This is a genomic window from Pseudomonas maioricensis (genome assembly GCF_022790535.1).
Classification (GTDB): Bacteria; Pseudomonadota; Gammaproteobacteria; order Pseudomonadales; family Pseudomonadaceae; genus Aquipseudomonas; species Aquipseudomonas maioricensis.
On sequence record NZ_LOHG01000031.1, the window covers coordinates 1 to 42530 of the forward strand.

At 57.3% G+C, this 42530-nt stretch carries 40 protein-coding genes; 25 read left to right on the plus strand and 15 right to left on the minus strand.

Annotation, left to right across the window (positions count from 1 at the left end):
* Window positions 1-165 precede the first annotated feature (165 nt).
* From AUC61_RS25545 to AUC61_RS25575, 7 genes are all read left to right on the plus strand, one after another.
* Window positions 166-834 (plus strand): ABC transporter ATP-binding protein, encoded by a 669-nt coding sequence (locus AUC61_RS25545; protein ID WP_243249011.1) that lies wholly within the window; start codon window positions 166-168, stop codon window positions 832-834.
* Between the two features lies 1 nt (window position 835).
* The gene (locus tag AUC61_RS25550; RefSeq protein ID WP_243249013.1) at window positions 836-3316 is read left to right on the plus strand and encodes an ABC transporter permease; all 2481 of its coding nucleotides are present in this window, start codon (window positions 836-838) and stop codon (window positions 3314-3316) included.
* The gene (locus AUC61_RS25555; RefSeq protein WP_243249014.1) at window positions 3306-4379 is read left to right on the plus strand and encodes a lipocalin-like domain-containing protein; all 1074 of its coding nucleotides are present in this window, start codon (window positions 3306-3308) and stop codon (window positions 4377-4379) included. Before AUC61_RS25550 ends, AUC61_RS25555 begins: the two co-directional genes overlap by 11 nt.
* A 304-nt stretch (window positions 4380-4683) precedes the next feature.
* Window positions 4684-6456 carry an N-acetylglutaminylglutamine amidotransferase gene (locus AUC61_RS25560; RefSeq protein WP_243249016.1) on the plus strand — a complete coding sequence of 591 codons (1773 nt, stop codon included), beginning with the start codon at window positions 4684-4686 and terminating at the stop codon, window positions 6454-6456.
* 3 nt (window positions 6457-6459) lie between these two features.
* Entirely contained in the window at window positions 6460-8208 is a 1749-nt protein-coding gene (gene ngg, locus AUC61_RS25565) for an N-acetylglutaminylglutamine synthetase (protein ID WP_243249017.1), read from the plus strand.
* A 125-nt stretch (window positions 8209-8333) separates the two neighbouring features.
* A complete protein-coding gene (locus AUC61_RS25570) occupies window positions 8334-9536 on the plus strand; it encodes an osmoprotectant NAGGN system M42 family peptidase (RefSeq protein WP_243249018.1) in 1203 nt (400 codons plus the stop codon).
* Window positions 9537-9931: 395 nt separating this feature from the next.
* The gene (locus AUC61_RS25575) at window positions 9932-10159 is read left to right on the plus strand and encodes a YheU family protein (RefSeq protein WP_087265449.1); all 228 of its coding nucleotides are present in this window, start codon (window positions 9932-9934) and stop codon (window positions 10157-10159) included.
* Here the strand turns inward: AUC61_RS25575 and csrA are convergent, their stop codons facing one another.
* The 4 genes from csrA to AUC61_RS25595 all read right to left on the minus strand — a co-directional run bounded on the left by csrA (window position 10160) and on the right by AUC61_RS25595 (window position 12337).
* Window positions 10160-10372, minus strand: a complete 213-nt coding sequence (gene csrA, locus AUC61_RS25580) for a carbon storage regulator CsrA (RefSeq protein WP_243249019.1) — start codon at window positions 10370-10372, stop codon at window positions 10160-10162.
* A gap of 150 nt (window positions 10373-10522) precedes the next feature.
* Complete coding sequence (locus AUC61_RS25585) at window positions 10523-10849, minus strand: YnfA family protein (protein WP_243249021.1); 327 nt, start codon at window positions 10847-10849, stop codon at window positions 10523-10525.
* 185 nt (window positions 10850-11034) lie between these two features.
* Window positions 11035-11850: an SDR family oxidoreductase gene (locus AUC61_RS25590; RefSeq protein ID WP_243249026.1), complete on the minus strand. Its 816-nt coding sequence runs from the start codon at window positions 11848-11850 to the stop codon at window positions 11035-11037.
* Window positions 11851-11965: 115 nt separating this feature from the next.
* Window positions 11966-12337: a DUF2784 domain-containing protein gene (locus AUC61_RS25595; protein ID WP_243249027.1), complete on the minus strand. Its 372-nt coding sequence runs from the start codon at window positions 12335-12337 to the stop codon at window positions 11966-11968.
* Window positions 12338-12567: 230 nt separating this feature from the next.
* Between AUC61_RS25595 and AUC61_RS25600 the strand changes: the two genes are divergently transcribed.
* Window positions 12568-12726, plus strand: a complete 159-nt coding sequence (locus AUC61_RS25600; RefSeq protein WP_080238018.1) for a DUF3309 family protein — start codon at window positions 12568-12570, stop codon at window positions 12724-12726.
* 281 nt (window positions 12727-13007) lie between these two features.
* Here the strand turns inward: AUC61_RS25600 and AUC61_RS25605 are convergent, their stop codons facing one another.
* The 3 genes from AUC61_RS25605 to AUC61_RS25615 all read right to left on the minus strand — a co-directional run bounded on the left by AUC61_RS25605 (window position 13008) and on the right by AUC61_RS25615 (window position 16159).
* Entirely contained in the window at window positions 13008-14666 is a 1659-nt protein-coding gene (locus tag AUC61_RS25605) for a cation acetate symporter (RefSeq protein ID WP_243249028.1), read from the minus strand.
* Window positions 14663-14974 carry a DUF485 domain-containing protein gene (locus AUC61_RS25610; protein ID WP_243249030.1) on the minus strand — a complete coding sequence of 104 codons (312 nt, stop codon included), beginning with the start codon at window positions 14972-14974 and terminating at the stop codon, window positions 14663-14665. Before AUC61_RS25610 ends, AUC61_RS25605 begins: the two co-directional genes overlap by 4 nt.
* A 336-nt stretch (window positions 14975-15310) precedes the next feature.
* Window positions 15311-16159 carry a glycine betaine ABC transporter substrate-binding protein gene (locus tag AUC61_RS25615; protein ID WP_243249032.1) on the minus strand — a complete coding sequence of 283 codons (849 nt, stop codon included), beginning with the start codon at window positions 16157-16159 and terminating at the stop codon, window positions 15311-15313.
* Between the two features lie 1275 nt (window positions 16160-17434).
* On the opposite strand from AUC61_RS25615, the gene AUC61_RS25620 reads away from it, so the two are divergent.
* The 3 genes from AUC61_RS25620 (at window position 17435) to AUC61_RS25630 (ending at window position 20609) form a co-directional block, all read left to right on the plus strand.
* Window positions 17435-18733 (plus strand): serine/threonine protein kinase, encoded by a 1299-nt coding sequence (locus AUC61_RS25620; protein ID WP_243249033.1) that lies wholly within the window; start codon window positions 17435-17437, stop codon window positions 18731-18733.
* Window positions 18726-19541, plus strand: a complete 816-nt coding sequence (locus AUC61_RS25625; protein WP_122667460.1) for an MlaA family lipoprotein — start codon at window positions 18726-18728, stop codon at window positions 19539-19541. The genes AUC61_RS25620 and AUC61_RS25625 overlap by 8 nt, the downstream gene beginning before the upstream one ends.
* A 213-nt stretch (window positions 19542-19754) precedes the next feature.
* Window positions 19755-20609 carry a pirin family protein gene (locus tag AUC61_RS25630; RefSeq protein WP_243249035.1) on the plus strand — a complete coding sequence of 285 codons (855 nt, stop codon included), beginning with the start codon at window positions 19755-19757 and terminating at the stop codon, window positions 20607-20609.
* A 236-nt stretch (window positions 20610-20845) separates the two neighbouring features.
* On the opposite strand, the gene AUC61_RS25635 is transcribed toward AUC61_RS25630, so the two are convergent.
* Window positions 20846-22030 carry a patatin-like phospholipase family protein gene (locus AUC61_RS25635; RefSeq protein ID WP_243249036.1) on the minus strand — a complete coding sequence of 395 codons (1185 nt, stop codon included), beginning with the start codon at window positions 22028-22030 and terminating at the stop codon, window positions 20846-20848.
* Window positions 22031-22049: 19 nt separating this feature from the next.
* On the minus strand, window positions 22050-22982 hold the full coding sequence (locus AUC61_RS25640) for a lipid A biosynthesis lauroyl acyltransferase (protein ID WP_243249038.1): 933 nt from the start codon (window positions 22980-22982) through the stop codon (window positions 22050-22052).
* 119 nt (window positions 22983-23101) lie between these two features.
* Between AUC61_RS25640 and minC the strand changes: the two genes are divergently transcribed.
* The 6 genes from minC to AUC61_RS25670 all read left to right on the plus strand — a co-directional run bounded on the left by minC (window position 23102) and on the right by AUC61_RS25670 (window position 27572).
* Window positions 23102-23842: a septum site-determining protein MinC gene (gene minC / locus AUC61_RS25645; protein ID WP_243249039.1), complete on the plus strand. Its 741-nt coding sequence runs from the start codon at window positions 23102-23104 to the stop codon at window positions 23840-23842.
* A 211-nt stretch (window positions 23843-24053) separates the two neighbouring features.
* Window positions 24054-24866, plus strand: a complete 813-nt coding sequence (minD, locus tag AUC61_RS25650) for a septum site-determining protein MinD (RefSeq protein ID WP_032630046.1) — start codon at window positions 24054-24056, stop codon at window positions 24864-24866.
* Window positions 24866-25120 carry a cell division topological specificity factor MinE gene (gene minE / locus AUC61_RS25655; protein ID WP_122667456.1) on the plus strand — a complete coding sequence of 85 codons (255 nt, stop codon included), beginning with the start codon at window positions 24866-24868 and terminating at the stop codon, window positions 25118-25120. Before minD ends, minE begins: the two co-directional genes overlap by 1 nt.
* Before the next feature lie 80 nt (window positions 25121-25200).
* Window positions 25201-25836, plus strand: coding sequence for an RluA family pseudouridine synthase (locus AUC61_RS25660; RefSeq protein WP_027898646.1), 636 nt, complete (start codon window positions 25201-25203; stop codon window positions 25834-25836).
* A gap of 197 nt (window positions 25837-26033) precedes the next feature.
* Window positions 26034-27323, plus strand: a complete 1290-nt coding sequence (locus tag AUC61_RS25665; RefSeq protein WP_243249040.1) for a M18 family aminopeptidase — start codon at window positions 26034-26036, stop codon at window positions 27321-27323.
* Between the two features lie 84 nt (window positions 27324-27407).
* The gene (locus AUC61_RS25670) at window positions 27408-27572 is read left to right on the plus strand and encodes a hypothetical protein (RefSeq protein ID WP_243249063.1); all 165 of its coding nucleotides are present in this window, start codon (window positions 27408-27410) and stop codon (window positions 27570-27572) included.
* A 197-nt stretch (window positions 27573-27769) separates the two neighbouring features.
* Here AUC61_RS25670 and AUC61_RS25675 read toward each other — a convergent pair whose 3' ends face one another.
* Window positions 27770-28489 (minus strand): UTRA domain-containing protein, encoded by a 720-nt coding sequence (locus AUC61_RS25675; protein ID WP_243249062.1) that lies wholly within the window; start codon window positions 28487-28489, stop codon window positions 27770-27772.
* A gap of 361 nt (window positions 28490-28850) precedes the next feature.
* Between AUC61_RS25675 and AUC61_RS25680 the strand changes: the two genes are divergently transcribed.
* The 6 genes from AUC61_RS25680 (at window position 28851) to AUC61_RS25705 (ending at window position 34251) form a co-directional block, all read left to right on the plus strand.
* Window positions 28851-29918, plus strand: a complete 1068-nt coding sequence (locus AUC61_RS25680) for an ABC transporter substrate-binding protein (protein WP_243249041.1) — start codon at window positions 28851-28853, stop codon at window positions 29916-29918.
* 73 nt (window positions 29919-29991) lie between these two features.
* Window positions 29992-30798: an alkaline phosphatase family protein gene (locus AUC61_RS25685; RefSeq protein ID WP_243249042.1), complete on the plus strand. Its 807-nt coding sequence runs from the start codon at window positions 29992-29994 to the stop codon at window positions 30796-30798.
* On the plus strand, window positions 30795-31637 hold the full coding sequence (locus AUC61_RS25690; protein WP_243249043.1) for an ABC transporter permease: 843 nt from the start codon (window positions 30795-30797) through the stop codon (window positions 31635-31637). The genes AUC61_RS25685 and AUC61_RS25690 overlap by 4 nt, the downstream gene beginning before the upstream one ends.
* On the plus strand, window positions 31624-32421 hold the full coding sequence (locus tag AUC61_RS25695; RefSeq protein WP_243249044.1) for an ABC transporter permease: 798 nt from the start codon (window positions 31624-31626) through the stop codon (window positions 32419-32421). The genes AUC61_RS25690 and AUC61_RS25695 overlap by 14 nt, the downstream gene beginning before the upstream one ends.
* 1 nt (window position 32422) lies before the next feature.
* Window positions 32423-33412 carry an ABC transporter ATP-binding protein gene (locus tag AUC61_RS25700; RefSeq protein WP_243249045.1) on the plus strand — a complete coding sequence of 330 codons (990 nt, stop codon included), beginning with the start codon at window positions 32423-32425 and terminating at the stop codon, window positions 33410-33412.
* 185 nt (window positions 33413-33597) lie between these two features.
* The gene (locus tag AUC61_RS25705) at window positions 33598-34251 is read left to right on the plus strand and encodes an HAD family hydrolase (protein WP_243249046.1); all 654 of its coding nucleotides are present in this window, start codon (window positions 33598-33600) and stop codon (window positions 34249-34251) included.
* Between the two features lie 138 nt (window positions 34252-34389).
* Here AUC61_RS25705 and AUC61_RS25710 read toward each other — a convergent pair whose 3' ends face one another.
* Window positions 34390-35352, minus strand: a complete 963-nt coding sequence (locus AUC61_RS25710) for an NAD(P)H-quinone oxidoreductase (protein ID WP_243249047.1) — start codon at window positions 35350-35352, stop codon at window positions 34390-34392.
* Window positions 35353-35494: 142 nt separating this feature from the next.
* Between AUC61_RS25710 and AUC61_RS25715 the strand changes: the two genes are divergently transcribed.
* Together AUC61_RS25715 and AUC61_RS25720 are read left to right on the plus strand one after the other, a co-directional pair.
* On the plus strand, window positions 35495-37576 hold the full coding sequence (locus AUC61_RS25715) for a carboxy terminal-processing peptidase (RefSeq protein WP_243249050.1): 2082 nt from the start codon (window positions 35495-35497) through the stop codon (window positions 37574-37576).
* 338 nt (window positions 37577-37914) lie between these two features.
* Window positions 37915-39690 carry a bifunctional diguanylate cyclase/phosphodiesterase gene (locus tag AUC61_RS25720; protein WP_243249052.1) on the plus strand — a complete coding sequence of 592 codons (1776 nt, stop codon included), beginning with the start codon at window positions 37915-37917 and terminating at the stop codon, window positions 39688-39690.
* Window positions 39691-39796: 106 nt separating this feature from the next.
* On the opposite strand, the gene AUC61_RS25725 is transcribed toward AUC61_RS25720, so the two are convergent.
* The 4 genes from AUC61_RS25725 to AUC61_RS25740 all read right to left on the minus strand — a co-directional run bounded on the left by AUC61_RS25725 (window position 39797) and on the right by AUC61_RS25740 (window position 42212).
* The gene (locus tag AUC61_RS25725; RefSeq protein WP_243249055.1) at window positions 39797-40156 is read right to left on the minus strand and encodes a hypothetical protein; all 360 of its coding nucleotides are present in this window, start codon (window positions 40154-40156) and stop codon (window positions 39797-39799) included.
* Window positions 40153-40500, minus strand: a complete 348-nt coding sequence (locus AUC61_RS25730; RefSeq protein WP_243249056.1) for a helix-turn-helix domain-containing protein — start codon at window positions 40498-40500, stop codon at window positions 40153-40155. Before AUC61_RS25730 ends, AUC61_RS25725 begins: the two co-directional genes overlap by 4 nt.
* 127 nt (window positions 40501-40627) lie before the next feature.
* Window positions 40628-41080 carry a YkvA family protein gene (locus AUC61_RS25735; RefSeq protein WP_243249059.1) on the minus strand — a complete coding sequence of 151 codons (453 nt, stop codon included), beginning with the start codon at window positions 41078-41080 and terminating at the stop codon, window positions 40628-40630.
* 382 nt (window positions 41081-41462) lie between these two features.
* Window positions 41463-42212: a BamJ family beta-barrel-assembly machinery protein gene (locus AUC61_RS25740; protein ID WP_243249060.1), complete on the minus strand. Its 750-nt coding sequence runs from the start codon at window positions 42210-42212 to the stop codon at window positions 41463-41465.
* Between the last annotated feature and the right edge of the window lie 318 nt (window positions 42213-42530).

Consider the following 42530-nt stretch of genomic DNA (forward strand, 5'->3'; position numbering starts at 1 on the left):
ACCAGCGAGGCACCCAGTGGTGGGGCAAGAGCGTTTTGGTTACTTTTGCGCTCCATCAAAAGTGACGCGCTGTAAAAGCGCAACCAATATCAGCCATGAACGCAACAACGGATATGTACACAATATTGCTATCCTCCCCTAATCCCCCGCCAATCAGAGCCACCCATGCTTGAAGTAAAAAACGTCTTCAAGAGCTACGCCACCGCCCAGGGCCCACTGGCAGTTTTGCGTGGGGTGGACCTGGCGTTGCAGAGCGGCAGCAGCCTGGCACTCATGGGCGAATCAGGCAGTGGCAAAAGCACCTTGCTGCACTTGGTAGCAGGCCTTGATCAGGTCGATGCAGGGCAGATCGAAATCGCCGGGCAGCGGCTGGATCGCATGAGCGAATCACAACTCGCCAACTGGCGACGCACGGAAATTGGTCTCGTGTTCCAGCAATTCAACCTCATCGGCAGCCTCAAGGTCGAAGACAATCTCGCCTTCCAGGCGCGGCTGGCGGGACGCTTCCAGTCCGATTGGCAAGCACAACTGGTGGAGCGGCTGGGTCTTGGTGACTTGCTCAAACGCTATCCCGAACAACTGTCCGGCGGCCAACAACAGCGGGTTGCGATTGGCCGGGCGCTGGCGTCGCGGCCGGGTTTACTGCTGGCCGACGAGCCCACCGGCAACCTTGATGAAGCCACCAGCGATGAAGTCCTGCAACTCCTGCTGGACCTGTTGAGCGACAGCTCGACCAGCCTGTTGATGGTCACCCACAGCCCACGGGTCGCCGCGCGTCTTGCCCATCAAGTCACCCTGCACCATGGTCGCCTGGCAACCGGGAACGGGTACTGAGGTGCCGGTTCTCTATTGGACATTGCGCGCCCTGCTCAGCCATTGGCGACGTCATCCGGTGCAGTTTTTCAGCGTGCTGACAGGACTGTGGCTAGCCACTGCGCTGTTGACCGGTGTGCAGGCGCTCAACAGCCAGGCGCGGCAGAGCTACGCCCAGGCCAGCCAACTGATCGGCGGCGAACCGCAAAGCAGCCTTGTCACCGCCAACAATGCAGCGTTCTCACAAGGACTGTTCATAAGCCTGCGCCGTTCGGGCTGGCCCGTGTCGCCCGTGGTACAAGGACGAATCATCCTGAGTGGGCTGGAAGATCGCCGGGTGCAACTAATGGGCATTGACCCGGTTTCGTTACCCAGCGGCTCGGCGGTTGCCGGACAGACGCTGGACCTGAGCGGGATCGTCGACTTTCTCACCCCGCCGGGCCAGACCTGGATCGCCACACAAACCCTGCAAGCGCTGGGCTTGCACGAAGGCCAGCAACCGTTGACCAGCAACGGGCACGCCCTGCCGCCGCTGCGCAGCCGGGTGGACATGGCACCGGGCGTGCTGCTCACTGATATAGGCTTCGCCCAGCCACTGCTGGAAATGCCCGATCAGCTGTCGCGTTTGCTGTTGCCCAGGGAATTCGCCGCGAGTAATCCACCTCTACCGCCGGAGTTGAACGGTCAGCTTCAACTCAAGAAAGGCGGCGAAGAGAACAACCTGGCGCGCCTCACGGAAAGTTTCCACCTGAACCTGAACGCACTGGGCGTGCTCGCCTTCATCGTCGGCCTGTTCATTGTGCATGCCGCGATCGGCCTCGCGCTGGAGCAGCGCCGGGGACTGCTGCGCAATCTGCGCGCCTGTGGCGTTAGCGCCAGAATGCTGATCACGGCACTGGCGATGGAGCTTGGAGTACTGGCCCTGCTCGGCGGACTGCTCGGGATTGCCAGCGGTTATGTGCTGGCTAGCCTGCTACTGCCCGATGTCGCTGCCAGCCTGCGCGGCTTGTATGGCGCTGAGGTCGCCGGGCAACTGAGCCTGAGTCCGGTCTGGTGGCTGGGCGGCCTTGGCTTGAGTGTGTTGGGTGCATTGCTGGCTGGCGTCAGCAGTTTGCTGCGTGCGGCGCGCCTGCCCTTGCTCGCGCTGGCCAATCCTCAGGCCTGGCATCAGGCCCACAGCCGCTGGTTGCGCCGTCAGGGTTGGGTGGCTGGCGGTGCCGTAATCATTGCATTGCTTGCGCTGGTGCTGGGTGACAGCCTCGCGGCCGGCTTTGTGTTGACAGGCGCCCTGCTGCTGGCTGCGGCTCTGGGCCTGCCGGTGGTGCTCAACAGTCTGCTCAAGGTGTTACTGGGCCGCAGTCGCTCAGTATTGGGCCAATGGTTTCTGGCTGATTGCCGTCAACAACTGCCCGCCCTGAGCCTGGCATTGATGGCCTTGCTGCTCGCGCTGGCGGCCAATATCGGAGCGGGGAGCATGACGTCCGGCTTCCGGCAAACCTTCGGCAACTGGCTGGAACAAAGGCTGACCGCCGAGTTGTACGTCACCCCGCAAAATGCTGCCCAAACCCCCGAACTGCAAGACTGGCTCGCGCAGCAACCCAGCGTTGGCGCGATACTGCCTAACTGGCAGGTGCCGATCCAACTGGACGGCTGGCCCGCGGACCTGTTCGGCGTGGTGGATCATTCAACCTACCGCGAGCATTGGCCGCTGCTGGAGGCCGTCAGTGGCGATCCATGGGACCAACTGGTCCAGAGTGATAGCGTGATGATCAGCGAGCAACTGGCTCGCCGCCTCAAACTGAGCGTCGGCGAAACCCTGGTGATTCCCGCCCCTGACGGCCAGTGGACGCCACGTATCGTGGGTGTCTACGCCGACTACGGCAATCCCAAAGGCCACTTGCTGGTCAATGCCCAACGCTTGCTGCGCCACTGGCCACAACTGGCTGCCAATCGCTTTAACCTGCGCATCGATCCGGCCGCCGTGCCCGCGCTGGTCAGCGAGCTGCAACAGCGATTCGCGCTGGACGACAACCACATCATTGATCAGACCCAACTCAAAGGCTGGTCCACACAGATCTTTGAACGCACTTTCGCCGCCACCGCAGCGCTGAACAGCCTGACCCTCGCCGTCGCGGGTATCGCGCTGTTCATCAGCCTGCTGACCCAGAGTCAAAACCGCCTCGGGCAACTCGCGCCGTTGTGGGCGCTGGGTGTCACGCGTCGCCAGTTGATGCTGCTCAACCTCGGCCAGACCTGGTTGCTGGCGGTGCTGACCCTGATTCTGGCGTTGCCACTGGGCTTGCTGCTGGCGTGGTGTCTGGATGCAGTGATCAACGTGCAGGCCTTCGGCTGGCGCTTGCCGCTGCATATCTTCCCTGCGCAGCTCCTGCAACTCGCAGCGCTGGCACTCCTCGCAACCCTGCTCGCCTCTGCATGGCCACTGTTGAAGCTGTCGCGTACTCGCCCTGCCGACCTGCTGAGGACGTTTGCCAATGAAAATTAACCGGCTGGTGCTGCTAATTCTCCTGACCCTTGCCGGCTGTGATAAACCTGCCGAGCCAGAACAGGGTTTCGCCGGTCTGGGCAATCAGGCAGAACAGTTCACCCCGGTCACGCCGGGCCGTAAGTTCGCCTTTCCGGAGGATCACGGCCCGCATCCGGGATTCCGCATCGAGTGGTGGTATATCACCGCCAACCTCAAGGACGAGCAAGGGCAGAACTTCGGCGTGCAATGGACACTGTTCCGCAATGCGTTACGCGCCGGTGCTGAGGGCTCGGGCTGGAATGACGGGACGATCTGGATGGGCCACGCTGCGGTGACCTCGGCCACGCAACACTACGCGGCGGAGCGCTATGCACGGGGCGGTATCGAACAGGCAGGGGTAAAGCTCACGCCATTTTCAGCGTGGATCGACGACTGGGCACTGCGCAGCGATTCGACCACGGCAGACCCGTTGGCTGACATGCAATTGCAGGCCAAGGGGCCGCAGTTCGCTTATCAGCTCCATCTGACGGCCAGCAAACCGCTGGTGCTGCAGGGCACACAGGGCTTCAGTCAGAAATCCGAACAGGGTCAGGCTTCGTATTACTACAGCCAGCCGTACTTTCAAGCCGACGGCGAACTGACCATCGCTGGCAAACGTTATCAAGTCAGCGGCCCGGCGTGGCTGGATCGCGAATGGAGCAGCCAGCCGTTGACCTCCAACCAGACCGGCTGGGACTGGTTCTCGGTGCATCTGGACAGTGGCGAAGAGTTGATGCTGTATCGCATGCGCCAAAAACAGGGCGAGCCCTACCTGACCGGCACATGGATCAACGCTGACGGCAGCACACAACTGCTGACCGCCAACGACATCAGCCTGTTGCCATTGGCCAATACTCGCGTTGCAGGCCACGACATGCCGACCCGCTGGTCGGTGAAAATCCCCGGCAAGGGTCTGGAAATCATCACCGAAGCCCTGAATCCCAAGGCCTGGATGGACCTGCAGATTCCCTACTGGGAGGGCCCGATTACCTTGAGTGGCAGTCATAAAGGTGTGGGGTATCTGGAGATGACCGGGTATTGATGGCTGCACGCATAGAGTGCAAGTGCCTTCGATGATCCTCTGTAGGAGTAGAGCTTGGTCTGGGCGGCATTCCGACGATATGGCTGGACTCGATTCGGATAGACCGCGGTGTTCTTATCGCGAGCAAGCTCTGCTCCCACGGGGTAATGCATTCCAAAGTTCATACAGGAATTGAACCCAAATCTAGCCACCACTGAAGCCCTTATAACCGATTGATCTAAAACTCCCCCGTTTCCCATGGGTCAGTTTCTGGGTGGCTGCACTTTCTCAGCCACCTTCCCCAACGGAAAACCGGTAAGGACTTATGTGCGGATTAGCTGGAGAATTACGTTTCGACCATCAACCGGCGGATCTAGCCGCTGTTGAACGCATTACCCATGAGCTGGCGCCTCGCGGCCCGGATGCGTGGGGGTTTCACAGCCAGGGGCCGATTGCTCTTGGTCATCGCCGCCTGAAAATCATGGACCTGTCGGACGCCTCTGCGCAGCCAATGATCGACAGCCACCTGGGCCTTTCAATGGCCTTCAACGGCGCGGTGTATAACTATCCGGAACTGCGGACCGAGCTACAAAACCTGGGTTACCAGTTCCATTCCGACGGCGACACCGAAGTGTTGCTCAAGGGCTATCACGCCTGGGGCGTTGATTTACTACCCAAGCTCAATGGCATGTTTGCCTTTGCGATCTGGAATCGCGACAAGCAAGAGCTGTTCATCGCTCGTGACCGTCTGGGCGTCAAGCCGCTGTACTTTTCGCGCACTGACAAGCGCCTGCGCTTCGCATCGACACTGCCAGCCCTGCTCAAAGGTGGCGACATCAGCGGCATGCTCGACCCGGTGGCCCTCAATCATTACCTGAACTTCCACGCTGTGGTCCCAGCCCCGCGCACCTTGCTCGCCGGTGTCGAAAAGCTCGCACCTGCCAGCTGGATGCGCATTGATGCCCACGGTAAGACTGAACAGCAAGTCTGGTGGCGTCTGCCTTACGGCCCGCATGCCGATGAGGCCAATCTGACGCTGGAAGACTGGCGTGATCGTGTGCTCGACAGTACTCGCGAAGCGGTGGCGATTCGTCAGCGTGCGGCAGTGGATGTCGGTGTATTGCTTTCCGGCGGCGTCGATTCGAGCATGCTGGTTGGATTGCTGCGCGAAGTCGGCGTCGAAAACCTGTCGACCTTCTCCATCGGTTTTGAAGATGCAGGTGGTGAACGTGGTGACGAATTCCAGTACTCCGACCTGATCGCCAGGCATTACGGCACCAATCACCATCAGTTGCGCATTCAGGAACACGAGATTATCGAGCAGTTGCCTGCGGCGTTTCGCGCCATGAGCGAGCCGATGGTGAGTCATGACTGCATCGCTTTCTATCTACTGTCCCGCGAAGTCTCCAAGCACTGCAAAGTGGTGCAAAGCGGCCAGGGTGCCGACGAGCTGTTCGCCGGCTATCACTGGTATCCGCAAGTTGATGGCGCTGCCGATCCGGTTGCGGCTTATCGCGATGCGTTTGTCGATCGCAGTTATAACGAGTACGCGGCAACCGTGCAGCCCAAGTGGCTGACCGCCAACGATGCAGCGGGTGATTTTGTTCGCGAGCACTTCGCTCAACCGGGCGCCGATGCGGCCGTGGACAAGGCACTGCGTCTGGACAGCACGATCATGCTCGTCGATGACCCGGTCAAGCGCGTCGACAACATGACCATGGCCTGGGGCCTGGAAGCGCGTACGCCGTTCCTGGACTATCGCCTGGTGGAACTGTCGGCGCGTATTCCCGGCAAATTCAAGTTGCCTGACGGCGGCAAACAGGTGCTGAAAGAAGCTGCGCGTCTGGTCATCCCTTCGGAAGTGATCGACCGTAAAAAAGGTTACTTCCCGGTACCGGGCCTCAAGCATCTGGAAGGTGCGACGCTGGGTTGGGTACGCGACTTGCTGGTTGACCCGAGCCAGGATCGCGGCCTGTTCAACCCGGCCATGATCGACAAACTGTTGACCAACCCGGAAGGTCAACTGACGCCTCTGCGCGGCTCCAAGTTGTGGCAGTTGGCAGCGCTGAACCTGTGGCTCAGCGAACAAGGACTCTGATTAATGAAACAGCACTCGACGACCTACAGTCAGCGCCTGTTGCGCGGCCAGTCGCCTTCGTATGAACGGCTTCAAGCGCGCTTTGCAGAGGACGGCAGTGACAATGAAGCCAAACCGCTCGCCCTGCATTGCGGCTGGGGCCGACTGCTGATCGGCCACACTTACCCTGATCCGGCTGCGCTGGCCAATGAGTTGCTCAACGAGAAGCCGGGCGAGCGCGATATTGCGCTGTATGTCGCTGCCCCGCAGCAGGTGCTCGCTCAATCGCCTCAACAATTGTTTCTCGACCCGTCGGACACCTTGCGCCTGTGGTTCAGCGATTACCGTCCTGCGCAACGGGTGTTTCGCGGCTTTCGGATTCGCCGGGCGCAGAACAGTGCCGATTGGCAGGCCATCAACAATCTGTACATCGCGCGCGGCATGCTGCCCATCGACCCGGAGCTGCTGACCCCGCGTCATCAAGGCGGTCCGGTTTACTGGCTGGCGGAGGATGAGACGACTAATGCGGTGATCGGCAGCGTCATGGGCCTCAATCATCACAAGGCGTTCAATGATCCGGAAAACGGCAGCAGCCTCTGGTGCCTGGCCGTAGACCCGCAATGCACGCGCCCCGGTGTTGGCGAAGTGCTGGTGCGTCATCTGATTGAGCATTTCATGAGCCGTGGCCTGAGTTATCTGGACCTGTCGGTGCTGCATGACAATCAGCAAGCCAAGGCGCTGTACGCCAAGCTGGGTTTTCGCAACTTGCCAACCTTCGCCATCAAGCGCAAAAACGGCATCAACGAAATACTGTTTCTAGGCCCTGGCCCGGAAGCTGATTTCAATCCATACGCGCGGATTATTGTTGAAGAAGCGCACCGTCGGGGTATCGAAGTACAGGTGGATGACGCCGAGGCTGGCTTGTTTACGCTGGCATATGGCGGACGCCGGATTCGTTGCCGGGAATCGCTGAGCGACTTGACCAGCGCGGTCAGTATGACGCTGTGTCAGGACAAGAGCCTGACCCACAAGGCCCTGAAATCTGCAGGCCTGAAGTTGCCTGCGCAACAACGGGCGGGTGACGACGAGGCTGATCGGGCGTTTCTTGAAGAGCACAAGCAAATCGTTGTCAAACCGCTGGATGGCGAGCAAGGCCAAGGCGTTGCCGTCAATCTGCAAACCGTCGAAGAAATGCACGGCGCCATCGAACGCGCCAAACAGTTCGACACCCGGGTCATTCTGGAAAGCTTCCACGAGGGGCTGGATCTGCGCATTGTCGTGATCGGCTTCGAAGTAGTCGCCGCAGCAATTCGTCGACCTGCTGAAGTCGTGGGTGATGGTCGCCATACCATCGGCCAGTTGATCGAGGCCCAGAGTCGGCGTCGTGCCGCAGCGACCAGTGGCGAAAGCAAGATCCCCATGGACGAGGAAACCGAGCGTACGGTGCGTGATGCCGGTTATGAACTCAGCAGCGTATTGCCCATGGACGAACGTCTGGCGGTACGCCGCACTGCCAACCTGCACACCGGTGGCTGCCTGGAGGATGTAACGTCGATTCTGCACCCGGTGCTCAGCGACGCAGCCATCCGCGCCGCCCGTGCGCTGGACATCCCGGTGGTGGGCCTGGACTTGATGGTCCCGGCCGCCGATCAGCCCGAGTACGTTTTCATCGAGGCCAACGAACGCGTCGGGCTCGCCAACCATGAACCGCAACCGACGGCAGAAAAGTTTGTCGATCTGCTGTTTCCGCACAGTTTGCCTGCGCACGTGTGAATCTCCGCTGTGCCGTGCTCCTGTAGGAGCTGCCGCAGGCTGCGATTGTGATCCATCCCCTTCGCAGCCTTCGGCAGCTCCTACAAGAAAGCCGTGTACAGCTCTCGTATTTCAGGAGTACCCCAATGACCACTGCAAAAAATATCCCCGAACCGGATCTGAACTACCTGCAGAAAGTCCTGTTGGAAATGCTCGCGATCCCAAGCCCCACAGGCTTCACCGACACCATCGTGCGCTACGTCGCTGAGCGTCTTGAAGAGCTGGGCATCCCTTTTGAGCTGACCCGGCGCGGCACGATTCGCGCCACCCTCAAAGGCAAGCAAAACAGCCCTGACCGCGCGGTCTCCGCTCACCTGGACACCATTGGTGCCGCCGTGCGTGAGGTCAAAGACAACGGTCGCCTGTCACTCGCACCGATTGGCTGCTGGTCAAGCCGCTTCGCCGAAGGCAGCCGGGTCAGCGTATTCACTGACCATGGCGTGATTCGCGGCAGCGTGCTGCCGTTGATGGCCTCCGGTCATGCGTTCAACACGGCTGTCGACGAAATGCCCATCAGTTGGGATCACGTCGAGTTGCGCCTCGACGCTTACAGCACCACCAAAGCCGATTGCGAATCTCTGGGTGTCGGTATCGGCGACTTCATAGCGTTTGATCCGCTGCCGGAATTCACCGAAAGCGGCCATATCAGTGCCCGTCACCTGGACGACAAAGCCGGTGTCGCCGCACTGCTGGCGGCACTTAAAGCTATTGTCGACAGTGGTGCCGAGCCGCAGATCGATTGCCACCCACTGTTCACCATAACCGAGGAAACCGGCACCGGCGCTGCGGGCGTGTTGCCTTGGGATGTCAGTGAATTCGTCGGCATCGATATCGCGCCGGTTGCTCCCGGCCAACACTCCAGCGAACACGCGGTCAGCGTGGCAATGCAGGATTCCGGTGGCCCTTACGACTATCACCTGTCCCGGCATCTGCTGCGTTTGGGCAGTGAGAATGAACTGCCAGTCCGTCGCGACATGTTCCGCTACTACTTCAGCGATGCGCATTCGGCAGTCACCGCAGGCCACGACATCCGTACCGCCCTGCTCGCGTTCGGTTGCGACGCAACTCATGGCTATGAGCGGACTCACATCGATAGCCTCGCCGCACTGAGCCGCCTGCTGGGTGCCTACATGCTCAGCCCGCCGGTCTTCGCCAGCGATGCGCAGCCTGCACAGTCTTCGCTTGAGCGCTTCAGCCATCAGATCGAGCACGATGCACAGATGGAAACCGATACCCGGGTACCGAGCGTCGACAGTCTGGTGGGGCAGAACCGGGAAGAGGTGGAGTAACGCTTAGGGCGGAAAAACACCTCCAGGGGAGACTCTGTGTTTGCCTGAAACACAGTTCACGTGGGAGCGAATTCATTCGCGAAGAGGCACGTACAGTCGCTATGGATTTATGTACTGGAACACCACATTCGCGAATGAATTCGCTCCTACCCAGACTGTGTGAAAACGTAGCGAGCGACGGCAAGACAAGGCAAAAACAGCCGAAAAAGCGGAGTCTAGGTGTTCTAAATGAGCATTTTTCGGCTGTTTTTAACGCAGTATTGCCGAGCGCAGTAGTTTTCACACAGTCTGTACCGTTCGGGTTCACAACTTCCTGCTATCTGCGTCCGGGAAAATCTCCCTGCTTTTTTCAGACATCGGCACTATCATCGCGGGGAATTGATGCGAGAGCGCCCATGCTGATCCCCCACGACCAACTCGAAGCTGACACCCTCACCCGTCTGATTGAAGATTTCGTGACCCGTGACGGAACCGACAATGGCGACGAAACCCCATTGGAAACCCGAGTCTTGCGTGTACGTCATGCTTTGAGCAAAGGCCAGGCAGTGATTTTTTTCGACCTGGAAAGCCAACAGTGCCAGCTCATGCTCAAGCACGATGTTCCAAAAGAATTCTTCGACTGATCATGAGCTAGTGTCGGGTAGCTTCCCCTCACCCTTCGACTGACTCGAAAGCCTCTTGGCAATACGCTCGTAGACTTCGGCACGGTGAACCTTGACGTGCCGTGGGGCCTCAATCCCCAAACGAATCTGATTACCGTGAATAGCCAGAACCTGTACGGTGATCTCTTCGCCGATCGAAAACACCTCCCCTGCTTCCCGCAATATAACCAGCATTTCCTTGCTCTCTTATTGTTAACCGGAGAGCAGATTGCATGGCCTGTCTCCAGGCATCAATTGGCCTGGACAAAATCAGTAACGTCCTTCACCTCCGCCAGACTTAACTGACAGAAATGTCTTACTTAACGACCAATCAGGTAGGAAAACTTACTGCCAGCGAGGGCCAAAGAGGATGATGCTCGCGCCCACCAAACAGAGTGCCGCGCCCAACCAGTCCAGTGTCAGCGGCCTGACTCGCTCTATGATTCCCAGCCAGCCTATAGAAGCAATAATGTAGATCCCGCCATACGCCGCATAAGCACGGCCTGCGTACGCCGCTTCGACACGGGTCAGCAAGACCGCGAACACTGCCAGGCTGATCAACGCCGGAATCACCCACAGCGCACTTTTCCCCTGGCGTAGCCACATCCAGAACGCATAGCAGCCCGCGATCTCGAACAACGCCGCCAGGAAAAACCACAAGTAATTGAGCACAGAAATTTCTCTTCAGCGGTTGCAATGGATGGCGGCAACCGTATCAGAAAACAGTGGATGTAACGAAAGGCATGGGCCCAAGAGGGCGCTTATGAACAACACTACAGTTGAACTGGAATGCAATCTCATGTGGGAGCCCAGACCAAGCCCGGCTCCCACAGAGATTGCATTTCATCGCCGGTAATCTACTCCCTACCCTGCCGCGCCTTGGCGCGCATCTTCGCGCACATGCTTGTCATCTCGTCGTACAGCGCCTGGGGATTTTTCTGTTTCAGTTGCCAGGCCATGCGCCCTTGCTCGTGGGGCAGGATCATGAATTCGCCTTGCGCGACATGTTCGTAGATGTAGTCAGCGATATCCGTTGCCGTAATCGGCGAGCTTTCCAGCAGTTTTCCGACCTGAGCTTTCATGGCCGGAGTCGGGCCGCGGAAGGAGTCCAGCAGATTGGTCTGAAAAAAAGACGGGCAGACGACATGCACGCCCACTTCCTGCTCACTTAGTTCAACCAGCAAACTTTCGGAAAGAGCCACGACACCGGCCTTGGCGACGTTGTAATTGCTCATGGCCGGCCCCTGCATCAGGGCAGCCATGGATGCAATATTGATGATCTTGCCTTTGCTCGCTTCAAGCATTGGCAAAAAAGCCTTACAACCTTTGACCACGCCCATCAGATTGATCGCGATCTGCCAGTCCCAGTCTTCCAGAGACAGTTCGTTAAAGAAGCCTCCCGAAGCTACGCCAGCGTTATTGACAATAATGTCGATGCCACCAAACTTCTCTTCGCACGCTTGAGCCAGCGCCGTCAGTTGACTGTAGTCACGTACGTCGCAGCGCTGAACGAAGCCATCGCCACCGGCCTCCCGCACCAGTTTCAAGGTTTCCTGCAAACCAACATCGTTGACGTCAGACAGTGCCAGGCGCCAGCCTTCCCGGGCCCAGCGTAAAGCGATTTCGCGACCCAGGCCGGAACCTGCACCAGTGATCATGATGCGATTTTGCATAACAAACGCCTTGTGGTTAGGGGCTCATGTTTTACAGCGTGAGCCCAGTGTAACCACGGAAATCATCACTTCGACCCACCATCAGGGCGCTGAATGACACGGGCAAACCCACGGCCTACGTGGGCTTGCGCCATAAACGCAGGATGATCCAGGCATACACTGCGGCGTTGACCACCAGCACTACAGCACCCAGCCACAGCTGGATCTGTGGGGTCAGGCCTGCCGGATAAATCAACGCGATCAGATAGTGCTCGATGAATCCCCCGTCATACCCTTCTCCGCCCGCGCGGACACGTAATGCATTCTCCAGAGGCGTTAGCGGACAGTAAAAATGGAAAAACTCCACCACAGCTCCCCAGATCATCGCCGGTATGTGCAAAACCATCACCCAGCTCCAGCGCAAAACCAGCAGCCCGCCAAACAGCACGAACACGATGAACAGTAGATGAATGACCAATACAGCATCAGCGCCCAGACGATAGAGCATGTACATGTCCTCAAGCAAAAAGGCGAAAACAGAAACAGCTTCAGGTGTTTAAAGTTCAACTTGTTTTTGCCCACTATAAACTTTTTTCAAAATGTAAACTTTCTCACCTTTTCGATGGACTTTTTTCGAACGCCTACAGTCGGATCATTCAAGCAGCACAAACTTTATGCCATCGGGCGGAAGCTTGAACTGTTCTAGCCATTTACCAAGAACTAAGGAAGGAACTCATCATGGGCATCGGCACTATTCTTATCATCGTCCTGATTCTGCTGTTGATCGGCGGTCTGCCAGTCTTCCCGCACTCGCGCAGCTGGGGCTACGGTCCATCGGGCATCATCGGTACCGTTCTGGTGATTCTGCTGATATTGGTGCTGTTGGGACGGATATAACGTTCCCGCGCCAGACAGCAAAAGAGCCCCGCTTATAGCGGGGCTTTTTATTGGCTAATAACTAGCGGGTTTCAGTTTTAGAACGAGCGTGGGCTATCTGACACTACACTATCACGCGGCAAACACAGTCTTGTAGGAGCAAGCTTGCTCGCGATAGCGTCAGCAAAGGCAACATATTCATCGACTGAAAGAACGAATCGCGAGCAAGCTCACTCCTACAGAATTACGGCAAATAAAAAAGCAGCCCGAAGGCTGCTTTCTTATGGAGCATTTACGACAGCTTAGTGCGACGACGCGCCGCTGGCACCCAAGCCAGTCTGGGAGCGTACGAACTGCGGATAGAACAAGGCACGCTCGCCCTCTGCCGCTTTCGACTTGTCGGTGATAGAGAAGAACCAGATGCCCACGAATGCGATGGCGATAGAGAACAGCGCCGGGTATTCGTACGGGAAGATGGCTTTCGGGTTGTGCAGGATCGATACCCAGATGGTCGGACCGAGGATCATCAGCACCACGGCGCTGACCAGGCCCATCCAGCCGCCAATCATGGCGCCACGGGTGGTCAGGTTTTTCCAGTACATGGAAAGCAGCAGTACCGGGAAGTTACAGCTGGCCGCGATGGAGAACGCCAGGCCCACCATGAACGCGATGTTCTGGCTTTCGAAAGCGATGCCCAGAAGGATTGCCACCACTGCCAGCGCAATAGTAGTCATCTTCGAAACACGGATTTCGTCCTTCTCGTTGGCCTTTCCCTCTTTGATCACGCTGGCATACAGGTCGTGGGATACCGCCGAAGCACCCGCCAGAGTCAGCCCGGCAACCACTGCCAGAATGGTGGCGAACGCAACTGCCGAGATGAAGCCCAGGAACAGACTGCCGCCGACCGCATCGGCCAAGTGAACCGCTGCCATGTTGTTACCACCCAACAGAGCGCCCGCTGCATCCTTGAACGCAGGGTTGGTGCTGACCAGCAGGATCGCGCCGAAGCCGATGATGAAGGTCAGGATGTAGAAGTAACCGATGAAGCCCGTTGCGTAGAACACCGACTTGCGCGCTTCTTTAGCATCGCTCACGGTGAAGAAACGCATCAGGATGTGTGGCAGACCCGCGGTACCGAACATCAGCGCCAGGCCCAGAGAGAACGCCGAAATCGGATCTTTCACCAGACCGCCCGGGCTCATGATCGCTTCACCTTTAGGGTGAACCTTGACCGCCTCGGCAAACAGCATGTTGAAGTCGAAGTTGACGTGCTTCATTACCATCAGCGCCATGAACGACGCACCGGAGAGCAGCATGACAGCCTTGATGATCTGTACCCAGGTGGTGGCCAGCATGCCGCCAAACAGCACATACAGGCACATCAGGATACCGACCAGAATCACCGCAACGGTGTAGTCCAGCCCGAACAGCAACTGAATCAGCTTGCCTGCGCCAACCATCTGCGCGATCAGGTAGAACGCAACCACTACCAACGAACCGCAGGCGGACAGGGTGCGAATTTCTTTCTGCTTGAGGCGATAAGAGGCCACGTCAGCAAAGGTGTATTTGCCCAGGTTACGCAGACGCTCGGCGATCAGAAACAGAATGATCGGCCAGCCCACCAGGAAGCCGATCGAGTAGATCAGGCCGTCATAACCAGAGGTGTACACCAGGGCGGAAATACCCAGGAAGGACGCCGCTGACATGTAGTCACCGGCAATGGCCAGGCCGTTTTGAAAACCGGTGATCTTGCCGCCTGCTGAATAGTAGTCCGAGGCTGTCTTGTTTTTCTTCGACGCCCAATAGGTGATGTACAGCGTGAACGCGACGAACACCAGGAACATGATGATCGCCGAGGTGTTCAACGGTTGCTTTTGCACAGCGCCGGTCAATGCATCAGCCGCCCAGAGCGACGGTGCAAAGGCGGCCAGGCCGAATGCTGCAGATAGACGCCCGATCATTGCTGTGCCTCCTTCAGGATGGCGTTGTTCAGGTCATCGAATTCACCGTTGGCACGACGAACATAGATGCCGGTCAGCACAAAAGCAGACACGATCAGGCCGACCCCAATCGGCATTCCCCAGGTAATGGTCGAAGTAGCGCTGAGTTTCGCGCCCAGAATGTGTGGTCCATACGCAATCAAAAGGATGAAAGCGGCGTACAGCCCGAGCATGATCGCTGAAAGAATCCAGGCGAACCGCTCCCTTTTGGATACCAGCTCCTTGAAACGGGGGCTGTTTTGAATCGAGAGGTAAATGCTGTCGTTCATTGTTTTTGTCCTCGCAGCACAGATGAGATGTCACGTCTTGCACTTTAGTCTGGTCTGGCAAGCGCTCCAGACGACCTTAGTATTAGAGCGACATTAGTCGTAGATTGGGCGTTGTGCTTTCAATCGACCAGGCCTGTAGGAGTGAGCTTGCTCGCGATAGCGTCGGGTCAGGGAATGAACTCTTTGACTGCCCCGACGCTATCGCGAGCAAGCTCACTCCTACAAAAGGCCACCAAGACTCTTAAAGTCGTGGGGGTACAAGACTTTTTACCTGGACACAAAAAACCGCCCGGTCGTTAAACCGGGCGGCTTCGGATGCTACGCAAGCAGGCTGACTTATTTGCCAGTCCACTCCTTCACGCGATCAGGGTGCTTAGCGACCCAATCCTTGGCAGCTGCTTCTGGTTTGGCGCCGTCCTGAATAGCCAGCATGACCTCGCCAATTTCATCCTTGGACTTCCACTGGAATTTCTTCAGGAACTCGACAACTTCCGGTGCCTTGGTGGCCAGCTCTTTGCTACCGATGCTGTCAACGGTTTCAGCAGCACCATAGACGCCCTTCGGATCTTCAAGGAACTTGAGCTTCCACTTGGCAAACATCCAGTGCGGTACCCAGCCGGTCACTGCGATGGACTGCTCCTTGCCATAAGCACGAGTCAGCTCGGCAATCATGCCCGCCCCCGAACTGGCCTGCAGTTTGTAACCATCCAGCCCGTAAGCCTTGATGGCTTCATCGGTCTTGAGCATCACGCCCGACCCCGCATCGATACCGGTGATTTTCTTCTTGAAGGAATCATCCGTCTTGAGGTCTTCAATGCTGTTGGCTTTCACGTACTCGGGCACGATCAAGCCAATTTTGGCGTCCTTGAAGTTGGCGCCATAGTTCACAACGTTGTCTTTATTCTTGGCCAGGTACTCGCCGTGGGTAACAGGCAGCCAGGCCGACAGCATCATGTCCAGCTTGCCCGTCGCAACGCCCTGCCACATGATCCCGGCCGCCACTGCCTGGAGTTTCACGTCATAACCCAGCTTTTGCTTGATGACTTCAGCAGCGACGTTCGTGGTCGCGACGCTGTCGGACCAGCCATCGACGTAACCGATACTCACTTCTTTGGCATGTGCCAGCGTGGAACTGACAGCAAGCGCCAGAGCAGCACTCACGCCCAGGATTTTTCGCATTTTCATCGTTACTTCCCCGGTAGTCTCGCGCCCGACAATAAGGTCAGGCATCGTTAACGTTTTTATAAAGACCGCAGTCCGCGCCCAGCCTTGGAGCACTGCGCACTTTTTCACGCCTCAATGACTCGACGAATGATGGCCAGCATCGTATCGCCCCTTGATCATCAACCTGTGGAGCAATACGACATGCTCTGTCAGCGACATCAAGGCACGGAGAAACGACACCTGAGTGCCATCAGCGACAACCTTGTCGTAAAAGGCGGGCAGTTCCGTCCGAAATTTGCATGTCAAACGACACCCCCTCCCTGATAGCGATAAAAGACCTGTGTCTTGTTGAAGTGCAGCGCATCGAGGCATTCGACTCGCCTTCTCATCGGCCGCTACCGGGTAACGCTTTTCAATGACAGGAGTGTTACCGCGAGGTCAGCAATCGCTGTAACAGCGTGTAACACGGGAACATAATCACCACCCCTGCACCGGCAAAGCAAATATTGAAAATCGCAAGCTATTGATTTTAATAGAATTATTAAAGTTGGCACAGACCCTGCTGTATCTCTGGCATAACAAGAATAAAAATGCAGTACACCTAATAAGAACAAGACGTATCGGCTCTGACATAACAAGAACAAAGGCACAGAGACGCAGCTAACAGATTTTTTTGGAGTGGATCAGCTTCACGGAGGCGCCTTCGGGCTCTCGCAACCGGGCAGAGAACAATAAAACTACCTTCAGGTAGCTCCCGAACTGGTTGGATCGCAAGGTCGAAGTAAGGTCAGCGCTCAAAAAAATACGTTTGCTCTTGATCCCGGATGGGGATCGAACAAGAACGCAGTAAAGGGAGCGGTCGCCAAAAACAACAACAGGCCACCCTAAAACAATAAAAAAAGAGCACGTAAAACCATTTAAAGGGGAGCCCAGGCTCCCCTTTATGCTGTCTGCCACAAATCGTGCAGAGCTGTAGGAGTGAGCTTGCTCGCGATTGCAATCGACCTATCAAAAAATAGCTCGCCTGATTAAACGCTATCGCGAGCAAGCTCACTCCTACAGGGATCCTGTGCAGACAGCCACACCGCATGCCGCGTAACGCAAGCCCCCCCGCAAATCCCGCCCATTCATTTTATAAACGACAAAAAAGCACACTGCTGCTCCCCTGACGCCAGAGAACGTGTATTGTCTCGAACTATTTACAAAAGGTTCGCTGGCGATCACGGCACTTTGGCACTACACCAATGGTCATAGCCCGCGTACCTCATCAGCACTTCTTTCCCAAGGGATCTAGTCATGCTCCGTTTCCTGCGCTTTGCTGCCGTCATTGGTGGCCTCTGTTTGAGTGCGTCCGCTATGGCGGTCGATGTCGACCCCGCCACGTATGGCTATCCTCTAAAGAACCCATTCGAAGCAACCATTGCTACCACGCCTCCCGACATGCGTCCGGAGCTGCCAGCAGACGATGACATCGATCAGGACGACTACACCCTGAATCTGCGCCCAGAGCGCGAGTTCACGCTGCCAGACAACTTCTGGGCCGTGAAAAAGCTGCGTTACCGCATGGCCAAACAAGACCATGCCGCGCCATTGATCTTTCTGATCGCAGGCACCGGCGCGCCTTACAACAGCACCATCAACGAATTCCTCAAGAAGCTGTACTACGGCGCGGGCTACCACGTTGTTCAGCTGTCTTCGCCAACCAGCTATGACTTCATGAGCTCGGCCTCGCGTTTCGCGACCCCGGGTATCTCTACTGAAGATGCCGAGGACCTGTACCGCGTAATGCAAGCGGTACGCGCGCAACAAACCGAACTGAAAATCACCGATTTCTACCTGACCGGTTACAGCCTGGGCGCGCTGAACGCAGCATTTGTCAGTCGTCTGGATGAAACCCGCCGCAGCTTCAACTTCAAGAAAGTCCTGCTGCTCAACCCGCCGGTCAACCTCTACACCTCGATCTCCAACCTGGACAAGCTGGTACAGACCAACGTCAAGGGCATCGACAACAGCACCACGTTCTATGAGCTGGTACTGGCCAAACTGACCCGCTACTTCCGTCAGAAAGGTTACATCGACCTCAACGACGCACTGCTGTATGACTTCCAGCAGTCCAAGCAGCACCTGACCAATGAACAGATGGCGATGTTGATCGGCACCTCGTTCCGCTTTTCATCGGCCGATATCGCGTTTACCTCTGACCTGATCAACCGTCGCGGTCTGATCACGCCACCGAAATTCCCGATCACCGAAGGCACCAGCCTTTCGCCGTTCCTGCGTCGCGCGCTGCAGTGCGACTTCGACTGCTACCTGACCGAGCAAGTTATCCCGATGTGGCGTGCCCGCACCGATGGCGGCAGCCTGCTGCAATTGGTTGATCAGGTCAGCCTGTACGCGCTCAAGGATTACCTGCACACCAGCAAGAAGATCTCCGTCATGCACAACGCTGACGATGTGATTCTGGGCTCCGGCGACCTGGGTTTCCTGCGCAAGACATTCGGCGATCGCCTGACCGTTTACCCTTACGGCGGCCATTGCGGCAACATCAATTACCGCGTCAACAGCGACGCCATGCTGGAGTTCTTCCGTGGCTAAACGTCTTTTACTCCTCGCTGCCCTGCTCTGCGCAGGGACCGTTCAGGCTGCGGACCCGGTCGTCGACAGCAATATCGCCGAACACCCGGCCACTGTGCTGCGTCAAGACGATGCTGACGGTTTTACCCAGCCGCTAAAATCGCTGCAGTTCAACCCCGGCCTTGATCAACGGGAATTTGAACGCGCCACGCTGACCGCACTGGAAGTCTATGACCCGCTTGAGTCCTGGAACCGGCGCGTCTACCACTTCAACTACCGTTTCGATGAGTGGGTTTTCCTTCCGGTGGTCAACGGCTACCGCTACGTGACCCCAAGTTTCGTGCGTACTGGCGTGAGCAACTTCTTCGCCAACCTGGGTGAAATCCCTAACCTGCTGAACAGCCTGTTCCAGTTCAAAGGTCAGCGCTCGCTGGAAACCACAGGTCGCCTGCTGGTTAACACCACCATCGGTGTCGTTGGCCTGTGGGACCCGGCAACCAAAATGGGGCTGCCTCGCCAGAACGAAGACTTCGGCCAGACTCTAGGTTTCTACGGTGTACCGGCCGGTCCGTACCTGGTCCTGCCGCTGCTTGGCCCGTCCAACCTGCGTGACACCGGCGGCCTGCTGTTCGACTTCACGGCCGAATCGCAGATCAACTTCCTCAACGTGGCACAGGTCAGCAGCGATCACCCGGAACTCTACCTGTTACGGGCGATTGATCGTCGCTACACCACCAGCTTCCGCTACGGTCAGATGAACTCGCCGTTCGAATACGAGAAAGTGCGTTACGTCTACACCGAAGCCCGCAAGTTGCAGATCGCCGAGTAACACCACGGCGTAAAAAACGGCCAGCCGGAGCGATCCGGCTGGCCGTTTTTTTGTGCACATCAATACTCTATTTGGAATGCGGTCACCCTGTGGGAGCGGTGCTCGCATCCCCCCCCTAAAACATCCAAATCCCTGATCAATCACCCGTAAAATCATCACCCATCAATCGGCCAAACAGGCATAGCATAGTCGCCATTGATGAGGAGAAACGCCATGAGCCAATTTCGTAAAGTGCTTTCGATCCAGGCGGGTCAACCCGCGTCGGACGGTGCCGGGGTAAAACTGACGCGTGTATTTGGTGGGCCAGGTGTCGAGCAGTTCGATCCGTTTCTGATGCTTGATGAGTTCGGTTCCGACAAGCCGGACGATTACATCGCCGGCTTCCCGCCACATCCGCACCGTGGTTTTGAAACCGTGACCTACATGCTCGAAGGCCGTATGCGTCATGAAGATCACATGGGCAACGTCGGCCTGCTGCAAGGTGGCGGCGTGCAATGGATGACCGCTGCGCGAGGCATTATCCACAGCGAAATGCCTGAGCAGGAAGAAGGTGTGATGCGCGGCTTCCAGCTGTGGCTGAACCTGCCAGGCAAGAACAAGCTCAACGACGCCAGCTATCAGGACATCCAGCCGGAGAACATCCCGCGTCTAACGACCCAAAACGGTGTTGATGTAGTGGTGATCGCCGGTCAGTTCGACGACGGCCAAATCCAGCAAGCGGGTGCAGTGCAGCGTCCAGACACTGAGCCGCAGTATTTCGACTTTCACATGCCTGCCGGTAGCAGCATCAGCCCGAAGATTCCCCAAGGGCATCTTGCGTTGCTGTATGTCTACGAGGGCAGCCTGGAGCTAGCCGGTCATCCGCAGAGCGTCAGTGCCAGCCGCATGGTGCGACTGTCCGGGGAAGGCGAGCTTCAACTGAACACTACAGACGGTGCCCGAGTGTTACTGATCGCAGGCAAGCCACTGCGTGAACCGATCGTGCAATACGGACCGTTCGTGATGAACACCCGGGAAGAAATCGAGCAGGCGCTGCGGGACTTTCGGGATGATCGGTTGACGGCTTGAATACTGTTTTGGGTTGTCGGCACTGACACCTTGGGGGGCAAAACGCTCTCCTACAGGAGATATGCAATCAATTGTGGGAGCGAGGCTTGCACGCGATAAGAGCACTGCAGATATCAGGTCTATCGCGTCCAGCCTTATCGCGGGCAAGCCTCGCTCCCACAGGATCTATGCAATCCCAAATATTGGCCGATGTCGCGTGACCGGTGTTAGCCGGCCCCACGTCGCCTATAGCAGGTTCAATACAACCGCAAAAAGCGCTTCAGCTGTTCGCCCTGAGCGATAGCGTCATGGCGGCCCAGTTCGATCAACTCCCGACAGTAACCCGCTTCAAACAGCAAATAGCTGAGCACACTGGCGCCACTGGTCTTGGTAGCTCCGGGGCCACGCAGAAAGGTGCGCAGTGCGCGGGGCAGTTCATGGCGGTGGCGTGCAGCGATCTGGTCGATCGGCTGGCTTGGGGCGATGATCAGGACTTCAACCGGAGCCAGCCCCTTCTGTCGCACCCGATGCTCGCAGGGCAGCAGATCACTGACCAGATTCATGCGCTCCAGGACTTCAATGTCACTTTCAAGGTTGTCAATGAACGTGCTGTTAAGCATGTGTCCACTAATCTGCGCCAGAGTGGGCTGCTTGCCGTTCGTGACCCGTTGCACCTGCCTGTTGGCATCGGCGCCTCGCGGGTTGCCGCTGACACCGACGACCAACACGCGATTGGCCCCCAGATGCAATGCCGGGCTGATAGGTGCGGATTGACGCACAGCGCCGTCGCCGAAGTATTCCTGATCGATTTTGACCGGCGCGAACAACAGCGGGATGGCCGAACTGGCGAGCAAATGGTCGATGGTCAACTGGGTCGGTACGCCCAGGCGCCGATGGCGCAGCCACGGATCGATGGTGCCCTTGCCTTGGTAGAAAGTCATGGCGTGACCCGACTCGTAACCAAATGCGGTGACTGCCACAGCGCGCAGGTGTTTGGCTGCGATAGCAGCATCGATGCCTTGCAGATCCAGCCGCTCGGTCAGTAGATCCCGCAGCGGCGAGCTGTTGAGCAACGCAACGGGCACCTGGGAACCGATCCCCAACAGGCTGTTGCCGAAGAATCGGCCAGCCTGACTCATCACGCCTGGCCAGTCGCTACGCAGCACCTGATGGCTACGAAAACCCTGCCAGAACTCGGTCAACTGATGAATAGCGGTTCGAAAATGCAATGCACCGCTGGCCAGTTTGACGGCATTGATGGCACCCGCGGAGGTACCGACGATGACCGGAAACGGATTGGGTGCTCCAGGAGGCAGCAAATCGGCGATCCCCGCCAACACCCCGACCTGATAAGCAGCCCTCGCCCCACCACCAGACAGAATCAACCCGGTAACGGGCTCTACATCATTCACAGCATCCATTGCGATGACGGGTTCAAGCATTTAGCTGCGCCTCAGTTGATCACTCACGCTTTTTATAGATTTTAGGCTCGCCCGGAGGTCGGCTTTTGAATCGACGGTGCGCCCAGAGATACTGCTCAGGACACTCCGTAATGGCACTTTCTACCCATTGATTGATGCGCAGGCAATCGACTTCATCACTTTCGCCCGGAAAATCCTGCAACGGCGCATGGATGACCAATCGATAGCCACTGCCGTCAGCCAGGCGCTGCTGAGTAAACGGTACAACCTGAGCACGTCCCAGCTTGGCAAATTTGCTGGTGGCCGTCACGGTGGCAGCCTGAATGCCGAACAACGGGACAAAAACACTCTGCTTCGCACCGTAATCCTGATCCGGTGCGTACCAGATGGCGCGGCCGGCACGCAGTAGCTTGAGCATGCCGCGTACGTCTTCACGCTCTACCGCCAGCGAATCCAGATTGTGACGCTCACGGCCGCGACGCTGAACAAAATCGAACAGCGGATTTTTATGTTCGCGGTACATGCCATCAATCGTGTGTTGCTGCCCCAACAGCGCAGCACCGACTTCCAGCGTAGTGAAATGCAGCGCCATGAGAATCACGCCCTGCCCTTGCTGGTGCGCAGCCTGCAGATGTTCCAGACCTTCGATGTGCGCCAGCCTGGCGAGGCGCTCCCTGGACCACCACCAGCTCATGGCCATTTCAAAAAAGGCGATGCCGGTTGAAGCGAAGTTTTCCTTGAGCAGACGCTTGCGTTCATCCGCGGACAAATGCGGAAAACACAGCTCCAGATTGCGCGACGCAATGTATTTGCGATCAGCGGCGAACCGGTACATCACTGCGCCCAACAGCCGCCCGATGACTAACAGAACGCGAAATGGCAGTTGAACAACCAGCCACAGCAGCCCAAGCCCCAGCCATAGCGGCCAGAAACGGGGGTGAAGAAAATAAGCTCGAAAACGCGGGCGATCCATTAAAGCTTCCACCAGAACCATGGCCGCGCATTCTACAACGGTTCGACCCCGCTTGCGGCTAGCGGGCGTTCTCGTTATAAGTCTCGGCACTTTTAGCGACAAGCCGTTGTATGCCGACCATGAGCCAAAACGAATCGCAAGAACAGGATCCAGTCTTCCAACTCAAGGGCAGCATGCTCGCCATCACCGTGCTGGAGCTGGCTCGCAACAACCTTGAGGCCCTCGACCGTCAGTTGGCGGCAAAAGTGGCTCAGGCTCCGAATTTTTTCAGCAACACCCCGCTGGTGCTGGCGCTCGACAAGCTCCCCGCCGACAGCGGTGCCTTGGATTTGCCCGGCCTGATGCGGGTTTGCCGCCAGCATGGCCTGCGTACCCTGGCGATCCGTGCCAGCCGGATCGAAGACATCGCCGCTGCCATCGCGATTGATTTGCCGGTATTGCCACCATCAGGTGCCCGTGAGCGTCCACTGGACCCTCTGGAAGGCGACGCTGCGAAGAAAAAAGCGGAAAAACCGCCAGAGCCCACCGTCAAGCCTACGCGCGTGATCACTACGCCGGTGCGCGGTGGACAGCAGATTTACGCCCCCGGCGGCGACCTGGTGGTCATTGCTCCGGTCAGTCCCGGTGCGGAACTTCTGGCCGATGGCAACATCCATGTTTACGGCCCATTGCGCGGACGGGCGCTGGCAGGAATAAAAGGCGACACCAAAGCGCGAATTTTCTGTCAGCAAATGGGCGCGGAGCTGATATCCATCGCCGGGCAATACAAGGTTTCCGAAGATTTACGCAGGGATCCACTCTGGGGTACGTCGGTACAGGTCAGCCTGTCAGGTGACGTGTTGAACATCATCCGGCTTTAACGGATACTGCGCCATTTTCAAAGCATCCCTGATTCGTCGCGAAAACGTAGCAAAGGTAGTAGGAAATCCGGGGGCTTTCATCGTTCCTGGCAAATTGCTCTCAAGGTAGGACACCCCGGGAGCTTTTCAATTTCCATCATTGTTCGACGGTCGCCGCTTCAAGGGACGCTCTTCAGGACTAACTGTCCTTTTCCTCTAGGGGTGATACACCTTGGCCAAGATTCTCGTGGTTACATCCGGCAAGGGTGGTGTGGGCAAGACCACCACCAGCGCCGCCATCGGCACCGGTCTCGCATTGCGCGGCCACAAAACTGTCATCGTCGACTTCGACGTCGGCTTGCGTAACCTCGACCTGATCATGGGCTGCGAGCGTCGCGTGGTGTATGACTTCGTCAACGTGGTAAACGGCGAAGCCAACCTGCAACAGGCCCTGATCAAAGACAAGAAGATCGAAGGCCTGTACGTTCTGGCTGCCAGCCAGACCCGTGACAAGGAAGCGCTGACCAAGGAAGGCGTGGAAAAAGTCCTGATGGAACTCAAGGAATCCTTCGAGTACATCGTCTGCGACTCCCCGGCAGGTATCGAGACAGGTGCTCACCTGGCGATGTACTTCGCCGACGAAGCGATCGTCGTGACCAACCCCGAAGTATCGTCTGTACGTGACTCCGACCGCATGCTGGGCCTGCTGGCCAGCAAATCGCGTCGCGCCGAGCGTAACGAAGAGCCAATCAAGGAACACCTGCTGCTGACCCGCTACAATCCGGAGCGCGTCAGCAAAGGCGAGATGCTGGGCGTTGAAGACGTCAAGGAAATCCTCGCGGTGACACTACTGGGCGTGATCCCTGAGTCCCAGGCGGTACTGAAAGCTTCCAACCAGGGCGTGCCAGTCATCCTTGATGAGCAGAGCGATGCCGGTCAGGCCTACAGCGATGCTGTTGATCGTCTGTTGGGCAAAGATCGTGAGCACCGTTTCCTGGACGTACAGAAGAAAGGATTTTTCGAACGCCTGTTCGGGGGTAACTGATGAACATTTTCGACTTCTTTCGCGCCAGCAAAAAAACCACCACCGCGTCGGTCGCGAAAGAGCGTCTACAGATCATCGTGGCGCATGAACGCGGCCAGCGTACAACTCCGGACTACTTGCCAGCCCTGCAAAAAGAGCTGGTTGAAGTGATCCGCAAGTACGTCAACATCGAGTCCAACGATGTGCAGGTTGCTCTGGAAAATCAGGGCAGCTGTTCGATTCTGGAACTCAACATCACCCTGCCAGATCGCTAGATCCGGCGGTTGCTTGCGGCGGCATTAGCACCATTCTTGCGAGTGGCGCTGATGCCGCCGTTGCGTTTAGAGGCCGTTAAATGCCGTTGTCGAACATCCGCATCATTCATCAGGACGCTGCCGTTCTGGTGATTGATAAGCCAACCCTGCTGCTTTCCGTCCCCGGCCGTGCCGAGGACAACAAGGACTGCCTGATTACCCGCCTGCAGGAAAACGGCTACCCCGAAGCCCGCATCGTCCATCGACTGGATTGGGAAACCTCCGGGATCATTCTGCTGGCCCGTGATCCGGACACGCATCGCGAGCTGTCCCGGCAGTTTCATGACCGGGAAACCGAAAAAGCCTACACCGCGCTGTGCTGGGGTGAACCGACGCTGGACAGCGGCAGTATCGACCTGCCCTTGCGTTACGACCCTCCGACCAAGCCTCGGCATGTGGTGGATCACGAAGCAGGCAAGCATGCGCAGACCTTCTGGAAAGTACTGGAGCGTTGCGGCCATTACAGTCGTGTCGAGCTGACGCCGATTACCGGGCGCTCGCACCAGTTGCGAGTGCACATGCTGTCAATCGGGCATCCGTTGCTGGGGGATGGTTTGTATGCACATCCGGAAGCTTTGGCGGCGTATCCGCGCTTGTGCCTGCATGCGAGCATGTTGAGCTTTACCCATCCGCAGAGTGGCGAGCGGTTGCGGTTTGAGTGTCCTGCGCCGTTTTGATTACCTGAAGCGAGCTTCATATTTGCGGCGCCTGAATCGCGAGCAAGCTCGGCTCCCACATGAGATCGAATTCTCCCTGTGGGAGCCGAGCTTGGTCTGGGCCGCATCCGGACTATAAGGTCACACTGCCTTCAATGACTTGCCAACATCGCCCCGCCAATACGGTAAACTCCCGCCATTGCTGTCTGGAGTGACTTATGCGCGAAGAGCTGAACAAGGGCCTGATTGATTTCCTCAAGGCCTCTCCTACCCCTTTCCATGCCACCGCTACCCTCGTTCAACACCTTGAAGCCTCTGGCTTCCAGCGCCTGGACGAACGTGAAACATGGGCCACGGAAACCGGCGGCCGGTATTACGTTACCCGCAACGATTCATCGATTGTGGCATTCCGCCTGGGCCGTCAGTCGCCACTGACCGGCGGCATCCGCATGGTTGGCGCTCACACTGACAGCCCATGCCTGCGGGTCAAGCCGCAACCCGAGCTGCAACGCCAGGGTTTCTGGCAATTGGGCGTCGAAGTCTACGGCGGTGCCTTGCTCGCCCCGTGGTTCGACCGTGATCTGTCTCTGGCGGGTCGCGTCACCTTCCGTCGTGACGGCAAGGTCGAAAGCCAGCTCATCGACTTCAAGCTACCGATTGCCGTGATCCCCAACCTGGCGATCCACCTCAATCGCACCGCCAACGAAGGCTGGACGATCAACCCGCAAACCGAGCTGCCGCCGATCCTCGCTCAAGTTGCCGGTGATGAACGCGCCGATTTCCGCGCCTTGCTCACCGATCAACTGGCACGCGAACACGGCCTGAACGCTGATGTGGTGCTTGATTACGAGCTGAGTTTCTACGACACACAAAGCGCTGCAGTGATCGGGCTGAATGCCGACTTCATCGCGGGCGCGCGGCTGGATAATCTGCTGTCGTGCTATGCCGGTTTGCAAGCGCTGCTCAGCACCGACACTGATGAAACCTGTCTGTTGGTTTGCACCGATCATGAAGAAGTCGGCTCGTCGTCGACCTGCGGTGCTGACGGCCCGATGCTGGAGCAGATCCTTCAGCGCCTGCTGCCGGATGGCGCGGACTATGTACGCACGATCCAGAAGTCTCTACTGGTCTCTGCCGACAACGCCCACGGCATTCACCCCAACTACGCCGAGAAACACGACGCCAACCACGGCCCGAAACTCAATGCGGGCCCGGTGATCAAGGTCAACAGCAACCAGCGTTACGCGACCAATAGCGAAACCGCCGGGTTCTTCCGCCACCTGTGCATGGCTGAAGAAGTACCGGTGCAGAGCTTCGTGGTACGCAGCGACATGGCTTGCGGGTCAACCATCGGCCCGATTACCGCCAGCCATCTGGGCGTGCGCACTGTGGACATCGGCCTGCCGACGTTCGCCATGCACTCGATCCGTGAACTGGCGGGTAGTCATGACCTGGCGCATCTGGTGAAAGTATTGACCGCGTTTTATGCGAGTCATGAGTTGCCTTGAGGCAGCTCACCTCTGCTCTGTATCAACACCATGGCGTCCAAATCCACCTAGACTGAATCCATCAGCCTCTGGAGGTTGGACGTCATGGACGCGTTTTTCTCGATTCTGCTACCGATTCTCGCTGGCATGCTGCTGTTGTGCATTGGCTACAACTACCAAGAGCGCAACAGCGGCGTATTCATGATCTGGCTGGGGATGATCGGGATTCTGGGCACTGTCGTGTTCAAGATTCTGGAGAAGCTGACTTGAGATGCCCCTCCTGAGGAAGTTTTCAATGAGTTATCGCAAAGTAGATACCTCCCTGTAGGAGCTCACGAGCAACGCGAGGCAGCGATAGCGTTCTGTCTGGCAAGCCGCCATCGCTGGCCTCGTAACCTCGGTGAGCTCCTACAGATCAGGTGGAGCCAGGTAGGTATTGGTTTGCTAACCAATACCCTGGCAATCCCTCAAATATCCCGCACCACCGCGCTCACGTGGATCGCATCGTGCCGCCAATACTCCAGATCACAGTCGATCAAGCGGCCGGTCTGATCGAAGTTGACTCTCGCGATACGCAAGCCCGGGCTGCCCAGTGAAACCTTGAGCGCCGCCGAGGCTTCGGCGTGCAGCGCAGTGGGGACCATTTCGAAACGCACCTGGCCGTAGCGCAAGTCATAGCGGCTGGCGTACAGCTCGGTCAGTGACTGATTGAGATCGCAATCAAGGATGCCCGGGAAATATTCCGGGTTCAGATAATGCTCTACATACAGCACCAGACGTTGATCAATGCGCCGCGCACGGCAGATCTGAATCACGCTGGACAGCGCAGGCAACTGCAGCATTTCACAGATTTTTGCCGACGCTGGTTGCAAACGCGCGGAGATAACCTGAGTGTCAGCGACTCGCCCCTGAGCACTGACCATCGCGTGAAAGTGGCTACGGCGCATCAAGTCGTATGCCAAGCGTGGCGGTGAAATAAACCACCCGCGCCGTTCCTCTCTATAGATAAGCCCCAACGCTTCGAGCTGTACCAACGCCTCACGCAAGGTGATACGCGTGGTATCAAACACTTCGCTCAGTTTACGTTCTGCGGGTAATTTGCTACCGGGCGGCAGCAGACCATGCTCGATCTGCTCCTGCAGGGCATTACAAATCGTCGTCACCGCACGGGGCACTTCTTCGCGCATCACATTACCTTTCTGGACTAGACCAGCGCCATAACGGGGCACGAGCCATTCTCATTGCACGTACCGGGGCGCAGAAACAGCCTACTTAGCGTAGATGACTGCTGCGTGACAAACCCCATCACAAACCATGCCAGCACTGTCCAAAAAACCTCTGAAGCCCTTCCATATCAAGGCTTTGGTCATGGTCTACGCTTATCTCGCAGCGCCTGAGCCAGCTGTAACAAGGGCAACCGCTACAGCTCGCCAACATAAAAATGTCATCGAAAAAGCTTAACTTGGCTCAGGTATTGCTGACCTAGACCAACCAACCCGCAACGATCACTTCTAAAAAGAACTTTCAGAAGTGCACAAGGAGCTTCGAATGAAACACCTTTTGCTGGCATCACTCCTCGGTTCCGCTATCGCTCTCAGCACTTCAGTCATGGCTGCAGATGCTGACCTGAAAACCCTTGAAGCAGCCGCCAAGGTTGAAGGCGCAGTCAACAGTGTTGGCATGCCGGATGACTGGGCTAACTGGAAAGACACCTGGGCTGATCTGCAGACCAAATACGGCCTCAAGCACATGGACACAGACATGAGCTCGGCCCAGGAAATCGCCAAGTTCGAAGCGGAAAAAGACAACGCCAGCGCTGACATCGGCGACGTCGGCGCAGCCTTCGGCCCTATTGCTGCGGCCAAAGGCGTTACTCTGCCTTACAAGCCAAGCACCTGGGATCAAGTCCCGGACTGGGCGAAAGACAAAGACGGTCACTGGGCACTGGCCTATACCGGCACCATCGCCTTCGTGGTCAACAAGAAGTTGCTGCACGGTTCTGAAGTACCCACCAAGTGGGCTGACCTGAAGAACGGCAAATACAAAGTAACGGTGGGTGACGTGAGTACCGCCGCACAAGCTGCCAACGGTGTACTGGCCGCTGCGATTGCCATGAAAGGCGATGAAAGCAATATCGCGCCAGGCCTGGCCCTGTTCACTGAACTGGCCAAGCAGAAGCGTCTGGCCCTCAACAACCCGAACATCCAGAGCATGGAAAAAGGCGAAGTTGAAGTGGGCATCGTCTGGGACTTCAACGGCCTGAGCTACAAAGCCAAGATGACCAACCCGGATGACTACGTGGTACTGATCCCGTCCGATGGTTCGGTGATTTCCGGCTACACCACCATCATCAACAAATACGCGAAGAACCCTAGCGCCGCCAAGCTGGCCCGCGAGTACATCTTCAGCGATGCCGGTCAGATCAACCTGGCCAAAGGCAACGCACGTCCGATTCGTGCCGAGCACCTCACACTGCCAGCTGAAGTGCAGGCCAAGCTGTTGCCAAACGAGCAGTACAAAGGCGTAACGCCGATCAAGAACGCAGCAGCATGGGAGAAGACCTCCAAAGCACTGCCGCAAATGTGGAACGAGCAAGTCATCGTCGAAATGCAGTAATGCGCTACCGGCCTCATGGATGAGGCCTTTTTATCGCCCTCCCCGTATCGAATCCCGTCGGAGCGATTGGCTCATGAAACACAATGTCATCCTCATCGTACTCGACGGCCTCAATTACGAAGTGGCCCGACATGCGATGGGCCATCTGCAGGCTTACGCCAACGCAGATCGCGCCGTGCTCTACAAGCTGGAGTGCGAACTGCCGGCACTCTCGCGCCCGCTATACGAATGCATCCTGACGGGCGTACCGCCGATTGAAAGCGGCATCGTCCATAACCAGGTTTCCCGGTTATCGAACCAGCGCAGCATGTTCCACTACGCTACCGACGCCGGGCTTACCACGGCTGCGGCTGCGTATCACTGGGTCAGCGAGTTGTATAACCGCACGCCGTTCGATGCTGCACGTGATCGTCATACCGACGACCTCGAACTACCGATTCAACACGGCCACTTTTATTACGCAGACCATTATCCCGATTCGCACCTGTTTGCCGACGCAGAAAGCCTGCGGGTCAGACACACGCCGAACCTGCTGTTGATTCACCCCATGAACATCGACGACGCCGGGCACAAGCACGGCCTCGACAGCCCGCAATACCGCAACAGCGCGCGTAGCGTTGACATCATCATCGCTGATTACCTGCAAGGCTGGCTCGACGCCGGTTATCAGGTATTGATCACTGCCGACCACGGCATGAACAACGACCGCTCCCACAATGGCCTGTTGCCCGAAGAGCGCGAGGTGCCGCTGTTCGTGCTCGGCAGTGCGTTCAATTTGAAACCTGAGGCAACGCCCAGGCAAACCGAGCTGTGCGGCATTGTCTGCGAACTGCTCGGTGTGCCCCATGACAAACCGTTCTGCCGGGAGATTCTCAAGTGAGCACCCAAAATCGCGGCAAATGGCTCGGGCTTCTCTGCCTGCTCCCTTTCGCCCTGTTCTTCTTCGTGTTCCAGATCGCGCCGCTGGGCTGGGTAGCGATCAACAGCCTGCACTCCGAAGCAGGCTGGGGCGTCGAAAACTTCATCAAGGCCTTCGACTCGCGTTTCTACCGCCAGGCCATGCAGTTCAGCCTGGAGATCAGCTTCTGGTCCAGCCTGTTCGGCATCATCATTGCGGTGCTGGGCAGTTACTCGCTGCGCAACGTGGATTCGCGCCTGCGGGACTTCGTCAACTCCTTCGCCAACATGACCAGCAACTTCTCCGGCGTACCGCTGGCCTTTGCGTTCATCATTCTGCTGGGCTTCAACGGTGCAGTGACCTTGATGCTCAAGCAGGCGGGGATCATCGAAGACTTCAACCTGTATTCGAAAACCGGACTGATCATTCTCTACACCTACTTCCAGATCCCGCTCGGCGTGCTGCTGCTTTACCCGGCCTTCGACGCCCTGCGTCAGGACTGGCGCGACTCGGCGTCCTTGCTCGGCGCCAGCAGCTTTCAGTTCTGGCGTTACATCGGCTTGCCGGTACTGACTCCCGCTCTGCTCGGCACCTTTGTGATTCTTTTGGCCAACGCGTTGGGGGCCTACGCCACGGTCTATGCCCTGACCACGGGCAACTTCAACGTGCTGCCGATCCGTATTGCAGCCATGGTCGCGGGCGACATCAGTCTTGATCCAAACATGGCCAGCGCCCTGGCGATGATTCTGGTCGGTCTGATGACGCTGGTCACCGTCGTTCATCAGTGGTTGCTGAAGAGGAGCTACCATGTCTCGCGTTGAAAGAGGCCCTGCCCGGTTTTATCACCGGACTATCGTTTACCTGCTGTTCTTCATCCTGCTGCTGCCGCTGCTCGGCACGCTGCTGTATTCGATATCTACCAGTTGGTCAGCAAGCATTTTGCCCAGCGGGCTGACGTTCAAGTGGTACGTCGCGCTGTGGAGCGACCCGCGTTTCCTCGCTGCGTTTGGTCAATCGCTGCTGGTCTGCGTGGGCGCGCTGATTCTTTCCGTGGTGCTGATCCTGCCGCTGCTGTTCGTGGTGCATTACCACTTCCCGCGCCTGGATGCGCTGATGAACATCCTGATCCTGCTGCCCTTCGCAGTGCCGCCAGTCGCGTCATCGGTGGGTTTGCTGCAGCTGTACGGTTCAGGACCGTTCGCAATGGTCGGCACGCCATGGATTCTGATCGGCTGCTACTTCACCGTCGCCCTGCCATTCATGTACCGGGCAATCAGTAACAACCTGCAGGCGATCAACCTGACGGATCTGATGGACGCTGCGCAGTTGCTAGGGGCCAACACTTGCCAAGCGGCGTTTCTGGTAGTGCTGCCTAACCTGCGCAAAGGTCTGATGGTCGCTCTGCTGCTGTCGTTTTCCTTCCTGTTCGGCGAGTTCGTGTTTGCCAACCTGCTGGTCGGCACCCGCTATGAAACCTTGCAGGTGTACCTGAACAACATGCGTAACAGCAGCGGTCACTTCAACAGTGCGCTGGTGATTTCCTACTTCCTCTTCGTGTTGCTGCTGACCCTGGCCGCCAATCGCTTGAATAAGGACAAAGACTGATATGAGTTTTGTCAGCGTCGAAAACCTGCAAAAAAATTACGGCAGCACAGCGGTGTTCAGTGACATCAACTGCACCATCGAACGCGGTGAATTCGTCACCCTGCTCGGTCCGTCCGGTTGTGGCAAGTCGACCCTGTTGCGCTGCATCGCCGGGTTAACTTCGGTCAACAGTGGGCGCATCGTGCTCGATGGCCTGGACCTGGTGCCGGTCACCCCACAGAAGCGCAATATCGGCATGGTGTTCCAGAGCTATGCGCTGTTTCCCAACATGACCGTGGAGCAGAACGTCGCCTTTGGTTTGCGCATGCAGAAGGTCAATGCCGACGACACCCATAAGCGGGTTGCCGAAGTGTTGAAGCTGGTGGAACTGACTGATTTTGCCAACCGTTATCCGCATCAAATGTCCGGCGGCCAGTGCCAGCGCGTGGCCCTCGCCCGCTCTCTGGTGACTCGCCCGCGCCTGTTGCTGCTGGATGAGCCACTGTCGGCGCTGGATGCGCGGATCCGCAAACATTTGCGTGAGCAGATACGTGCGATTCAGCGTGAACTGGGCCTGACCACGATCTTCGTCACCCACGATCAGGAAGAAGCACTGACCATGTCAGATCGCATTTTCCTGATGAATCAGGGTCGTATCGTGCAGAGCGGCGACGCCGAAACCCTTTACACTGCGCCGGTGGATGTTTTCGCCGCTGGCTTTATCGGCAACTACAACCTGCTCGAAGCCGACGACGTCAGCCGCCTGATGCAGCGTCCGATCAACAGCCGCATCGCCATTCGCCCGGAGGCCATTCAACTGAGCCTGACCGGCGAACTTGAAGGACAAATCCGCAGCCACAGCCTGCTGGGCAACGTGATCCGCTATCGGGTCGAGGCCCGCGGTGTGGAATTGGTGGTGGACGTGCTCAATCGCTCGGCAGACGATTTGCTGGCTGACGGGACGCGAGTGACGCTGAGTATTGATGCTTCGGCGCTTTGCGAGGTGGCTTGATCACGAGGCGGTGTTAATCCGGCCAAATACCAAGGCCTGATCAATGTCCTCTGTAGGAGTGAGCTTGCTCGCGATAGCATTCTCGAATTTGATGGTTGCGTCACGAATAGAACGCCATCGCGAGCAAGCTCACTCCTACAGGGAACCGCGCCGCAGCTCAGTTAATTTTCAGAGGACAGCTTTTAATGGCTTTAGCAATTTTTGACCTGGATGAAACCCTGATCGCCGGTGACTGCGCCAGTCTGTGGAGCGAGCAGATGGCCAGGCTTGGCTGGGTTGACTCAGCCTCATTCATCAAGCGCGACCACGAGCTGATGCAGGCCTACAGCGAAGGCAAACTGGCGATGGAGGATTACATGGCCTTCAGCCTGGAGCCGATGCTTGGCCGGACACCTGAGGAAGTCGACCACTTGGTCGGGCCGTGGGTCGAGGATTATATCGAGCCGATCATTTTCAGTGACGCCACCAAATGCATCGCCGAGCATCGCGCTGCCGGTGACCGGATCCTGGTGATTTCAGCGTCCGGCGTTCATCTGGTCAAACCGATCGCAGAACGCATCGGTATCGATGAAGTGCTGGCTATTGATCTGGACGTGGCTCACGGTGTTTACAACGGCAAGACCGTCGGCACGCTGACTTACCGCGAAGGCAAGATCACCCGCCTGATGGAGTGGCTGGACGCCGAAGGTGAAAACCTCGAAGGCGCGAGCTTCTATTCAGACTCACGCAACGATTTGCCACTGCTGCTCAAGGTGGATTATCCCCATGTGGTGAATCCGGATCCGACTTTGCTGGAGCACGCGCAGAAAGCCGGATGGCCGATTCACACCTGGAAGTAGCAAGCCTGGCTACATTCCCTGTGGGAGCGGTGCTTGCCCGCGATAGGAACACCGCGAACTAAAGTGAATCGCGTCCAGCCTTTTCGCGGGCAAGCACCGCTCCCACAAGGGATAGAGCCGGGGTTCCAGATTCAGGCCTTAAACCAGACTCTCATCAATCACCAGCACCAGCTTGCCATTGACCTTGTTGGTCGCCAGCTCGGCATAAGCCGCTTCAGCGTCCTGGATCGGGTAGCTGCGGGCCAGTTGTGGCTTGAGGCGGCCTTCGGTGAACAACGGCCAGACGTGCTGCCCCAGATCGCGTAACAGATCAGCCTTGAACGTGTCGTCACGGCTGCGCAAGGTTGAACCCAGCAATTGGATACGTTTGCCCAGAATCTGCGCCATGTCCAGTTGCGCCTCGCGGCCGCCCATCAGGCCAATCAGCACCCAACGACCGTCAACACTGAGCAGCTTGACGTTCAGTTCAGCGTAATTGGCGCCCACTGGATCCAGAATCACATCGAATGGCGCGAAATCTTTCAGGCTGTCCAGGCTTTCATTGCGCACGACACCGCCCTGAGCGCCCAGATCGATGCAGTATTCCAGACGATCCGCCGAACCAACGCTGACCCAGACCGGGTTGCCGAATGCCTTGCAAAGCTGAATGCCGGCTGAACCAACTCCACTTGCCCCGGCGTGCAGCAATACTTTCTCGCCGGGTTTGAGTCCGGCGAGTTGAAACAGGTTCAGCCAGGCGGTGGCATAGACCTCAGGAATAGCCGCAGCTTCGGCCAGTGACAAGCCTTCCGGGACCGGCAAAACGTGTCGTCCATCGACCACCGCTTCCTCGGCCATTGCCCCGCCAGCCAGCAGCGCACAGACCCTGTCGCCTACTTGCCAGGAGGCGCCTGGACCTACTTCTGCGATCACGCCAGAACACTCCATCCCGAGTATTTCGCTGGCCCCCGGTGGTGGCGGATAGAGCCCGGCACGCTGTAATAAATCGGCCCGATTCAAACCCGCAGCGGCAACTTTGATACGAACTTGCCCTACATCCAGAGCCGGACTTGGCTCATCGACCCATTCCACACGACCTTCAACGCCTTGCAATGCCTTCACAGTGCCTCCATAGTGAGTCTGGACTGAGCCCGAAGCTGAAGCAGCACGGGCTTTCTTGCATTATGCGACCGGATCCGACGGAACCGGCGACTTCCAAAGACGGCCTAATATGCGTTATCAATTGTCCCCGCGTCGAATCAGCATGAAGCATTTCTTACCAAGTACCGCCCTCGCGCTGGTTGTGGGTCTCAGCATTTTGCCGATGTCCGCCAGCTCCTTCGCCGCCAATAGCTGGGATAACCTCCAGCCTGATCGCGATGAAGTGATTGCCAGTCTCAACGTAGTTGAGCTGCTCAAGCGGCACCATTACAGCAAGCCGCCACTGGACGACAAACGTTCGGTCATCATCTATGAAAGCTACCTCAAGCTTCTGGACCCGGCGCGCAGCTATTTTCTCGCCAGCGATATCACCGAATTCGACAAGTGGCGTACCCAGTTCGACGATTTCCTGAAAAGCGGCGACCTGAATCCCGGTTTCACCATCTATAAGCGCTATCTGGATCGCATCAAGTCGCGTCTGGATTTCGCCCTGGCTGAACTGAACAAAGGCGTCGACAAGCTCGATTTCACCGCCAAGGAAAGCTTGCTGGTGGATCGCAAGGACGCCGCCTGGCCGAAGAACGAAGCGGAGCTGGATGACCTGTGGCGCAAGCGTGTCAAAGATGAAGTCCTGCGCCTGAAGATTGCCGGTAAAGACCCGGCGAAGATTCAGGAAACGCTGACCAAGCGCTACAAGAATCAATTGGCACGTCTGAGCCAGACCCGTGCTGAAGACATCTTCCAGGCGTACATCAACACCTTCGCTATGTCTTACGATCCGCACACCAACTACCTGTCTCCCGACAGCGCGGAAAACTTCGACATCAACATGAGCCTGTCGCTGGAAGGCATTGGCGCTGTGTTGCAGAGCGACAATGACAACGTGAAGATCGTGCGCCTGGTGCCGGCCGGCCCTGCCGCCAAAACCAAGCAAGTCGCACCGGCCGACAAGATCGTCGCCGTCGCTCAGGGTGACAAAGAGATGGTCGACGTGATCGGCTGGCGTCTCGATGAAGTCGTCAAACTGATTCGCGGTCCGAAAGGCTCTGTTGTGCGTCTGGAAGTGATTCCGGCCAGTAATGCGCCGAACGATCAGACCACCAAAATCGTTGCCATCACTCGCGAAGCGGTGAAGCTGGAAGAACAGGCTGCGAAGAAGTCGATCCTGCATTTGAAACAGGATGGTCGTGATTACAAACTTGGCGTGATTGACATCCCTGCGTTCTATCTGGACTTCAAGGCCTATCGCGCAGGTGATCCGCAGTACAAGAGCACCACCCGTGACGTGAAGAAACTGCTGACCGAGCTGCAGGCCGAGAAGGTCGACGGCGTGGTGCTGGATCTGCGCAACAACGGTGGCGGCTCGTTGCAGGAAGCGACCGAGCTGACCAGTCTGTTCATCGACAAGGGCCCGACCGTGCTGGTGCGTAATGCCGACGGTAAGGTTGATGTGCTTGAAGATGAAGATACCGGCGCGTTCTACAAAGGCCCGATGGCCTTGCTGGTCAACCGCCTGTCTGCCTCGGCTTCAGAGATTTTCGCTGGCGCCATGCAGGACTATCACCGCGCGCTGATCATCGGTGGCCAGACCTTCGGCAAAGGTACCGTGCAGACCATTCAGCCCCTCAACCATGGTGAGCTGAAACTGACCCTGGCCAAGTTCTATCGGGTTTCCGGGCAGAGCACCCAGCATCAGGGCGTCGTACCGGATATTACTTATCCGTCGATCATCGACACCAAGGAAATCGGCGAGAGCGCACTGCCTGAGGCGATGCCTTGGGACAGCATCAAACCGGCGATCAAACCGGCCATTGATCCGTTCAAACCATTCCTGGCTCAGCTCCAGACGCGACATGAAACCCGTTCAGCGAAAGACGCAGAGTTCGTGTTCATCGAAAACCGCCTGGCGCTTGCCAAGCAGTTGATGAACGAGAAAACCGTCAGTCTCAACGAAGTGGACCGTCGCGCCGAACACGCAGCTATCGAAGGCAAACAACTGGCGCTGGAAAACGCCCGTCGTAAAGCCAAAGGTGAAGAGCCGCTTAAAGAGCTGAAGAAAGAAGACGAAGATGCTCTGCCGATGGACGACGACAAGACCAAGCCTGAAGACGACGCGTACCTGTCCGAGACTGGTCGCATCCTGATCGACTATCTGGGCTTGAGTTCATCGGTCGCCAAGAAGTAAAGAGGCTCTTGTAGGAGCGCACGGAGGTTACGACGCCCGCAATAACGGTGTGTCAGGCGAATCGCTATCGCTGCCTCGCGTTGCTCGTGAGCTCCTACAGGAGATTGGTGATACATAGCGATTCTCTGTAGGAGTTGTCGGAGGTTACGACGGCGCCGATCGCGATTTGGATGACACACAGCCAATCGCAGCCTTCGGCAGCTCCTACAAAAGCTGGATAGAATTTGAGGACTGGCTATTTGACAGCAATCGTCATCAAACAGTCATGAATCTGTCGTGAAATAAGGGGGTTAAGCGCACCAGCGCTTAACCCCCTTTTTCTTGCCACCGAGATCGCCATGACCATGACAGAACAGCTGAGCGCATTGAGCTCGATTCTTGCTCGAAGTGATTTGCACAGCCTGTTCCAGCCAATTGTGTCTCTGACGGAACGTCGCATCCTGGGTTATGAAGCACTCACCCGTGGCCCGTCCAACAGCATCCTGCACTCCCCCGTCAGCCTGTTCGCCGTAGCCCGCCACGCCGGACGGCTGAGCGAGCTGGAAATGGCGTGCCGGGAAAGCGCCTGTCGCCGGTTCAGCGAGCAAAAGCTGGAGGGCAAGCTGTTTCTCAATATCTCTCCCGAATCCTTGCTGGAAGCTGCACACCCGCCGGGCCGGACACTGGAGTTGTTGCAACGCTACGGCATCGCGCCCAGCAAGGTCGTGATCGAACTGACCGAGCAGACGCCGACAGAAGACTTTGAGCTGCTTTACACCGCCCTGCACCACTATCGCGACATGGGGTTTTCCATCGCCATGGACGACCTGGGTGCCGGTTATTCCAGCCTCCGCCTGTGGTCAGAATTGCGCCCCGATTACGTGAAGATCGACCGCCATTTCATCGACGGCATTCACCAGGATGCCGTCAAACGCGAGTTCGTCGGTTCTATGCTGCAAATGGCCAAAGCTTCACGCGCCTCCGTCATCGCCGAAGGTATCGAACTGCCGGAAGAACTTGCGGTACTGAGTGAAATGGGTGTGGAGCTGGTGCAGGGCTACCTGCTGTGTCGCCCACAGGAACAACCGCCTCGCGACGCACGCACCTTGCTACCCAAGCTGGACGCACTGGCGACGCCCACCCTGGCAGACGAAGGCAGCGATTTGAGCGCCCTGCTCAGTGAACAACCCGCCGTTGAGCAGAGCACCCCGACCGCAGCAGTGCTAGAAGCCTTTCGCAAGCAGGCAGCGTTGAACTCCATGGCGGTGGTGGATGACCAGGGCCGACCGTGCGGTATCGTGCACCGGCACTCGCTGTCTGAGGTGCTGCTCAAACCCTTTGGCACCGAATTGTTCGCCCGCAAGCCGATCAGCCGCCTGATGAGCGATGATTTTCTCGCTGTCGAACTGAACCAGTCCCTGCAAAAAGTCAGTCGTTTGTTGACCAGTCGGGCCCGTCAACGCATCGAAGAAGACTTCATCATCACCCTTAACGGCAATTACCTGGGACTGGGACGGGTGATCGATGTCCTCAAGTTGATTACCGAGCTGAAGATCCAGCAGGCCCGCTATGCCAACCCGTTGACCTTGCTACCGGGCAACGTGCCGATCCAGCAGTGTCTGACGCGTTTGCTGCAACAGGGGCGCGAATCAATGATTTGCTATGTGGACATCGACAGTTTCAAGCCTTTCAACGACATCTACGGTTACGGCCGGGGCGACGAGGTTTTACTGTGTCTCGCGCAATGCCTGAATGACCGTATCGATCCCAGTCAGGACTTCGTCGGCCATATTGGCGGCGACGACTTCCTGATGGTGCTCGGCTCCGAAGACTGGCAGAAGCGCCTTAATCTGCTGCTGGAGGACTTTCAGAATCAATGTCGGCGCTTCTATCGCGCCGAGCACCTTGAGGCAGGTTGCTTCATTGCCTCCAATCGACAAGGACAGCGTCAGGAATTTCCACTGCTGTCGCTGTCGATCGGTGTGATTCATCTGCACCCCGAGTCATGCGCCGACCTGGACGCCAACCAATTGGCTGAACTCGCTTCGGAAGCCAAGCACCACGCCAAAGACATCATGGGCGCGAGCGTGCATGTGATTGATACGCGGGAGTTAGGGTTGGCTCAGGTGGGCTGATGGGCTACTGGTATGAGCACAACCCCATGTGGGAGCGGTGCTTGGTCTGGGACACCGGGGCGACTCCCACCCAGGATCTCATTCCAGATTGACAAATTCTCTGCCGCTACTCGGGATAACTGAACTCAAAAACCCGAACCACTTCCGATGCATGCCATGACGCCGCAGCCACACCATCCGACGGTCCCGAAAACCGTCCCAAACGCTCAACGCATTCAAAAAAGCCGGTACGCGGTAAACGACTCGCGCCCTGGCTGATCACCAGCGAGCTGCGCAATGGTTGATCTGCCTTGGCGTCGATAGCCGCCAAGTGTTCCAGCGCGGCGGTCAGGGTCTGCATGGCTGGGCTTGGCAACTGCAAACGCTCCAGCAATGCCCGATAGGTCAACAGATGACGTTGTCTACGAGCCTGATCCAGTTCAGCCAACAGCCCATCCCAGTGCTGACGGCTGATACGCACACTCATGACTCCCCCCTCCAGCCCATGACGCCCAGTTCCCAGGCGAGGCTACGGAGAATAGCGGCATCCGGTTTACGCTCGCCGCTTTCGATCATGTCCAGATAAGACGGGCTGATACCGACGGTTCGGGCCAACTGCGCCACTTCCAGCCCCTTCGCTGCACGCAGCGTAGCCAATTGCTCAAGCCCGGGTAACTCGGCAGCGTCGGCGACATTCGCTGTCGATGCGGGCGCCGCTTCAGCGCCCGACGGGGTCGTGAAACCGGCTGCCTGCAGTAAAGCCTGATACTGAGCCCAAGGCAGAACTGCGTACTCCGGCTCCCCATCACGAGAAATGACCTGCAGATCCATACAACCCCCATGTAGAACAACTACACACATCGAGTAAGTTTATTCAGATGCTGGCATCTTAACAGCGGTCTGCAACTCCCCGTCCACCTGAATACGTTGCCGGTATCTCGTTCGGCCTCCCCCTCGGTCAGTCCCTGGCTTTTTCCTGCTCCAGCAAGGCCGCTGTCGCTGGCAGACGTTCGACCACAATCAACTTTTCTGGTGACTGACGCGCACGCCAGGCGCGGAAAGCATCCAGCTCGGCATCCAGACTCTTCATGACCCATGCCAGCACGGCAATATCGTCAAGCATGCCGATCCCCGGGATCCAGTCAGGCACGGCGTCCAGCGGGCTGAGGAAGTACATTAACCCCGCCACGATCGACAGGATCGCCTTGGGACTGATTGCTCGATACTCACCTCTCCAGTACGCCAGGCACAACGCCTGCAGCAAGCGCAAATCGTCTTTTATCTTACCCAGACGACTGCCTTCGGCCGAGCCTTTGCGCGCCACCGCAAATAACAGGCCTGGCAAGCGGCCGGCAGCAATCAGCCTCCGCGCCATGGGTAAGTACCGGAGCAAATTCCAGGGTGCTTTCATATCCACTCCCATTGAGTGTCGTCCGTTGCCGATAAACACCCATCCTACAAAAGTGGGTGCCTGATACTCAAAAAGGTTATCCACACAACTTGTGGATAACCTTGTGAACAGAGCCTCTTTTTGAGGCCACAAGCCGCGTTTTACTTGGTCCGCAGTCAAATCGGGCGTTTTTTAGTCACATAAAAAAAGCCATAAAAATCGTTGACTTGAGGCTGATCAGAAGTTACCCACAGCCGCTGTCACAAAAGTGTTGGATCGTCCGACAACGCTCTGGTGCCTTGACGCGTGCCATGTTACTCCGACTACGCGTATCCGGATCCGTTCGACCAGAAACGACAACGCCCCGTCGAAACGGGGCGTTGTGTTGAAGCCGGTGCGTCGCTTATTTGGAAGCGGGAGCAGCCGGTTCTTCGTCGGCATCAGGTGCGCCTGCAGCTGCAGGGTCCTTGATACCCAGCAGTTCCAGGTCGAATACCAGTACCGAGTTGGCAGGGATCGTCGGGCTAGGGCTCTGTGCGCCGTAAGCCAGATCGCTCGGGATGAAGAGCTTGATCTTCTCGCCAACGTGCATCAGTTGCAGGCCTTCGACCCAACCCGGGATCACGCCACTGACTGGCAGATCAATTGGGCTGCCACGCTCTACGGAGCTGTCGAATACCTTGCCATCAGTCAGCTTGCCTTCGTAGTGAACAGTCACTACGTCAGTTGGCTTAGGCTGCGGGCCATCGGCTTTCTTGACGATTTGGTACTGCAGGCCTGAAGCGGTGGTGACTACACCTTCTTTCTTACCGTTTTCTTCGAGGAATTTCTTGCCAGCAGCTGCCGACTCTTCGCTCATTTTGACCATACGCTCTTCGGCACGCTTCTGCAGCGCCGAGAATGCTTCAACCAGTTCTTCGTCTTTCAGTTTCTGGTCTTTCTTGCCGACGGCATCTTCGATGCCCAGTGCTACGGCTTTGGAGTCCAGATCGTCCATGCCTTCCTGAGCCAGGCTTTTGCCCATGTTCAGACCAATGCCATAGGACGCTTTTTGTGCCGGGGTTTTCAGCTCAACAGTGCTGGCTTGCTTATCACAACCTGCGAGTACCAGACCGACCAGGGCAATCGCCGCTGCCAACCGATGCTGTTTCATTCTGATTCCTTGTTCATGCGCCAATAGGGCAAACGAGTAAAGCCGCGAGCTTATCAGGGTGCCGCGATCAATGGCTACCGGCATGAGAGGCAGAAAATGCAGATAAGTTCAGGTATCCAAAGGTTTTCTTGGCAAGAGCGTGGGATGTTCAGTTGGGGTTCAGGTCTGAGGGGCAATTTGGTTGGCAGGGACCTCACCTTCGTTTAATGCATTTAGTGCATTTTGTGTACATATCCGTTGTTGCGTTATGGCGGGTATTGGTTGCGCCCTTACGGCGCGTCACTTTTGGAGCCCAAAAGTAACCATGGACCTGTCCCG

What these genes read in the sequence shown, in the direction of transcription:
- minE (WP_122667456.1), top strand. Translation starts at nt 24,866, where the DNA reads ATGAACATTTTCGACTTCTTTCGCGCCAGCAAAAAAACCACCACCGCG.
- AUC61_RS25730 (WP_243249056.1), bottom strand. Translation starts at nt 40,500, where the DNA reads ATGGATCTGCAGGTCATTTCTCGTGATGGGGAGCCGGAGTACGCAGTT.
- AUC61_RS25595 (WP_243249027.1), bottom strand. Translation starts at nt 12,337, where the DNA reads ATGCTCTATCGTCTGGGCGCTGATGCTGTATTGGTCATTCATCTACTG.
- AUC61_RS25620 (WP_243249033.1), top strand. Translation starts at nt 17,435, where the DNA reads ATGCTCCGTTTCCTGCGCTTTGCTGCCGTCATTGGTGGCCTCTGTTTG.
- AUC61_RS25675 (WP_243249062.1), bottom strand. Translation starts at nt 28,489, where the DNA reads ATGCGCGAAGAAGTGCCCCGTGCGGTGACGACGATTTGTAATGCCCTG.
- AUC61_RS25640 (WP_243249038.1), bottom strand. Translation starts at nt 22,982, where the DNA reads ATGGATCGCCCGCGTTTTCGAGCTTATTTTCTTCACCCCCGTTTCTGG.
- csrA (WP_243249019.1), bottom strand. Translation starts at nt 10,372, where the DNA reads ATGCTGGTTATATTGCGGGAAGCAGGGGAGGTGTTTTCGATCGGCGAA.
- AUC61_RS25735 (WP_243249059.1), bottom strand. Translation starts at nt 41,080, where the DNA reads ATGAAAGCACCCTGGAATTTGCTCCGGTACTTACCCATGGCGCGGAGG.
- AUC61_RS25725 (WP_243249055.1), bottom strand. Translation starts at nt 40,156, where the DNA reads ATGAGTGTGCGTATCAGCCGTCAGCACTGGGATGGGCTGTTGGCTGAA.
- AUC61_RS25600 (WP_080238018.1), top strand. Translation starts at nt 12,568, where the DNA reads ATGGGCATCGGCACTATTCTTATCATCGTCCTGATTCTGCTGTTGATC.
- AUC61_RS25660 (WP_027898646.1), top strand. Translation starts at nt 25,201, where the DNA reads ATGCCGTTGTCGAACATCCGCATCATTCATCAGGACGCTGCCGTTCTG.
- AUC61_RS25715 (WP_243249050.1), top strand. Translation starts at nt 35,495, where the DNA reads ATGAAGCATTTCTTACCAAGTACCGCCCTCGCGCTGGTTGTGGGTCTC.
- AUC61_RS25610 (WP_243249030.1), bottom strand. Translation starts at nt 14,974, where the DNA reads ATGAACGACAGCATTTACCTCTCGATTCAAAACAGCCCCCGTTTCAAG.
- minC (WP_243249039.1), top strand. Translation starts at nt 23,102, where the DNA reads ATGAGCCAAAACGAATCGCAAGAACAGGATCCAGTCTTCCAACTCAAG.
- AUC61_RS25570 (WP_243249018.1), top strand. Translation starts at nt 8,334, where the DNA reads ATGACCACTGCAAAAAATATCCCCGAACCGGATCTGAACTACCTGCAG.
- AUC61_RS25740 (WP_243249060.1), bottom strand. Translation starts at nt 42,212, where the DNA reads ATGAAACAGCATCGGTTGGCAGCGGCGATTGCCCTGGTCGGTCTGGTA.
- ngg (WP_243249017.1), top strand. Translation starts at nt 6,460, where the DNA reads ATGAAACAGCACTCGACGACCTACAGTCAGCGCCTGTTGCGCGGCCAG.
- AUC61_RS25605 (WP_243249028.1), bottom strand. Translation starts at nt 14,666, where the DNA reads ATGATCGGGCGTCTATCTGCAGCATTCGGCCTGGCCGCCTTTGCACCG.
- AUC61_RS25685 (WP_243249042.1), top strand. Translation starts at nt 29,992, where the DNA reads ATGAAACACAATGTCATCCTCATCGTACTCGACGGCCTCAATTACGAA.
- AUC61_RS25615 (WP_243249032.1), bottom strand. Translation starts at nt 16,159, where the DNA reads ATGAAAATGCGAAAAATCCTGGGCGTGAGTGCTGCTCTGGCGCTTGCT.
- AUC61_RS25680 (WP_243249041.1), top strand. Translation starts at nt 28,851, where the DNA reads ATGAAACACCTTTTGCTGGCATCACTCCTCGGTTCCGCTATCGCTCTC.
- AUC61_RS25665 (WP_243249040.1), top strand. Translation starts at nt 26,034, where the DNA reads ATGCGCGAAGAGCTGAACAAGGGCCTGATTGATTTCCTCAAGGCCTCT.
- AUC61_RS25590 (WP_243249026.1), bottom strand. Translation starts at nt 11,850, where the DNA reads ATGCAAAATCGCATCATGATCACTGGTGCAGGTTCCGGCCTGGGTCGC.
- AUC61_RS25720 (WP_243249052.1), top strand. Translation starts at nt 37,915, where the DNA reads ATGACCATGACAGAACAGCTGAGCGCATTGAGCTCGATTCTTGCTCGA.
- AUC61_RS25635 (WP_243249036.1), bottom strand. Translation starts at nt 22,030, where the DNA reads ATGCTTGAACCCGTCATCGCAATGGATGCTGTGAATGATGTAGAGCCC.
- AUC61_RS25670 (WP_243249063.1), top strand. Translation starts at nt 27,408, where the DNA reads ATGGACGCGTTTTTCTCGATTCTGCTACCGATTCTCGCTGGCATGCTG.
- AUC61_RS25700 (WP_243249045.1), top strand. Translation starts at nt 32,423, where the DNA reads ATGAGTTTTGTCAGCGTCGAAAACCTGCAAAAAAATTACGGCAGCACA.
- AUC61_RS25575 (WP_087265449.1), top strand. Translation starts at nt 9,932, where the DNA reads ATGCTGATCCCCCACGACCAACTCGAAGCTGACACCCTCACCCGTCTG.
- AUC61_RS25695 (WP_243249044.1), top strand. Translation starts at nt 31,624, where the DNA reads ATGTCTCGCGTTGAAAGAGGCCCTGCCCGGTTTTATCACCGGACTATC.
- AUC61_RS25630 (WP_243249035.1), top strand. Translation starts at nt 19,755, where the DNA reads ATGAGCCAATTTCGTAAAGTGCTTTCGATCCAGGCGGGTCAACCCGCG.
- AUC61_RS25555 (WP_243249014.1), top strand. Translation starts at nt 3,306, where the DNA reads ATGAAAATTAACCGGCTGGTGCTGCTAATTCTCCTGACCCTTGCCGGC.
- AUC61_RS25705 (WP_243249046.1), top strand. Translation starts at nt 33,598, where the DNA reads ATGGCTTTAGCAATTTTTGACCTGGATGAAACCCTGATCGCCGGTGAC.
- AUC61_RS25560 (WP_243249016.1), top strand. Translation starts at nt 4,684, where the DNA reads ATGTGCGGATTAGCTGGAGAATTACGTTTCGACCATCAACCGGCGGAT.
- AUC61_RS25545 (WP_243249011.1), top strand. Translation starts at nt 166, where the DNA reads ATGCTTGAAGTAAAAAACGTCTTCAAGAGCTACGCCACCGCCCAGGGC.